This is a genomic window from Streptomyces sp. YIM S03343 (genome assembly GCF_054729195.1).
Genome location: NZ_JBPUKX010000002.1, coordinates 624,636 through 682,306, shown reverse-complemented (window position 1 = coordinate 682,306; position 57,671 = coordinate 624,636). Strand labels below are relative to the sequence as shown.

Sequence of the window (57,671 nt, the reverse complement as noted above, 5' to 3'; positions counted from 1 at the left end):
CGTCGTCCTCGGAGACCAGCGGCCGGGGTGTGCCGTCGACGACGACGGCGACGGCGCGGGCGAACGGGCGCAGCGCCCGGAAGGCGATCCCGCCGGGCACCGGGTGCGCGCCCAGCAGGGCGTGCGGATCGTGATGGGCGCCGTACAGCAGCCGCGCACGGTCGTCGGCGGCCAGCGGTGGGGCGGCGGCCGGGACGGGCCCGGCCGACTCGGTCGGTGACGTGTCGCGCAGGGCCACGGGGATCAACCTCCTCGGGCGGCGAGGCGTTCGATCGCCGCCATGGGTACGGGAAGCCAGTCGGGGCGGTTCCTGGCTTCGTAGACGACTTCGTAGACCGCCCGGTCGGTCTCGTGGGCACGCAGCAGGGCGTGCGTCTGGCGCGGGTCCCAGCCGGCCCGCGCCGCGTAGCCCGCGCAGTACGCGGTGCGGCAGCGGCCCGCCCATTCGGGGCGCCACGGGCGGCGCTGCCGGGCCGCGTAGTCGAAGGAGCGCAGCATGCCCGCGATGTCCCGCACCGGGGACTGGGGTGCGCGCCGTTCGGCGAGCGGGCGGGACGGCTCGCCCTCGAAGTCGATGACGAACCACTCGCGCCCGGCCCGCAGCGCCTGACCGAGGTGCAGATCGCCGTGGATGCGCTGGGCGGGCGGCCCGCCGTCGCAGCCGGCGAGCGCGGTGAAGGCGGTGTGCAGCCGGGTGACGTACGGCCGCAGCGCCGGTACGGCGTGGGCGGCGGCGTCCAGCCGGGCGGCCATCGCCACCGCCGTGTGCCCGTGCTCGGCGCCGCCTCCGGTGGGGAACGCGGTGGCCAGGGCCAGGTGCACATCGGCGGTGGCCTCGCCGAGTTCGCGGGCGGCGCCGGTGAAGTCGTCACCGGCGGCCAGCGCGTCCAGGGCGAGGGTCCAGCCGTCGGAGGCGCCGGGCAGATACGGCTGGAGGACGCCCAGCGTGGCGCCGTGCGCTCCGGTGGTGCGGAACCAGGCGACCGGGGCGGGGACCCGTCCGCAGCCCTGCGCGGCCAGCGCGCCCGGGACTTCCAGGTCCGGGTTGACGCCGGGCTGGATACGGCGGAACAGCTTGAGGATGAGCTCCTCGCCGTACACCAGCGAGGAGTTGGACTGCTCGGCGCCCAGCAGCCGCGGTGCGAGCCCGCCGGGCACCCGGGCCCCGGGTGCCGTCTCGAAGCGCAGCGGGCCGATCTGGCCGGGACGGCGCAGCCGTTCGAGGAGCAGGGCCGTCGAGCGCGGGTCGTGCAGGGCGTCGTAGATCACCTTGCCGGCCAGCGGTCCCCGGGGGGCGCGCCCGATGAGGGAGCGGGCGAGGCGCGGTGTGAGGTGGTCGCCGACACCGAGCAGCAACTGGTAGCAGTCCCCCTGCGGGGGAGCGCCGCCGGGGGCGGGGACCGCGGGCTGCCCGGTGTGGATCAGCAGATGCAGACAGCCCGGGAACAGCTCGGTCGCCGACAGCACGCTGAGATCGCTGACGGGCCGGTCCTTCCCGGCGAACCAGCGCTGCCGCGGCAGCCACTCGCGCAGCAGCTCCGCGAGCGAGGGCAGAGGCCCGGCCGGACCGGTGCTTCTCGGGGCGAGGGTGACGGTCTTCGGCATGGTCACGCGTCCTTTCCTCGGGGCGCGGTCAACGGCGCCGGCCGATGCGGGAGGCGACTCGGGAGAGCCGGAACCAGTAGAAGCCGTGGCCTGCGAGGGTCAGCAGATACGGCAGCTCGCCGATGGCCGGGAACCGCACGCCGCCGATGAGTTCGACGGGGTGCCGCCCCTCGTAGGCGCGCAGGTCCAGTTCGGTGGGCTGCGCGAACCGGGAGAAGTTGTTGACGCACAGGACCAGGTCGTCCTTGCACTCCCTGAGAAACGCCAGAACGGCCGGGTTGGAGGAGGGCAGTTCGGTGTAGGAGCCGAGTCCGAAGGCGTGGTTCTGTTTGCGGATCTCGATCATGCGGCGGGTCCAGTGCAGCAGGCTGGAGGGCGAGGACATGGAGGCCTCGACGTTGGTGACCTGGTAGCCGTGGACGGGGTCCATGATCGTGGGCAGGAAGAGGCGGCCGGGGTCGCAGGAGGAGAAGCCGGCGTTGCGGTCGGGGGTCCACTGCATGGGGGTGCGGACGGCGTCGCGGTCGCCGAGCCAGATGTTGTCGCCCATGCCGATCTCGTCGCCGTAGTAGAGGATCGGGCTGCCGGGCAGGGCGAGGAGCAGGGCGGTGAAGAGTTCGATCTGGTTGCGGTCGTTGTCGAGGAGGGGGGCGAGACGGCGGCGGATGCCGATGTTGGCGCGCATCCGCGGGTCTTTCGCGTACTCGGCCCACATGTAGTCGCGTTCCTCGTCGGTGACCATCTCCAGGGTGAGCTCGTCGTGGTTGCGCAGGAAGATGCCCCACTGGCAGTTGGACGGGATGGCGGGGGTCTTGGCGAGGATCTCGGAGACGGGGTAGCGGGACTCGCGGCGCACCGCCATGAAGATGCGGGGCATGACAGGGAAGTGGAACGCCATGTGGCACTCGTCGCCGCCGCTGGAGTAGTCGCCGAAATAGTCGACCACGTCCTCCGGCCACTGGTTCGCCTCCGCCAGCAGCACCGTGTCCGGGTAGAGGGCGTCGATCTCGCGGCGGACGCGGCGCAGGAAGGCGTGTGAGGCGGGCAGGTTCTCGCAGTTGGTGCCCTCGGCCGCGTACAGATAGGGGACGGCGTCCAGCCGGAAGCCGTCGATGCCGAGGTCCAGCCAGAACTTCAGCGCGGCCAGGATCTCCTCCTGCACGGCCGGGTTCTCGTAGTTGAGGTCCGGCTGGTGGGAGAAGAACCGGTGGAAGTAGTACTGGCCGCGGACCGGGTCGTGGGTCCAGTTGGACACCTCGGTGTCGACGAAGATGATCCGTGCGTCGGGATAGCCGGTGTCGTCGTCGGCCCACATGTAGTAGTCCCCGTACGGGCCGTCGGGGTTCTTGCAGGACTCCAGGAACCACGGGTGCTGGTCGCTGGTGTGGTTCATGACGAAGTCGATGATGACGCGCATGCCGCGCTGGTGGGCGGCGTCCACGAACTCCACGAAGTCGGCGAGGTCGCCGAACTCGGGCAGCACGGCGGTGTAGTCGGAGACGTCGTAGCCGCCGTCCCGCAGGGGGGACTTGAAGAACGGCGGCAGCCACAGGCAGTCCACGCCGAGCCACTGGAGATAGTCGAGCTTGGCGGTCAGGCCCCTGAGGTCGCCGACGCCGTCACCGTCGCTGTCCTGGAAGGAACGGACGAGAACCTCGTAGAAGACGGCGCGCTTGAACCAGTCCGGGTCCCGGTCCTTGGCCGGGGTGTCCTGGAACGTGTCGTGCACGGGTTCGTTGACGGTCATGGCGCGTTCGACCCTCCGTTCTGCGGCGCGGCGGCGGACGGACGCCCGACGTGGAGCACATGTGCCGGGGCCCGGCCGGGCTCCAGGCACACATAGCTGGTGCTGCCCCATTGATAGGTGTCACCCGTCAGTTCGTCGTGCACCGGCACCGAGTCGTACCGGTGGAGTCCGAGGTGCGTCATGTCCAACGAGACCGTCGCCTCCTGGGTGCGGTGCGGATCGAGGTTCGCCACGACCAGGACGGCGTCCTGACCGGTGCGTTTGCTGTACGCGATCACGGCGTCGTTGTCCGTGTGATGGAAGCGCAGATTCCGGAGCTGCCTCAGCGCCGGGTGGCGGCGCCGGACGTCGTTGAGGCGTTCGATCAGAGGCGCGATGCTGCGTCCCTCGCGTTCGGCGCTCTCCCAGTCGCGGGGCCGGAGCTGGTACTTCTCCGAGTCCAGATACTCCTCGCCGCCCTCGCGGACCGGGGTGTTCTCGCACAGTTCGTAGCCGCTGTAGATACCCCATGTGGGGGACAGGGTGGCGGCGAGCACGGCACGGAGCTCGAAGGCCGCGCGTCCGCCGTGCTGGAGGAACGCGTGCAGGATGTCGGGGGTGTTGACGAAGAGATTCGGCCGCATGTACGCCGCCGCCTCACCCGACAATTCGGTCAGGTACTCGGTGAGCTCCTGCTTGCTGGTGCGCCAGGTGAAATAGGTGTACGACTGCTGGAAGCCGATCTGCCCCAGGGTGTGCATCATCGCCGGGCGGGTGAATGCCTCCGCCAGGAACACCACGTCCGGGTCGGTGCGGGCGATCTCGCCGAGCACCCGCTCCCAGAACACCACCGGCTTGGTGTGCGGATTGTCCACCCGGAAGATCCGCACCCCCGTGCTCATCCAGTGCCGCAGCACCCGCAGCGTCTCCGTGACCAGCCCGTCCATGTCCGCGTCGAACGCGATCGGATAGATGTCCTGGTACTTCTTCGGCGGGTTCTCCGCGTAGGCGATGGTGCCGTCCGGGCGGTGGTGGAACCACTCCGGGTGCTTGTCCACCCACGGATGGTCCGGCGAGCACTGCAGCGCGAAGTCCAGGGCGACCTCCAGGCCCAGTTCCCGCGCCCGCTGAACGAACCAGGCGAAGTCCTCCAGGGTGCCCAGGCGCGGGTGCACGGCGTCGTGCCCGCCCTCCGGCGAGCCGATCGCCCACGGCACCCCCACGTCCTCCGGGCCGGCGGACAGCGCGTTGTTGCGGCCCTTGCGGAACGTCGTCCCGATCGGGTGGATGGGCGGCAGGTAGACCACGTCGAAGCCCATCCGCGCGATCGCCTCCAGCCGGCGGGCCGCGGTGCGGAACGTGCCGTGCGGTTCGGCGGCCGTGCCCTCCGAGCGGGGGAAGAACTCGTACCAGGACCCGAACAGCGCCCGTTCCCGCTCCACCTGCAGCGGCAGCGGCTCGGAGGCGGTCACCAGCTCCCGCAGCGGATGCCGGGCCAGCACCGCGTCCACCTCCGGCGTCAGCGCCGCCGCCAGCCGCGTCGCCACCGGGAGCGAGTCGTCGTCCAGAGTCGCCGCCGCGGCGAGCACCACGGCACGCCCGGGACCCTCGGGTACCCCGGCACCCGCACGGCGGTGCAGAGCGGCGCCCTCCTCCAGCACCAGCCCCGTGTCGATACCGGCCGGGACCTTGACGCACGCCACCCCGCGCCAGGTGGCCACCGGGTCGCCCCACGCCTCCACGTGATACGTCCACCGGCCGGTCCGGTCCGGGGTGACCTCGGCGCCCCACCGGTCGCTGCCGGGGGCCAGCTCCCGCATCGGCGCCCAGGGGCCGGGGCGGCCGTCGGGATCGGTGAGGACGGCATTGGCTCCCACGGCGTCATGGCCCTCGCGGAAGACGGTGGCCGAGACCTCGAAGGTCTCCCCGGGCACCGCCTTCGCGGGCCGCCTGCCGCACTCCACGGCGGGCCGGACGTCCCGTACCGGAACACGGCCGATGGCCGGGGCGGCTGAAACAGCGCTCATGGTCACACCTCCGTCGTACCGGAGGCCGGGCACCATGCCCGGCCGGGGAAACCAACCTCGGTGCGCCGAACGGGCGCTACCGTCCTGCCGCCGGACGCCGCTCACTTCTGCGGCGCCGTCTGCCCGCGCCCCGGGCCCGGAGCCGTCTGCCCTGTTCCCCAGGGCGCTCCCGCTCCCGGAGACAGGCGATCGGACCGGCGCCCAGATACCGCTCCGCCGCGTCCGCGGCCTCGCGGGCGCAGCGCTTGCCCATGAGCACGCACAGGGTGTACCCCGAGTCCTCGAAGACCGTCCGCACGGCGCGGTCGGCCGGCGAGGCGAGCATCAGCCGTTCCCAAGCCCGGTACCGGCGCAAGTGCCGGGCGACTTCGGCTTTGGCGGGTAGGAGCATGTCACTCATGGTGCATGTGTGATGACCCACCGTCTTGTTGGCTATTCAAGCACCGACACTCGTTCACACGGACGGCGCTGGAACTGGGGCATCCGGGGCTCGTGTTGCACGAATGGCGTAGCAACCGCACTGTGGAGGTGACTCAGAAGCGATCACCGCTCACGCTTCGTGTTCGGGACCCTGGTCCCACGGGTGAGAGGAAGCGGGAGCTTCGCCGGTGAGGAGCCAACGACGATGAAGACCGCAGTGCCGTGCTACTACCACCTCGACGTGGAAGTGAGCCCCGAGCGCGTCGGGCAGGTCGGCCGCATCCTGGCCGCCCATCTTCGCTACTGGGACCTGGAGAACCTCGTCGAACCCGTCCGCAGCGGCGCCGAACTGCTGCTGCGCGCCATCGACGAACACGCCACCGACAAGCAGATCTCGATCGAGATGTGGTGGAACCGCCAGCATCTGATCACCGCGATCGGAGGCGACGACCGCGATCTGCGCCCCCACCACGATCTGCGCGGCTGCCTCGCCTGGATCGCCGCGATGAGCGACGGCTGGGGCTGCTGCGCCGCAGAGACCGGCAGCAAGATCATCTGGTTCTCGCAGCGGGCCCGCAGCGGCGAACGCATGCCGCTCGTCCCGACCGGCCCCGAGCCCGTCACGACCGAGGGGCTGCAGCTGCCCCGCGAGCTCCCGCTGGTCGCGCTGGCCGCCTCGGCCGCCCCGGCGCCGGACGGCGTCCTGGAGGTCGCCCGGTGACCGCGCGTCCGAAGCGCGTAGGGGTGCCCGCGTGGAGCGGGCGCCCCTACCCGTTGGGCGCCTGCTACGACGGCGACGGCACCAACTTCGCCCTGTTCAGCGAGGTCGCGGAGGCCGTCGACCTGGTCCTGGTGGACGACGCCGGGGCCGAGACCCGTATCCCGCTGACCGAGGCCGACGGCTTCGTCTGGCACGGGTATCTGCCCGCCGTCGGCCCGGGCCTGCGCTACGGCTACCGGGTGCACGGCCCCTGGGACCCCGGCCTCGGCCACCGCTGCAATCCGGCCAAACTGCTCCTCGACCCGTACGCCAAGGCCGTGGACGGCGGGATCGAGAACCATCCCTCGCTCTACGAGCGCGCCCCGACCGGCCCCTCGCGCGCCGACAGCGCCGGGCACACCATGCTCGGCGTCGTCACCGACCCGTCCTCCTTCGACTGGGGCGACGACCGCCCGCCGAGCCGGTCCTACGCGGACAGCGTGATCTACGAGGCCCATGTCCGCGGCCTCACCCGCACCCACCCCGCCGTCCCGGAGCGGCTGCGCGGCACCTACGCCGGCCTCGCCCACCCCGCGGTCCTGGAGCATCTGACCTCACTCGGGGTGACCGCCGTGGAGCTGATGCCGGTGCACCAGTTCGTGCACGACGGCGTCCTGACGGACCGCGGCCTCACCAACTACTGGGGCTACAACACCATCGGCTACTTCGCCCCGCACAACGGCTACGCCGCCTCCGGCACCCGCGGACAGCAGGTCGACGAGTTCAAGGCGATGGTCAAGGCGATGCACGCCGCGGGTCTCGAGGTCATCCTCGACGTCGTCTACAACCACACCGCCGAGGGCAATGAGCTGGGCCCGACGCTGTCCTTCCGCGGTATCGACAACGCCGCCTACTACCGCCTCGTGGACGGCGACTGGGGCCACTACTACGACACCACGGGCACCGGCAACAGCCTGCTGATGCGCCACCCCTATGTGCTCCAGCTCATCATGGACTCGCTGCGCCACTGGGTGACCGAGATGCATGTCGACGGCTTCCGCTTCGACCTCGCCGCCACCCTGGCACGGCAGTTCCACGAGGTGGACCGGCTCTCGGCGTTCTTCGACCTCATCCAGCAGGACCCGGTGATCAGCCGCGTCAAGCTCATCGCCGAGCCCTGGGACGTGGGCGAGGGCGGCTACCAGGTGGGCAACTTCCCGCCCCTGTGGTCCGAGTGGAACGGCAAGTACCGTGACGCCGTACGGGACTTCTGGCGTACCGAGCCGCACTCCCTCGCCGAGTTCGCCTCCCGCCTCACCGGCTCCGCCGACCTCTACCAGCACACCCGGCGCCGCCCGCGCGCCAGCGTCAACTTCGTCACCTCGCACGACGGTTTCACTCTGCGCGACCTCGTCTCGTACAACCACAAGCACAACGAGGCCAACGGCGAGGACAACCAGGACGGCGAGCACCACAACCGCTCCTGGAACTGCGGCGCCGAGGGCGACACCGACGACCCCGCGATCCTCGAACTGCGCACCCGCCAGCAGCGCAATCTGCTCGCCACCCTGCTGCTCTCCCAGGGCATCCCCATGCTCGGCCACGGCGACGAACTCGGCCGCACCCAGCACGGCAACAACAACGCCTACTGCCAGGACAACGACGTCTCGTGGATCGACTGGAAGCTGACGGAAGAACAGCAGGCCCTCAGGGACTTCACCCGCTATGTCGTCGGGCTGCGCGCGGCCCACCCGGTGCTGCGCCGCCGCCGCTTCTTCCGCGGCGCCCCCGCGCCCCGGTCCCGGCGCCAACTGCCCGACCTGGCCTGGCTGAGGCCCGACGCCCACGTCATGACGGAACGGGACTGGGAGAGTTCCGACGCACACTCCGTCGCCGTGTTTCTCAACGGCGACGCCATCGCCGAACCCGACCACCGGGGCGGGCGGGTGGTCGACGACTCCTTCCTGCTGCTGCTCAACAGCCACTGGGAGCCCGTCGACTTCCTGCTTCCCGACCACACCTACGGCGAGCGGTGGACGGCGCTGATCGACACCGCCGATCCGCAGGCCGTACCGGACGAGACGGAGCACAAGGCGGACACCGTCACGACGGTCGGCGCGCGCAGCCTCGTCCTGCTGACCCGGCCGTCGCGGCCGGAGGGTGGGGCCGGCTCGACGGGCGGTTCGACGAGCGGTTCGCGGTCGGGTGCGAAGGCCGCTCGGCGGGCCGTCGGCGCGGCATCGGGCGCGAAGCCCGGGTCGAAAACCGGGTCGAAGTCCGGCCCGAAGTCCGGCTCGAATTCCGGGTCCCGGGCGGATTCCGGTACGGAGCCGAGCGAGTTGAGCGAGGCGGCCGGGGCGCTCGACGGAGAGAAGGCGGGCGCCGACGGCCCGGCCCGCGCCGGGGAGACGGCGCGGGCCGGAGGGAAACGCAAGGCCGGGTCGGCGGGGAAGACCGAGAAGGCCGGGAAAGCCGGGAAACCTGGCAAGCCCGGAAAGACCGGGAAGGCCGAGAGGAAGTGACTCCCGCCCGGCGTCAGCACACGTGGTGCGCCGTCACCGTGAACTGAGCGCCTTCGGGATCGCGCAGCACCGCTTCCTCGGCACCCTTGCTCAGCACGGTGCCGCCGTTCAGTTCGGCGGCCCGTGCGCAGGCCGCCACATCGGGCACCCGGAAGTGGATCTGCCAGTGCGGCCGGATCGACGGGTCCGGGGCCGCTTCGAGGGCCCCGGACTCGATACGCGCCACCGCCTGCCCGCGGCTGCGCAGCACGACCTCACCGCCCTCGTAGTCCACCTCGCAGCAGCCGGACTGCCCGGACGCCCAGTCGAGGATCTCGCCGTAGAAGATCGCCGAGTCGAAGGCGTCACGGGTGTGCAGTCTGATGAACGAGGGCGCGTGGCTGCGCCACAGCTCCCAGTCGGTGATCAGGCCGCCCTCCCAGATACCGAAGGTGGCGCCGTCCCGGTCGGCCAGCAGGGCCGCGCGTCCGGGCGGCAGGGAGATCGGGCCGACGGCCACGGTGCCGCCCCGCTCCCGGGCCCGTGACGCGGCCACATCCGCGCTGGGCACCGCGAAGTACGGGGTCCAGGCCACGGTCATCTGCCACATCGCCGCCACCCCGGCGATCCCCGCGACCGGCGCGCCGTCCAGCAGCGCGACCCGGAAATGCTCCCCGAGGGTGGCCTTGCGCCAGGTCCAGCCGAGCACTGCCCGGTAGAACTCCTCGGTCGCGTGCAGATCCCGGCTGGTCAGGCTCACCCAGCAGGGTGCGCCGAACACTGAGTGGGTGGTCACGACCTCCGCCGTACCGCCGGAGGGTGTGGTGTCAGGGTTCATGGCAGTCGCGTCCTGATCTCGTCGGCCGGTCCGCACCGGTCTTCTCCCAGTGTCCAACCGGATCCGGTCGGGGTGCCTGTCGAGTTTCCCTCCGGCACCGCGACGGACGCATGACACCAGGCCGGGGGCCGGGCGGACGATACGTGCCTTTGACCTTACCTTGACCGGTCGGCGGCGAAGTTACCTCTGTAACAGAGCTAATCTGGTGAGGGTGGACACCGAAACGATCACGATGGCTGAGGGTACCGCCCCGACCGACACGGCAGGCCCGAGCGACACGGCAGCAGACGCGAAAGCGGGCACGGCAGCGGACACGGCAGCGGACACGGCAGCCGACGCGGACGGCTTCGCCGAGGAACTGGCCGACGCCCTCGTCGCCGTCCAGCGGCTGATCCGGCGCCGGGTACGCAGCCAGATGCACATGCAGCCGCTGCGCGGCGCCGAGGTCGAACTGCTGCGGCTGGTCGAGACCCGCCCCGGCATCGGCATCTCGGACGCCGCGAAAGAGCTGTACCTGGCGGGCAACTCGGTGTCGACCCTGGTCAACCGGCTCGTCCGGGACGGCTATCTGCGCCGCGAGACCGACCCGGCCGACCGCAGGGTCGCCCGGCTGCTGCTGACCGGCGCCGCCGAGGACCGGCTGCGCGACTGGCGCCGGCTCCGCGCCGCCCTGGTGCGCCACGAGGTCGCCCGGCTCGGCGAGTCCGACCTCGGGGCGCTTCGCGCGGCCGTCCCGGCGCTGCGCCGACTTGCCGTCCAGTTGCACGAGGAGATCCCGGATTGACTTCCGGCCATCACCCGACCGGCCGAGCGGCAGTGAGCACCGCCACCGCGACCGCCGCCGCAGCAGCCACGGCCGCGGACGGCATCGTGCTCAACCGCGACCATCTCATGGGCTTTGGACAGGCGATCACCATGCCGCTGTTCTTCGCCTCCAACGCCCTGTATCCGGTGGCCATCATGCCGGGCTGGCTCCAGGCCGTCAGCAAGGCCAACCCGCTCAGCTGTCAGGTGGACGCCCTGCGCGGCCTTCTGCTGGGCACCCACGCCCATCTCGCGGCCGACTTCGGTGTTCTTGTGGTGGCCGCCTTGCTCGGGGTCGCCGCGGCCTCGTCGCTGCTGGGGCGGCTGGCCCGCTGATCTTGCCGGGGACGCGGCCGGGACTTGAGCGTGGACGCGACTGCCGACGTGACTGCGGACGGGCCGCGGACGTGATGTGCGGCACGCACCCAGGACCGGGTTTCGGGCCATGGCGGAGAGTTCTTCCTGCGCACGGCTTGATCACCGATCAAAGGGGGCGAAGTGCCAGGCCACAGCGCATTCCACTCATTTGACAGTGTGCAGAGCACACAGATAGGAAGCAGCAGTCAGAGGTCGAAGGGTGCATTGTGTACGAGCCGAACGTGGTCGGGGACTGGCAGGAGTACGACGAGCATGCCGGTCTGCGCGTCTGCGTCCACCGTCTCGAGACGGCGGAACCGCCGCGCGGACGGGACGACGCCGCCGCGGGGCTGACGTACTTCTGCGTCCGGGTGACCGTCGAGAACCGTGGCCCGCGGCACCTGAGCGTGCAGCTGGAGGACGGCCAGGTCGACGTGCGCGTCGGGCCCGACGGGGAGGGCGCCTTCATCGACTGGCGCAGCTCGCAGTTCATCGAGGGCTTCGACGTCTACCCGCTGCGCCGGGTCACCGCCGTTCTCTACGCGGCCGCCGCCGAGGCGAGCCTCGGCCAGGTGGACGTGCAGATCCAGCTGCGGGTCGAGGAGGAGTGGACCGGGCGCCGGCTGTGGACCGGCGGCATCGGAGTCAGCGAGGGGACCGCGGGCGCGGTCACCCCCGCCGGGGCAGCGGCGGGCGGGCTCGCCCACCAGATCAGCGCCTTCCTCAAGGACCAGGCGGAACCGGGCGCCTCCTGACCCGGATCGTGCCCGGGTGCCTCCCGCGCCCGGTCGGGCGGAGCCGTCAGTGCGGGATGCCGTCGATGATCTCCCGCGCCCCCTGGCGCAGCAGCGACACAGCGACCGAGGTGCCCAGCGTGGCGGGGTCCAGCCGTCCCGCCCACTCGTGGGCGTTCAGCCGGGTCTTGCCGTCCGGGGTGAACACACAGGCGCGCAGGGACAGTTCACCGGTGCGGTCGACGCGCGCGTACCCGGCGATGGGGCTGTTGCAGTGCCCCTGGAGGACATGCAGGAACATGCGCTCGGCGGTGGCCTCGCGGTAGGTGTCGGGGTCGCCGAGACCGCTGACCGCGTCGATCAGGTCGTCGTCGCCCTCCCGGCACTGGAGGGCGAGGATCCCGGCCCCGATCGGCGGCATCATCGTCTCCGGGGACAGGATGTCGCTGATCACGTCCTGCCGTCCGATGCGCTCCAGGCCGGACACCGCCAGCAGCAGCGCGTCCGCCTCACCGGCCGCGAGCTTCTCCAGCCGCCGGTTGGCGTTGCCGCGGAACGGCACGCACTCCAGATGCGGGTGGGTGGCGGCGAGTTGGGCGACACGGCGCACCGACGAGGTGCCGATACGGGTGCCCTGGGGGAGCCGGTCGAGGGTGAGGCCGCCAGGGTGTACCAGGGCGTCGCGGATGTCGTCGCGCTTCAGGAACGCGGCGAACACGGTGCCCGCCGGAAGCGGTCGGTCCGCGGGCACGTCCTTGACGCAGTGCACCGCGAGGTCCGCCTCACCGGCCAGCAGTGCGGCGTCCACCTCCTTGGTGAACGCGCCCTTGCCCTCGACCTCGGACAGATCGCCGAGCCACTTGTCGCCGGTCGTCCGCACCGGCACCACCGTGGTGCGCACATGGGGGTGGACCGCGGCCAACTCGGCGCGTACACGCTCCACTTGGGCCAGAGCCATGGGCGAGTCACGGGAGACGATACGGATCAGTTCCGGGACGGACATGCGGACACGATAGCGGTTCGGGAGGTGCGACCGTGCCGGTACCCGCACAGTGGGGCGAGAGGCTCGAGCGGGGCTTCAGACGCTCTGCTGCCGGCCTGTCGCCGGCCTGTCGCCGGTCTGCCGCCGGTCTGCTGTCGGCCTTCGACCGGCCCTCGGCGGGCCCTCGGCCGACGGGCCGCCACGCCGCTTCTCGCGGACGGTGCTCGCGAGAAGCGGCGGGACGGCCCAGAACCGTAGAGAACTTCAGGCGTTGGGGTCGAACGTGATGCCCGAAGGCTTCGCCAAGCTGAGATGACTGGCGAAGGCGCTGTCCTTGAGGCCGAAGTTGGCGCTGCCGAAGTCGTAGGCGCTCAGCTTGTCGCGCAGGCCCGCCGGGTAGCCGTTCCAGCCGACCAGCGGCGGGTACTGCCAGGTGTGCTTGTCGTTCTCCGGCGGCTCGTCGTTGGCGTTGGCCAGCCGGAAGCAGTGCGTGCGGATGCCGTCCTTGTGGTAGACGATCTTCGGGTGGCCGCCCTCGAAGCGGACCTCGGAGACCGGGTGCACGGTGAACGAGCCGTGGTTGGACGTCGAGACGTACTGGATCGTGTCGTTCTGCACCCACACCACGACATGCTCCCAGTCGTGCCGGTGACCGCCGAGACTGGTGCCGGGCAGCGCCTGGTCCTTCTCGAAGTACAGGCCGTAGATGTAGGCGCACCAGCCGTTGTTGCACTTGTAACGGGAGTAACTGTTGGTGTTGTCGAGGTCCGAGGCGTCGTGGCAGTTGCCGTTGAGGGCGCCGGTCGGCTTGAGGCCGCCGTTGATCGTGCCGTCGGGACCGATGGCCGGGCTGGAGTAGCAGCCGTCCGTGTCGTAGTCGAAAGCCGGCTGGTACGTCAGCTCCGCGGCCTCGGCGTTCTGCGGGAGCGCCGCGGGCGGGGCGGCGAACGCCACGGCGGGGAAGGCGACGACGAGGGCCGCGGCTCCCGCCAGGCCCGTGAGCCATCTCCTGCTGTGTGCCTTGAACTTCGGTGACGCCACTGCGTCCTCCTCATGGGCGCAGCCACAACGGCTGTGGGGGGTAGGGGCAGCTCAGCTTCCCTGCTTTACCCGTCCATGCCAATACTGCTCACGCGTCACCCTGATGAAGTCCCGCCGAACAGGAAGATCATGACGTCCCGTCAGAGCACGGTGCCTGTCCTCGGTATCAGGACAGTTCGTCCGGCAGGACGGCCGACGACTCCTCCGGCGTCAGGTCCCGGCGCAGCCGCAGCCAGGACGGCTGGCGGAGCAGTCCGCCGCGGGTACGGGTGCTGTAGGCGACCTCGCCGACCAGCCGGGGCTGCACCCAGTGGGCGCCGGACACCGCCGGTACCGGGTCGAAGGGGCAGCTGCCGCTCGCCGAGGCCCACAGCAGCCCGGCCAGCTCGGTGCGCTCGGCCTCGCTCCAGCCGGTGCCCACCCCGCCGACGTAGCGCAGCCGCCCGTCCGCCGCGCGCTGGCCCAGCAGCAGCGCCCCGGGCAGTCCCGTGAGCCGCCCCCGGCCGGCCAGCCAGCCGCCGACGATCACGTCCTCGGCGCGCTGGTTGCGGATCTTGATCCAGGCGTGGGATCGCACCCCCGGCTCGTACACCGAGTCCAGCCGCTTGCACACCAGCCCCTCCAGACCGTGCTCCCGGGTGGCCCGCAGGGCCTCGGCGCCATGGCCGACCAGTGCCGCCGGGGTCGACCAGTGCGGCCCGGCGAGGCCCAGCCCCTCCAGCGCCGTACGCCGTGCGCGGTACGGCAGGGCGAGCAGCGGGTGCTCCAGGTACGGGACGTCGAAGAGGACCAGATGGACGGGGATCTGCGCGGCCCGGCGCGCGGCGAGCCCGGGGGAGTGGGCGAGACCCATACGGCTCTGGAGGAGCTGGAAGTCGGCGCGGCCTTGGTCGTCCACGGCGAGGATCTCGCCGTCCAGGATCGCGGGGGTGGTGCCCAGGGCGCCGCCCAGCGGGCGGAGTTCGGGGTAGGCGGCGGTGATGTCCGCACCGGAACGGGCGCGCAGCAGGACGTTGCCGTCGCCGGGCAGATAGACCGTCGCGCGCTGGCCGTCCTGCTTGGTCTCGTAGGCCCAGCGTTCGTCCTGCGCCGCGGGCGGCAGGGTGCCCGGGGTGGCGAGCATGGGCGGGATCAGGGGCAGAGCCGGTAGCGGGGCCGGTGGTGGGGCGGGTGGCGGGGTCACGGCTGAAGTTCTCGACCGCTCCCGGCCCCGTCACGCGCCTCACGGCGCGGGTTCGCCCGGACGGGGGTGCCGGGGCGGGGGCGCGGATGCCGTGGAGACGGCGGTCCTACGACCCCGCGGTCGGCCGGCGTTCCAGGTCCCGCCCGGACCCGGAACGCCGGCCGGACGGATTCAGCGCGCCGTGGACCGTCCCGCAGCCGACCCGGCCGCCGCGGTCTCCGCCCCGGTCTCATCGGAGGCCGCCGCACCCGGTACGGCCCCCGCCGCGCCGCGTGCCGGGATGAAGGACGCCAGCACGAAGGCGAGCAGGGCGGCGCCCGATCCGAGCGCCATGACGACCTTGAAGCCGTTCTTCGAGGGCAGTGCGTAGCCGCCGAGGTTCATGGTCATATGGGCCAGGATCACGCCCGCCACGGCACTGGCCACCGAGGTGCCGATGGACCGCATGAGGGTGTTCAGGCTGTTGGCGGCGGCCGTCTCGGAGGGGTCGACGGCGCCCATGATCAGTGCGGGCATGGCGCCGTAGGCGAAGCCGACGCCCGCGCCGATGACGCAGGACACCAGGACCAGGTGCCACACCTCGGACATCAGCACGATGTTGAGGCCGTACCCGGCCGCCACGATCACGGCGCCGGTCATCAGCGTGATCTTGGGGCCCTTGCTGCGGGTGATGACGGCGGAGACCGGGGCGAATGCCATCATGACCAGGCCCTGCGGGGCCATCACCAGACCCGCGGAGAGCATGGACCTGCCGAGGCCGAAGCCGGTCTGGGCGGGGAGCTGGAGGAGCTGCGGCAGCACCAGGGCCATCGCGAACATCGAGAAGCCGAACGCTATCGAGGCGAGGTTGGTGAACAGCACCTGGCGGCGGGCCGTGGTGCGCAGGTCCACCAGCGGGTTCGACACCCGCAGTTCGAAGAAGCCCCAGGCGGTCAGGACGACCACGGCGACGGCGAACAGGCCGAGCGTGGTGGCGCTGGTCCAGCCCCAGTCGGCGCCCTTGGAGACCGCGAGCAGCAGGGAGACCAGACCGACGGCCACGCCGAGGGCACCGGGCAGGTCGAAGCGGCCGCCGGTGCGGACCGCGGACTCGGGCACGAACGCCAGGATCGCCGCGAAGGCCACGACGCCGAGCGCGGCGGAGGTCCAGAACAGCATGTGCCAGTCGTAGTGGTCGGCGATGAAGGCTGCCGCCGGCAGACCGAGGGCGCCGCCGACACCGAGGGAGGCGCTCATCAGGGCGGTGGAACCGGCGAGCCTCTCCACCGGCAGTTCGTCGCGCATGATGCTGATGCCGAGCGGCACCGTGGCGGCCGCGAGGCCCTGGAGCGTACGTCCGGCGATCATCGGGACCAGGGTGTCGCTGAACGCGCACACCACCGACCCGGCGACCAGCAGCACCACGCTGGCCAGCAGCAGCCTGCGCTTGCCGAACATGTCGCCGAGCCGCCCCGCGACCGGTGTGACCACGGCCGCGGCCAGCAGGGTCGCGGTGACCGCCCACGCCGAGTCGGACGCGGACGCGCCCAGGTACTTGGGCAGCTCCGGGACGATCGGGATGACCAGCGTCTGCATGAGCGAGACGACGATCCCGGCCAGGGCCAGCACCGCCACCACGGCGTTCGGCCGCGGCGGGGCGGTGCCCGCGGCGACGGCGGGTCGGGCAACAGCGTCGGACATGGCAGGGCCTCCGGGAGGTGGGGGTGGGTGCGGGGTCGAGGACCGGAGTCGCGGGGTTCACGCCGGACACTCGGGAAGACGCTCCCACTTTTAAGTCAGTTGCTTGACTTATCATAAAGCCTCGTGCGAGTGGCCCGTGCGCGGGCCGCTGCCCCGCACCGGGCCCGCACTGGGATCGCGCAGTCGGCGGCGGTGATCCGTACGCCCCGGTGATCCGGACGATCACACCGGTGATCCAGGCGATCATCGGGACTCGTGAGGGCCGTAGGCTCGGACGACGACGGACCTCGCCGCCCCGGACGAGGCGACCGCGGCGGTTGCTGGGACTGGCCGCCGCGGCGCGGTGCGTACACAGTCCCGGGTGCGGTGGTGGTGATGACGGGCAGGACGGCACGGGCCGTACAGGCCGGTGCGACGCGGGAGCTGATCCTGGGCGCCGCGGAACGGCTCTTCGCCGAGCGCGGGGTGCACGCGGTGTCCAACCGGCAGGTCAGCGAGGCCGCCGGACAGGGCAACAACGCCGCCGTGGGCTACCACTTCGGAACCAAGGCCGACCTGGTCCGCGCCATCATGCGCAAGCACGCCACCCCGATCGAGGAGATCCGCGCCCGGCTGGTGGCGCAGGCCGGCGACTCGGCCGACGTACGGGTCTGGGTGGACTGTCTGGTACGTCCCGTCACCGAGCATCTGGGCGGGCTGGACGGCCCCACCTGGTACGCGCGCTTCTGCGCCCAGGTGATGACCGACCCGGCGATGCACGAGATCATGATGGAGGAGTCCCTGACGTCCCCCACCCTGCGTCTGGCCCTCGACGGGCTGAACCGGCGGCTGTCCGGGTTGCCCCCCGAGGTCCGTGCCGAACGCGGCGCCATGGCTCGGGAGTTGATCCTGCACACCTGCGCCGAACGGGAACGCGCCCTCGCCGAGGGCGCCCCGACCCCCCGGGCCACCTGGCACGACGCGGCGACCGGCCTCGTGGACGCCCTCATCGGCCTGTGGCTGGCCCCGGTGACCCGCACCTCCTGAACCGGCCGCGCCTTGCCCCTCTTGTCTTCAGGGAGATCCCTGAAGACAAGGGATCTCCCCGACTCCCTTCTCTCCCGAGCCGCCAGAACTCGATGCGGACAAAATTGTTGACAATCTTGTTTGGCTAGATTTACGTTCGACAGGCACTCACTCAGGGAGGGCGCGATGCCTCAGGAAGCCCGTCCGAGCACCGGGGAGCAGGCCAAGCAGCATGCGCTGACGCAGCTGCGGCAGGCGATCCTGCGCGGCGAGATGGCTCCGGCGCAGCGGCTGGTCGAGAACGAACTCGCCGAGCAGTTCGGTGTGACCCGGGCCAGCATCCGGGCGGCGCTGATCGATCTGGAGGCGCAGGGACTGGTCGAGCGGATCCGCAACCGCGGTTCGCGGGTGCGGCTGGTGACCGTGGAGGAGGCGGTCGCCATCACGGAGTGCCGCATGGTCCTGGAGGGACTGTGCGCGGCGAAGGCCGCCGTCGCCGCCAGCGACGAGCAGCTGACCGAACTCGCCGATCTCGGGGCGGCCATGACCAAGGCCGTCGCCGACGGCGAGCCGGTGCCGTACTCCGAGCTCAACCACACCCTGCACGACCGGATCCGGGAGATCTCCGGCCAGCAGACCGCCGTCCAGCTACTGGACCGACTGAACGCCCAACTGGTCCGGCACCGCTTCCAGTTGGCGCTGCGCCCGGGGCGTCCGCAGCACTCCCTGAACGAGCATCTGGCGATGATCGAGGCGATCAGGGCCAGGGACCCGCAGGCGGCCGAGGCGGCCGTCCGCGCCCATCTCGCCGGTGTGATCGAGGCGTTGCGCGACTGACGCGCGCGCCAAGGGCGAAACACGCCCTGGAGGCGCACCGGGGCGGGCGCGTTCACCTGTCCATCAAGGAGATCGATCCATGACCGATGCCGACGCGCCCGCCACCCCACCACGATCGACCCTCGTCATCACCGCGCATGCCGGGGACTTCGTGTGGCGGGCGGGGGGTGCCATCGCCCTGGCCGCCGCTCGCGGAGAGCAGGTCACCATCGCCTGTCTGACCTTCGGCGAGCGGGGCGAGTCCGCCAAGGCGTGGCGCGAGGGCAGGACGCTCGACGAGATCAAGGCACTGCGCCGTGACGAGGCCGAGCGCGCCGCAGCCACCCTCGGCGCCGGAATCCGCTTCTTCGACGCCGGCGACTATCCGCTCACCGCCACCGCCGACCTCACGGACCGGCTCGTCGCCCTCTACCGGGAGACACAGCCCGACGTCGTCCTGACCCACCCCGCCGAGGACCCGTACAACGGCGACCACCCGGCCGCCCACCGCATGGCCCTCCAGGCCCGGGTGCTGGCGCAGGCCATCGGCTACCCGGGCGAGGGCGAGATCATCGGCGCCCCGCCGGTCTTCTGTTTCGAGCCCCACCAGCCCGAGATGAGCGGCTTCCGCCCCGAAGTGCTGCTCGACATCACCGAGGTGTGGGACACCAAGCGCAAGGCCATGGAGTGCCTCGGTGCCCAGCAGCACCTGTGGGACTACTACACCGACCTCGCCGTACGCCGCGGGGTGCAGCTCAAGCGCAACGCGGGCCCGAACCTGGGCCTTTCGCACCGCACGATGGCCGAGGCGTACATGCGCCCCTTCCCGCAGATCGCGAAGGAGCTGGCATGAGCGGCGTGATCGTCACCAACCCGCCGAAGGCCGCCCCCGAGGATGTCGAGGCGCTCGCGGCGTTCGGGGTCGCCACCGTCAGCGAGGCCATGGGCCGCACCGGACTGCTGGGCCCGGAGATCCGCCCCGTGCAGCAGGGGATCCGGGTCGCAGGGACAGCCGTGACCGTGCTCAGCTGGCCCGGCGACAACCTGATGATCCACGCCGCCGTGGAGCAGTGCGGTGCGGGCGACGTCCTCGTCGTCACCACCACCTCGCCGTCCACCGACGGGATGTTCGGGGAGCTGTTCGCCACCGCCCTCCAGCGGCGCGGCGTACGGGGCCTGGTCATCAACGCAGGCATCCGCGACACACAGGAGCTGCGCGAGATGGGCTTCGCCGCCTGGGCGCGGGCCGTCTCCGCACAGGGCACCGTCAAGGCCACCGGCGGCTCGGTCAATGTGCCGGTCGCCGTCGGGGGACAGGTCGTCCGCCCCGGAGACGTGATCGTCGCCGACGACGACGGCGTGGTCGTCGTACCGAGAGAGCGCGCCCGTGCCACGGGCGAGGCGTCCAGAGCCCGTGAGGCCAAGGAGGCCCGCTCCCGGGCCGCGTTCCTGGACGGCGAACTGGGCCTGGACCGCTACGGGTTGCGCGACACCCTGAAGCGGCTCGGAGTCGAGTACCGCACCTACGAGGAGCACCACGAGGAGTCCCACGCGGAGTCCTCCGAGGTGTACGCGGCACGCCCGGGGGAGCGGTCGTGAACCGTGGCTCTGACGGGGTGCCCTGTCTGCTGATGCGGGGCGGTACCTCCAAGGGCGCCTACTTCCTCGCCGGGGATCTCCCTGCCGACCCCGCCGCCCGCGACGAACTGCTGCTGCGCGTCATGGGCAGCCCCGACGAACGCCAGATCGACGGGCTGGGCGGCGCGCATCCGCTCACCAGCAAGGTGGCCGTCGTGTCGCCGTCCGCCGGTCCCGACGCCGACGTGGACTATCTGTTCCTCCAAGTCGCCGTCGACCGACCCGAGGTGAGCGACCGTCAGAGCTGCGGCAACATCCTCGCCGGTGTCGGGCCGTTCGCCGTCGAGCGCGGCCTGGTAGCAGCGGGGCAGGAGCGGACCTCCGTCCGCATCCGCATGGTCAACAGCGGCGACCTCGCCACCGCCACCTTCCCGACCCCGGGCGGCCGGGTCGAGTACGCCGGGGACACCGAGATCGCCGGCGTCCCCGGCACCGCCGCCGCGGTGCTGATCGAGTTCCCGCCGGGCAGCGCCCCGCTGCTGCCCACCGGACACGTCCGCGACGAGATCGACGGGGTGCCCGTCACCTGCGTCGACAACGGCATGCCGACCGTGCTGATCGCCGCCGCCGACCTCGAGGTCACCGGTCACGAGCCACCCCGCGAGCTGGAGGAGGACACCGCCCTCGCCGAACGGCTGCGCAACCTCCGCCTCGCGGCAGGGCGGTTGATGGGGCTGGGGGACGTCACCGGCACCACCGTGCCCAAGCTCACCCTGCTCGCCCCGCCCCGCCACGGCGGAGCCGTCACCACCCGTACCTTCATCCCGGTCCGCTGCCACACCTCGATCGGCGTGCTCGGCGCGGCCTCGGTGGCCGCCGGTCTGCGGATCGACGGTGGTGTCGGCAGCGCCCTCGCCGAACTGCCCGGCACCGGCGACCGGATCCGTATCGAACATCCCACGGGATTCCTCGACATCGACAGCAGCCTCGGCACCGCCGCCGACGGCCTGCCCGTCGCCCGCCGTACCGCCGTGGTCCGTACGGCCCGCAAGATCCTCGACGGCACCGTGTTCCCCCGTGCCGTCTGGGGCACCCCCTGCCCGCAGAGCGTGGGGGAGGCTCCGACTCCCGCACCCGCACTGCCCCTTGGAGGCCCACGATGACCCCGCCGCTCGGCCCCCTCCCTGCCCGCCCGCGGAGGCAGACTGGCCGCGCTGGTCGTCGGCCTGTGCTGGCTGGCGGTGCTCTTCGACGGCCTCGACATGTTCGTCTACGGCTCGGTCCTGCCGCACATGCTGGCGACCAAAGCCCTCGGGATCACCCCGGACCAGGCCGGTGACCTGGGCAGTTATGCCACCTTCGGCATGCTGGTCGGCGCCCTGACCGCGGGAACCGTCGCGGACCGGATCGGCCGCAAGAAGCTGATGGTGGCCTGTGTGACGCTGTTCTCGCTGGCGTCCGGCGTGTGCGCGGTCGCCGGCAGCGTCACCGTCTTCGGCCTCGGCCGTACCCTGGCCGGAGTCGGCCTCGGCGGACTGCTGCCCACCGCGATCAGCATGGTCTCCGACTACGCCAGGGGCGGCCGCGGCGCCCTCACCATCGGCGCCCTGATGACCGCCCACCACGCGGGCGGCATCCTCTCCGCCTACGTCGCCAAGTGGCTCGTAGAACCCGTCGGCTGGCGCGCCGCCTTCTGGGTCTGCGTGGCCCCGCTGCTGTTCGCGCCCGTGCTCGCCAAGGTCACGCCCGAGTCGCTGAGCTTCCTGGTCGCCAAGGGTCGTACCGAGCAGGCACGCGCCCTCGCCGAGCGCTACGAGGTCGAACTCCCCGCCGCCGCAGGGAAGAAGACGGCCGCCGACCGCTGGGACGCCCTGCTGGACCTGTTCCGCCGCGGCGAGTGGGTGCAGACCCTGCTGTACTGGCTGGCGTCCTTCGGCGGACTGCTCCTCGTCTACGGCGTCGCCACCTGGCTGCCCACCCTGATGCGCACCGAGGGCTACCAGCTCGCCAACGCCCTCACCTTCGTCGTCGTGTTCAACCTCGGCGGCATCGTGGGCATGCTGGTCGCCGGGCGCGCCGCCGACCGGTTCGGCGCCCCGCGGATCTCCGCCCTCTGGTTCGCGCTCACCGCCGCGGGTGTCTTCCTGCTCGGCGTCCACCTGCCGATGGGCGTGACCACCCTCGTCGTCTTCCTCACCGGCGTCTTCCTCAACAGCGCCCAGACGATGATCTACGCGACCGTCGCCCTGCGCTCCACCCCGGACAATCGCGCCACCTCCGTCGGCTGGACCTCCGGCACGGGCCGCTTCGGCGCCGTCCTCGGGCCCTGGCTCGGCGGGCAGTTGCTCGCCTCGGGCAACGGCGACCGGGGCTTCGCCGCCTTCGCGCTGGCCGGTGTCTCCTCGATGCTCTTCATCGGCCTGGCCGCCCTGCGCTCCGCCCGCCGCCCCATCCCTACCGCCACCCCGCAGGATCTCCTGACCACCGCCCATTGAACGGGCGGCCCAGACCACCGACCGGGCACGACCCACCACTGACTCCACCGTCCGCCCGGTCTCCGTGACATCGAGGACATGGCTGTCTGCCCGTCCCGCGGCTTCGCCGACGTGGCGTCCCGGCCGCTGCTGGGCGCCGAGGACCAGCACCTTGAGCTGGTCCTGGTGGAGACCGCCGCACGCTACTGCCGGGGCAACGAGTTCTGACGGCCGGGTCGGTGAGCACCGGCCCGGCGGGCGCTCACAGCACCTCGGCCAACGTCACCGTGCGCTCGGTCACGGAGTCAACGCCACGACCTGCGGCTGGGACGTCCATGTGCCCTTCGGCGGGTTTCGCGACTCCGGCACCGGCTAGAAGGAGCAGGGCGACGAAGCGCTGCGCTTCTCCACCCGGGTGAAGACGGTCGCCGTCCATTTCGGGTCCTGAACGGACCGTGCGGAAAGGAGTACTCGGATGGCTGACGAGACCATCGGCATCGTCGGCGCGGGGATCGTGGGGCTGGCTGTCGGCCGTGAGATCGCTCTGCGCCGTCCCGGCACCAGGATCGTGGTGTTCGAGAAGGAGCGGGCGGTGGCCCGGCACCAGACCGGCCACAACTCGGGCGTCGTGCACGCGGGCATCTACTACACCCCGGGCAGCCTCAAGGCCGACCTGTGCGTGCGCGGTGTCGCCCTGCTGCGTGAGTACTGCCAGGACCGCGGGCTGCCGTACCGCGAGCTCGGCAAGATGGTCGTCGCGGTGCGCGAGGACGAACTCGGCCGGATGAACGCCCTGTACGAGCGCGCCCGCACCAACCATGTGCCGGACCTGAAGAAGATCTCCTCGGCAGCCATCAAGGAACTCGAACCGCATGTCGGCGGCCTCGCCGCCCTGCACTCGCCGCGCACCGCCATCACCGACTACCCGGTGATCGCCCGGGAGTTCGCCAGGGACATCACCGACTCGGGCGGCGAGGTGCGCCTGGACTTCCCCGTGACCGGGGTCGCCGGGGTGCCTGACGGCGTCGAAGTGGTGTCGGGCGAGGAACGCGTCCGTGTCGACCGGCTGATCCTGTGTGCGGGCCTGCACTCCGACACCGTCGCGAAGCTCGCCCAGGACCGGCCGGAACCGCGGATCGTCCCGTTCCGGGGCGAGTACATGCTGCTCCGCCCCGAGCACACGGACCTTGTACGCGGCCTCATCTATCCGGTGCCCGACCCGCGTTACCCCTTCCTCGGCGTCCACTTCACGCCCCGCGTCGACGGCTCCGTCGAGGTCGGTCCCAACGCGGTGCTGGCCCTGGCCCGCGAGGGTTACCGGCGCTCCCGTGTCGCGCCGCGGGACCTGCTCGGCCTCGCTGCCTACCCCGGCGCCTGGCGGATGGCGGCCCGGCACTGGCGCACCGGCGTGCGCGAGTACCGCGGCTCGTTCTCGGTGGCGGCCTTCATGAGGGACGCGGCCCTGTACGTGCCCGGCATCGGCGCACGGGACGTGGTGCGCGGCGGGGCGGGGGTCCGCGCCCAGGCGCTGGACCGTGACGGCACCCTCGTCGACGACTTCCGCATCCACCGCGTCGGCCGGATCACCGCCGTGCGCAATGCGCCGTCCCCGGCCGCGACCGCCTCCATGGCGATCGCCGAGCACATCGTGGACGCAGTCCTCGACGACCGCACGGACGGCTGACCCTCGGACGGGAAGTGCCCTGCGTACAGGGCACTTCCGCGCAGCAACAGCTTGCGCTCCGGAGCATCCGGCGTCCCCGCGCAGTCCCGGTCCGCGGCCCCGGCCGCCGCCGTGCTCGACGCCGACCGTGCCCCGGGCCCGGTCGCCCTGAGCGCCGCCGCCGACGAGGCCGTGCGCCGCGCCCGGGACACCGGGACCGCCGCCGTGGGTGTACGGCGGACCGTACCGGCGCCATCGGCTGCTACGTCTCACGCGTCGCCGAAGCCCGCCTGCTCGGCATCCTCACCAGCACGCTGGTCGGGGCGCCCATCCTCAACGCCTTCCACTCCGACGACCCGGCGGGCCTCAGGCACCGGCAGAACGCCCTGCTCATCGCCTTCGACCCGCAGGCGTTCGGCGGCGCCGACGGCTTCACCGCAGCGGTGGACGCCACCCTGGGCACACTGAAGTCGCTGCCCGTCGCGGACGGCGCGGACGGGGTCCACCTTCCCGGCGAGCGCAGTGCCGCCGTCGCCGAGCGGCGGTCGGCCCGGGGGATCCCGGTCGCGCCGAAGGTCTGGCGTGACCTGACCGGGCATGCGGAGCGGCTGGGCGTGCCGCTGCCACAGCCGGTGGCGGCGGGGTGAGCGACCGCGGGGGCGGCAACCGGCGCCCCGGCGGCCCCGCCCGTCACTCCCTGCGGGCCGCGATCCGGTAGGCGTTGGACACGCCGAGCCGGTGCGACACGGGCCGGACGGCGAACCGGTCGAGCAGGGTGGCCGTGATCAGGGCCGGGACCCCCGTCAGCAGCGTCGCCGTGCGCAGCGCCCGCCGGACCGCGCCGGGCGGCTCGGGCAGCCACGGCACGTCGTCGCGCGGGGCGGTGTGGTCCAGGGCCAGCCATACGGCGGCGAGCAGATCGACCGGGTCGTGCGGCCCGGCGTGCTGCTCGGCGACCACCGTGAAGCCCAGGTCGGTGAGGCGTGTCCGCAGATTGGCGACTGGCACGAAGTGCAGGTGCTGCGGCTGGAGCCAGGGCAGCCACCAGCGGCCCAGCAGTCGGGCGTAACGGCTCTCCGGGTCGGGGACCTCGATCAGCAGATGCCCGCCGGGCCGTACCGCCTGCCACGCGGCGCGCAGTTCACGGTCGGGCTCGGTGGAGTGCTCCAGATAGTGGAACATGCTCACCACGTCGTAGTGGCCGTCGAGTTGGGGCGCCAGGTCCGGGAAGCTGCCCCGGTAGCCGTGCTCGACCCGCCCTTCCCGCTCGGCGATCTCGGCGCCGTCGGTGAAGTCGAGGCCGTCGAAGGCCGTGCCGGGCAGGACGTCGCGTGCGGCCTCGCAGAAGTGGCCGTGGCCGGTGCCGACGTCGAGCCAGTTCTTCGGGGTGGGATCGTGCGCCAGCAGGGACTCGGCGCGCTGCCGGTACATCTTGCCGCGGCCGCCGAAGGTGTCGCCGAGCTTCTTCTCCCCGAGGCCGTCGTAGAAGTCGCGGTAGTAGAACTCCAGCCCCGACACGTTGAGTTGTGGGTTCTGGAAGGTGTGCCCGCAGTCCTGGCAGCGGTCGAGCACAAAGCGGCCCGGCTTGTGCTGGAGGAGGTCGGTGGTGCGCAGCCGGGTGGTCAGCCGGTCCGAGTGGCACCAGGGGCAGGCGGTGCGGCGGGGTGCGAAGAAGCGCTCCGTGCCGTCGGCCAGGTCGGCCTGGTAGACGGGCCGCAACCCGGCTACCAGAGCGGCGTGTTCGGCTTTCGCGTCCTTCTTCTCGGGCTGTGCCTCGTCGCTCATCTGGCCTCCTCGGGGGCCGTGCCCCTGGCGAGTTCTTCGAGTTCGGCCGCCGCGGCATCGGCGCCCCCGGCGGCGCGGAACGCCGTACGGACGCGGTCGGCGGCGGCGCCGTAGGCGGGCTCGTGCAGCACCGAGTCGAGGGCGGCGCCCAGCACGGCTGCGGTGACCCGGCCGAACCGCACCCGGATCCCGGCTCCGGAGCCGGTGACCTGGGAGGCGATCGCCGGCTGGTCGTCGCGGATGGGGGCCACGACCAGCGGGACGCCGTGCCACAGCGCCTCGCACACCGTGTTGTGCCCGGCGTGGCAGACCACCGCGTCCATCCGCTCCAGCAGCGGGAGTTGGGGCACGGACGCCACGATCAGCAGGTCCTTGTCCCCATCCGGGGTTTGGCCGCCGGCCGTCAGACTGCCGCCCGGGTCGACGATCACCGACTGCACCCGGTCGGCCCGCTCGCGCAGCGCCCGCGCGCACTCGGCGAGGAAACGCCCGCCGACACCGATGTTCGCCGTACCGAGGCTGACCAGCACCTTCTTCCGCCCCGTGTCCAGCCACTCCCAGGGAAAACCGGCGCCCGCAGGCCGGTCGCCGATCGACGGGCCGACCCACCGGATGCTCTCGCCCGACCGGCCCGAGGGACCGACCAGTTCGGGGGTGCTGAAGGCGAGCGTCAGATACGGCGAGAACCGCGGGTCACCGGAGGCCGCCGGATCACCGATCCGGGTGCGCAACGCCGCGAGCCGGCTGTGCAGCCATTCGGCGACCTTGGGGATCCCGTCGTAGGCGTCGCCGAACTCGGCGGAGGTGGTCGCGGAGGTCGCCCAGGGCAGCCCCAGCCGTTCCGCGACCAGCGCCCCGGCGAACGCCTGCTGGTCCGCCACGACCACCGAGGGCCGGAACTCCTCGACGACCGCGGCCACTCCGGGGGCCATCGCCTCGGCGAGCGGCACCAAGTACCACTCCCACAGGAACTTCAGCGCCTCCGGGCCGCGCAGCTCGGCGGGCCGGTCGGCGCCGTCCGCCGCCGGAGTCGGTCCGGCGCACGGGAACACCGTCGCCTCCTCGCCCGCCAGTCGTCGCAGCAGCGCGGGGTCGGGGCACACCCACGCCACCCGGTGTCCGCCCGCCGTGAGCCGGGCGGCCACTCCGACGGCCGGGTTGATGTGCCCCACCAGCGGCGGTACGACGAACAGGAACCCGCTCACCGGGCCTCGGCCCCGGCCAGCGCGGCCCCGCCCGAGGAGTGGGACGAGTGGATCAGCGACAGGATGTGCCCGCCGACCGTCCCCGACGCCTCCACCAGCACCGAATGCTCGTGCCCCGGTACCACCACCGACCGGAAGTCCGGCAGCAGCGTCTCCTTGAGGGGCTTCAGCTCCACCAGATCCGAGTCACCGCCGTAGATCCCCAGCACCGGGCAGCGCACCGCGCGGATCTGATCCTCCGTCAGTACCCGGCTGGACGGGATGTCCCGGCCCAGCGTGGTCTCTCGGGCGAGCCGGGCGGCGCCCTTGGCGAGCCGGGCGGTGTTGTGGCCGCGGTGGGCGGTGATCCAGGCGATGGCGTCGTGTTCGTTGTGCGCCAGCTCCCGCACCACCCGGTCCAGGATGCCGCGCAGCTTCGCCGCCCACTGCCCTGTGGCGGGCTCCGACTCGATCAGCGTGAGGCTCGCCGTGCGCCCCGGATGGCGGGCCGCGAACCCGAACGCGATCGTCCCGCCGTAGGAGTTGCCGACGAGATGCACCGGCCCATGGATGTTGAGCCGGTCGAGCATCGCCTCCAGGTCGTCGATGTTGTGGTCCAGCGTGTATCCGCTCGGCGGGCGCTCGCTGCGGCCGTGGCCGCGCAGGTCGTACATGACGACGTCCAGGCCGGTGGCCGCGAACGCCGGTGCCACGGTGAAGTAGTAACTGGCCAGGCTGTCGGTGAGCAGCCCGTGCACCAGCACCACCGTGGCGAGCGGGGTACGGCCGTCGCGCGGCCCCATTCTCTGGACGTGCAGCCGGAGTTCACCGGTGTCGACGGTCGCCATGGGTCAGTTCGCCTCCGCCGCCTTCAGACTGACCACGACGTACTCGACGAGCCGTCCGACGGTCAGCTCGATGATCTCGTCGAACTCCATCCCGGCCAGGAACTCCGCGAAGTTGACCTGGCCGCCGTAGCGCTCCTCCAGCAGCCCGGACAGGGTGACCAGGTCGATGCTCTCCAGCTCCAGGTCCCGGTTGAAGGTGGTCTCCATACCGATCTCGACGTCGTCGGCACCGTACTCGTCGAGGATCTTCAGCAGCATGCCCGTGAGGTCCGTGAGGACGGACTCCTCGTCGGCGGGCGGCCGGGGAGTGAGGGGGGTCGGATTCATCGGGGGGTGTCCTCCTCGTGGTCGGGCCCCGTGGTCCAGGCCACGACGTACTGTCTGGCCGGCAGCGCGGGCGGGTTGCTGGTCCGTTCGCAGTGCACGGTGTACGCGGCGGCCAGGCGCCCCGACACCACAAGCCGGGAGCCGTCCGCGTCGGCCTCGGTCACCGTGAAGTCCCGTGGCCTGCCGTCGAATCCGGTGCCCTCCGCCTTGGCGACCGCCTCCTTGGCGGCCCAGAACCGGGCGAACCACAGGTCCGCGCCGTCGGCCCCGGCGGGCGCGCACAGGTCCGCCAGCAGCCGCAATTCACCGGCGCCGAGCGCGGCGGCCCGGGTCTCGGGGGTACGTACGACGACCTCCTCGATGTCGATCCCCGGACGGGCGGCGGCAGTTGCGGGCCGTACGATCGCCACACCCGCCTCTGCGCGATGCGCCAGGGACACCGTCAGCGGGGGCAGGGTCCGCCCGTGCAGGCCGGTGACGTACGGGCGGCCCGCCTCGTCGTTGTGCACCCGGATCTCCGCCGGGAACACCGGCCCCTCGCCGTGCTCCCAGAGCCACCGCCGCACCGCGTCCTTCACCGCGATCCGGCCCAGCAGCCACTGCCGGCGCCCGCGCGGCGGATGCTCCGCGTACTGCGAACGCTCAGCTCCGCTCAGCGAGTTGCGCATGATCAGCTCACGGGAGGCGAGATCCGGCCACCGCTCGTGCAGCAGCGTCCAGCCACCCGGCCGGGGTGCCGAGAGGGTGTTGCGCTCGGGGAAGCGCTCCACCGGCCGGGTGGTCGGGTCGTTGTCGAAGCGGCGGTCCTGCCAGCCGGCCAGTTCCGCCCACACCTCGCCCGCCACCACGAGCTGTACATCGGCCTCCAGGACGGTGTCGGTGAGCGTGGTGATCCGCACCAGGCACTCGACGTCCGTGCCGGGCGCCGGGTGCGGCCCGTAGAAGCGCATCTCGCGCATCTGCACGGGGAACACCACGGTCCGCTCGGTCCTGGTCGCCATGATCCAGTAGCCCAGGATCTGGCCGACGTTGTCGAGCAGCGCGCCCGGTGCGGGCGGGGTGGTGATCACGCCGCGCACATGCCGGTCGCCGATCGCAGTGAGCTCGGTGACGCCCTGGAAGCGCGGGCCGTGGAACATCCAGCGCTCGCCGTACAGTTGGGCAGCGGTGTGCTCGGGCCTGCGTTCGTCCTCCGGGCCGGGCGGCCGTCGGACGGGGCGTACGGCGGGGTAGGCGGTCGCGAGTTCCACCGTGCCGCGCGCCCGGGGACCGAACGACACGGCGAGTCGGTCCGGGCCGTCCGGCACGGCGGTGACCGTGACGTCCACCGACGGGGTCGCCGTCAGCCACTCCTCGAACCGGGCCCCGTGCACGGCCACCGGCACCCTGCCGGGCGCCGCCTCGCGGGCCGCCTCCATCAGGTGGTGCACGATCGTCGTCGCGGGCACCACCGGCCACCGGTCGGCGACATCGGGCCAGCCGGGCCGCTGGGGGAAGAAGCAGTGGTCGAGGAGATAGGGCATGGTGTCGGGGGAGACACGGACCACCTTCCGCCAGGGGCCGCTCGGGCCGCTCGGGCGGGGCGCGACCGGCGGGGACTGCGGTGACTGCGGGGCGACCGGTGCTGCCGCCCGCGCGGTGCGGAGTGGCGCGGGGGCCCGGGTGGACGCCGTCAGCAGCGCCGCCGCCGTGTCCGCGGTGTCGCGCAGCAGCGCGTCCAGCTCGGCGGCGGCCGGGAAACGGGTCGTGAGCGCGTCGAGGGGCGAGCGGCCTGTGGTGAGGGGCGCTCGTACGACGGTGGGGCGGGCGCTCAGCTCGGCCCGCAGGCCGGTCAGCGCCTCCGGGGCCAGGGAGACCAGCGCCCCGCCGAGATCGAGCCGCACCGGTGCGCGCCGGGCGGGTGAGGCGGCCGACGGACGGGCCGCGGTGGGGGTGCTGACCGGCTCCGCCGCCACCTTCGCGCCCGCCGTCCACAGTGCGGTCGCCACCCGGCGCAGCTGCGCCAGCCCGCCGCGATGGGGTGAGTTGGCCGGTACGACGAGATGGTCGCGCTCCCCGAGGGTGTCCCCGATCAGCGACCCGAGCTGCCCCGGGCCGACCTGCACGTACGCCCGGTGCCCGACCGCGTACATCGCCTCCGTCAACTGCCGGAAGCGGACCGGCTCCAGCAGATGCCGTACGAACAACTCCCGTACCTCGGCCTCCCCTTCGGGGAAGGGCGCCGCCGTCGTCCCAGACCACACCGGAACGCCGGGCGGGTGCAGCCGGAACCGCTGCGCCGCCGCCTCGATGGGGGCCAGGTAGGGCCCGAGCATCGGGGTGTGGAAGCCGGAGCGGAACGGCAGCACCTGACTGAGCACACCCCGGGCGCGGAACGCCCGTACAAAGGACTCGACGGCCGTCTCAGGACCGCACACCATCGACTGGCCGGGCGCGTTGTCGTGCGAGAGCACGATGCCGCTCTCCCGCCACTCCGTCTCGCCCAGAGCGGCCAGCACCCGTTCCGCCGGCGCGCCGATCGCCCCGAAGACCAGACCCGGCACGGACACCGAGTCCGGGTCGAAGGCCGCCATGAAGGCGTCGACCTCGTCCCCGGCGTACAGCCCGGCCACCGTCATCGCCGTCCACTCGCCGACGCTGTGCCCGGCGACCGCGTCCGGGACGACACCCATCCGGCGCAGCGCCCGGTCGAGGAGACGGCCGACCGCGACGACCTCGAAACCGTGACGGCCGACGTCTTCGATCCGGGACCGGTCGTTCTCGGCAGGCTCTCGGGGCTCTCGGGGCTGTTGGGGCTGTTGGGGCTGCCCGGCCGGGCCGGGCAGCCCGAAGTGTGCCGCGATGTCGTCGACCTGCGGGGCGAACTCGCCCTCCAGACCGGGGAAGACGAACGCCAGCTTCCCGCCGTCGGATCCGAGCAGCGGCCCCGGCCGGAACCAGACGTCATTACGGCCCTGCCAGCCGCGGCCCTTGGCGACCGCGCGCCGGGCGAGCGCGAGCCGTTTCGCCGTAGGCCCGACGATACCGAGCCGCGCCGGGCCTGCGCCGGGATACGGGCGGGACGGGTCGAGACCGGCGGCGAGTACGGTGCTGTCGTCTGCGTCGAGCACGGCGGCCAGTCGTTCGGGTGTCTCGGCGGCGAGGAGCAGGACGGGTTCGGGTTCCGCTACGGAGGCAGGGCCAGAGGGCCTCTTGGTGCGGACCGGTGCCCGGCCCGGTGCCTCCTCCAGCACCACATGCGCGTTGATCCCGCCGAACCCGAAGGCGTTCACGGCGGCCCGGCGCACCGGCCGTTCGGGCGTGGTCTCCCAGTCGGCCGCCTTCTCCAGCGGCCGGAACCGCGTGCGGGCCAGGCCGGGATGCGGATCGTCGCAATGCAGCGTCGGCAGCAGGGTGCCGTGATGGACGGCCAGCGCGGCCTTGACCAGCCCGGCGACCCCGGCGGCGGGCATGGTGTGACCGATCATCGACTTGACCGAGCCGATCACCGCACGCGGCCCGCTGTCGCCGCCGAACACCTGGGTCAACGTGGCGAGTTCGGCCCCGTCACCGGCCGGTGTCGCCGTGCCGTGCGCCTCCAGCAGACCGAGCGAACCGGGCTCGGCGGGATCGAGACCGGCCGCCTCCCAGGCCATCCGTACCGCCCTGGCCTGCCCGCCGGGATCGGGGCTGACCAGGCTCGCCGCACGCCCGTCGCCCGCGACTCCGGTGCCGCGGATCACCGCGTACACCCGGTCGCCGTCGCGCTCGGCGTCGGCCAGCCGCTTGAGGACGACGACGCCGGTGCCCTCGCCGATGAGGATGCCGTCGGCCGCCCGGTGGAAGGGGCGGATGCGCTGGCTGGGGGAGAGGGCGCGCAGTTGGGAGAAGACGCTCCACAGGGTGATGTCGTGGCAGTGGTGCACGCCTCCGGCGAGCATCATGTCGCAGCGCCCGGCCGCGAGTTCGCCCACAGCCTGGTCCACGGCGACCAGCGACGAGGCGCACGCCGCGTCCACCGTGTAGGCCGGGCCGCGCAGATCGAGCCGGTTGGCGACCCGGGAGGCGGCCAGATTGGGCACCAGACCGATGGCCGCCTCGGGGCTGTCGGGTCCGAGGCGCTCGGTGAACGCCTGCTGCACCGAGTCGAGTTGATTGTTCGTCAATTCGGGCAGCAGCTCGCCCAGCGTGCGCACGAGCTGGTGCGCGGTGCGGACCCGCTGGTCCAGCCGGACCAGCCCGGGGGTGAGATAGCCGCCCCGGCCCAGCACGACACCGACCCGCTGCCGGTCGGGCAGCCGGTCCGTGCCGCCCGCGTCGGCGAGCGCCGCCTCGGCGACATGCAGGGCGATGAGCTGGTCGGGCTCGGTGCCGGACACCGAGTTCGGCATGATGCCGAACCGGGTGACCTCCACCTCGGCCAGCTCGTCCACGAACCCGCCCCGGCGGCAGTACACCTGGTCCGGGACTGCCGGTCCGGAGGCGGCGCCGGGACAGTAGTAGTCCGAGTCCCAGCGCCCGGCCGGCACCTCGCCGATCGCGTCCACGCCGTCCCGCAGATTCCGCCAGTACGCGCCGAGGTCCGGGGCGCCCGGGAACAGCACCGCCATGCCGACGATGGCGACGGGAGTCCGTCGTTCGGTCACGGTCACCAGCCCGAGGAGGTGTAGACGACCGCGCGGACGGAGTCGTCGCCCCAGGCGAGCTCGCGCAGCAGCGCCGCGGTGCCCTCCTCGGGGTCGATCAGCCGGATCCCGCGCCGCGCGTACTCGCGCCCCAGCTCCGGGCTCACCATGCCGGTGTGCCCGCCGGTCGGCGCCCAGGGCCCCCAGTGCACGGTGACCGCGCGGTGCCCGGTACGGGCCGCCCAGTCGGCGCCGAGGGTCTCCAGAGCGTCGTTGGCGGCCGCGTAGTCCGCCTGCCCGCGGTTGCCGAGCACGGCGGAGATGCTGCCGAACAGCACCGCGAACGACGGTCCGGCGGGCAGTTCCCCGAGTGCCGCGAACAGGGTGGCCGCGCCGCTGGTCTTGGTGCCGTAGACCCGCTGGAAGGACTCGTCGGACTTCTCGGCGATCAGCCGGTCCTCGATCACCCCGGCCGCGTACACGACACCGTCGAGCCTGCCGTGCTCGGTGTGGATCTCCTTCACCGCCTGCAACGCGGCGTCCTGGTCACGGAAGTCGACCGAGCGGTAGCGGACCTCGCTGCCCAGTGCTGCGAGTTCGGCCAGGGTCTCGGCGATCTCCCGCTGGGCGAGCAGTAGTTCGGCCGCCCGGTTGACCTCCGCGGCCTTCATGGCGCCACCGGAGCGGGCCGCGAGCACCGCCAGCAGCTCGGCCGGGGTGCGCGCGGCGGCCGTGTCCTCGCTCTCGGGGCCGGTGGGTGCGGGCGTCCTGCCGAGCAGTTCGACACGGCAGCGGGAGGCCGAGGCCAGCGCCGCCGCGAACTTCGCGGTGATCCCTCGCGCCCCGCCCACCAGCACCACCACGGAGTCCCGGTCGAGCCCGAGCGCGGCGGCCTCGGCGGCGCCGTCGCCCGCTGGGCCCGCGCCGGTGCTGCCGAGGGCGCCCAGTGGGGTCTCGGTCAGTTCGAGGGCGTGACGGCCGGAGGCGGTGCGCCGGACGACGGGGGCCGACTCGGCGGCCAGCAGCTCGGCGAGCAGCGCCTCGGCCGGTGCGATGCCGTCGGCCAGGTCGACGACGGTCGCCGTCGTCTCCGGGTACTCGCGGGCGATCGTGCGGAACAGGCCGTGCAGACCGGCCGACTTGAGGTCACCGGCGGGTCGTGCGGCCAGCAACCGGCGTGGGGCGCGGGCGAGGGCGGCGCGGAACACCCCGAACGCGTCGGGCAGCACCGGTGGCGCGGCGGCACCGAGCGCACCGAGATACAGCACACCGTCGGCCGCGCCGTCCGCCTCGGTCAGCCGGTGGTCCGGGGGGAGGACGACGGTCTCGGCACCGTGCCGGGCGAGCCCGGTCGCCAACTGCCCTGCGATGCCTTCCTCTTCACCATCACCATGACGGCCGCCTTCACCTTCACCTTCACCTTCATCTTCACCTTCGCCGAGCAGTACGAAGCGCTTCCCGGCGAGTACGGAAGCGGGGTCCTGCTGTGTGTCGGGCAGCGGCACCGGTCGCATCACGAACCGCTTCGGAGCCTCACCGGTGACCTCGGCGGCGGGCTCGGCGTCCTTGCGGGCGGGCTCCGCCGCCGGGTCGCCCGGGGCGAGGCGCGCGGCCAGCCAGGCGGTGACGGACGCCGCGGTGCGGGCCTTGGCCAGTTCCTCCAACTCAGCGTCGCCGAGCGTGATGTCTTCCGCGCCGCCGATGCCGAGGCGTTGGGCGAGTTCGCCGGCGATCTCGGCGCGCTTGATGGAGTCGATGCTGAGGTCGGCTTCGAGGTCGAGGTCGGGTTCGATCATGTCGGTGGGGTAGCCGGTGCGTTCGCTGATGATGTCCAGTACTACGCGCAGGACATCGGCCTCGGTGACCGCACCGGACGCCGCTGCCGTGGGCGCGGCGGTCGTGTCGCCCGGGGTGATCCGCGCGGCGAGCCAGGCGGTGACCGAGGCGGCGGTGCGGGCCTTGGCCAGCTCTTCCAGCTCGGCGTCGTCGAGGGAGGTGACGTCCGCCCCGTCGCCGATGCCGAGGCGTTGGGCGAGTTCGCCTGCGATCTCGGCGCGTTTGATGGAGTCGATGCTGAGGTCGGCTTCGAGGTCGAGGTCGGGTTCGATCATGTCGGTGGGGTAGCCGGTGCGTTCGCTGATGATGTCCAGTACGACGCGCAGGACGTCCGCCTCGGTGACCGCGCCGGTGCTGTCACCGCCGCCTGCCGCCGGGGCCTGCGGCAACGCCTGCTCCTGCAAGACGACTTGGGCCGCAGGCGCAGACAGGGCGTACGCCTGCGGTGCGGCTGGTGCGGCCATCTGTTCGCCGGGTACCGCCCCGAAGTAGGTCAGCAGCACGTCGCGCTGAGCGGCGACCATCTCCCTGCTGGTGCGCAGGAACTCGGAGATGAGCGCGTCCCGGTCGGAGGGGACGCCGGGCGCTGGGTTCGTCGTCACTGTCGTCTCCACGACTCGTCGGGCCGGTGCCAGCGCACCGGGCAGAAGGTCTCCGGCGGCGGTGCGCACGAGGTGACCGTCCACCGTCCAGCCGGGCCGCTTCGGGACCGGGGTGCGCACGGCGTCGACGGCGTCCCGGCCGCGCAGCAGCCATCCGGTGCGCACCGGCAGTCCGGCGACGGCCAGTCGGGCGAGCGCGTCGAGCCAGCCCCGCAGTCCGCTGGTCGCGCGCGGCTCGCAGGCCACCGCGCGATGCGGACGGTCGCCGAGGATCTGCCCGACCAGCCCGGTGAGGACCGCGCCGGGCCCCGCCTCGACGAAGACCCGTGCCCCCGCCTCGTACATCGCCTCGATCTGCGCCACGAACCCGACCGGGGCGCCGATCTGCGCGGCGAGTTCGGCGCGCACCGCGTCAGCGTCGGCGGCGTACGGGGCCGCCGTACGGTTGGACCACACCTCGAACTCGGGCGCCCGCACGGGCTGTTCGGCCAGCACCCGTGCGAACCGCTCCCCGGCACCGGCCACCAGGGGGCTGTGGAAGGCGCACGCCACGGGGATGCGCTTGGCACTGTGCCCCGCGGCCTTCAGCAACCCCACCGCCGTGGTGACGTCCTCGGTCGGACCGGAGATCACGGTCTGCCGGGGCGAGTTGCGGTTGGCCACGACCACGGAGGCGGGCGCGTCCGCCGCGCGCAGCGCCCTCTCGACGTCCTCGGCGCCCGCCGCGACGGCGGCCATGGTCCCGGGGTCCTCGCCGGTTGCCGCGAGGATCGCCTCGGCGCGCTCGGTGCTCAGCTCCAGCAGCGTCTCGGGGCCGATCGCCCCGGCGGCGCTGAGGGCGACCAGCTCGCCGTAGCTGTGCCCGGCCGCCATGTCCGGCTGGACGCCGGCCGCGGTGAGCAGGGCGTGGGCGGCGAGGCCGGTGATGCCGAGGGCGGGCTGGGCGGCGCGGGTGTCGGTGAGCGCGGCCCGGTGGCGGTCACGGGCGGTGTCGTCGAAGGCGGCCGGCGGATACAGCCGGGCGGCGTGCGCGCGGCCGAGGCGCAGATAGTGCTGGAGGTCGGGGAAGGCGACGAAGACGTCCGCGAGCATCCCGGGCCGCTGGCTGCCCTGGCCCGGAAAGAGAAAGGCGACCTTGCCGGGACCCGAGGCGGGACCTGAGGCGGGACCCGAGACGGGACCCGAGGCCGGGTCCGAGTCGGGGTCCGTCGAGCCGCCCCCGCCGTCGACGGGCTCCCCGTCCGCGAGGTGGATCCCGGCGGCCGGGTCGTGCTCACCGGCCAGCACCCGGCGCAGTTGCCCGGTCAGCCCGTCCACGTCCGTGGCCAGCACCGCGGCCCGCACCGGTTCGTGGGAGGCGTCGGAACGCCGGGCGGCGCTCAGCGCCAGGTCGCGCAGCCGCCACGGGCGGCCGTCCGCCTCGGCCGCGTCGAGGATCTCCCGTACCGCCCGCGCCGCGGCCGCGTCGTCCTTGCCGCGGAACAGGAACAGTTCGGCCGGCCACAGGTCCAGGCCCTGCCGCGGCGGTACGGCGTCGTCATGGGCGGCCAGCACCAGGTGGAAGTTGGTGCCGCCGAACCCGAACGCGCTGACCCCGGCGAGCCGTTCGGCGGCCGGTGCGGCCCAGGGGCCGGCCTCGGTGTGGAAGGCGAAGGGGCTGTTCTCCTCCTGCCAGGCCGGATTGGGCCGCTTCACATGCAGGGTGGGCGGCTTGACGCCGGTGTGCAGCGCCAGCGCGGTCTTGATGAGCCCGGCGAGCCCGGCGGCGCACTTGGTGTGGCCGATCTGCGATTTGACCGACCCGAGCGCACAGTCGCCTGGGCGGGCCCCGGCCGCCGTGAACACCTCGCTGAGGATGGTCAGTTCGGTGCGGTCCCCGACGACGGTCCCGGTGCCGTGCGCCTCGACCAGACCGACGTCGGCCGGGGAGACGCGCGCGTTGCGGTAGGCCCGCTCCAGCGCGGTGCGCTGGCCCTCGGGGCGGGGCGCGGTCAGGCCCAGCGAGCGGCCGTCGCTGGAGCTGCCGAGGCCCTTGATCACGCCGTAGACCCGGTCGCCGTCGCGTTCGGCGTCCGCGAGCCGCTTGAGGACGACGCAGGCGACACCCTCGCCCAGGGCGATGCCGTCGGCGGAGGCGTCGAAGGCGCGGGAGCGGCCGGTGGGGGAGAGGGCGTGCACGGACGAGAACAGCACATAGTCGTTGATGCCGTTGTGCAGATCGGCGCCGCCGCACAGCACCACGTCGCTGGTGCCGCCGACGAGTTCCTTGCACGCCACGTCGACCGCCGCGAGCGAGGAGGCGCACGCCGCGTCGACGGTGAAGTTGGTGCCGCCCAGGTCCAGCCGGTTGGCGATACGGCCGGAGACGACATTGGCGAGCATCCCGGGGAAGGAGTCCTCGGTGAGCCGGGGCAACTGCTCCTCCAGCCCGTCCGGGACCCTGCCGTAGTACGAGGGGAGCACGGCGCGCAGTGTGGCCGCGTTGGAGAGGTCGCTGCCCGCCTCCGCGCCGAACACCACCGAAGTACGCGAGCGGTCGAACTCCCGTCCCCCGTTGCCGTATCCGGCGTCGTCCAGCGCCCGCCGGGCCGCCTCCAGGGCCAGCAGCTGAACGGGTTCGACGCTGCCCAGGGACGCGGGCGGGATGCCGTAGCGCAGCGGGTCGAAGGGGACCGGGGGCAGGAAGCCGCCCCACTTGGACGAGGTGACGCCCGCCTCGACATGGACCGCCGGGTCCCAGCGCTCGGGCGGCACCTCGGTCACCGCGTCGTGCCCGGCAAGGATGTTCGCCCAGTACGTGGCGAGGTCGGGGGCCTGCGGGAACATGCAGGCCATGCCGACGATCGCGACGTCCAGCGGCGCCGGAGGCTCGGGTGCCGCGACGGCCCTGCCGCCCAGCCGCTCCCGCAGGGCCTCGGCCCGCCCGGTCAGGAACTGCGCCGCGCCGTCCGTCACCGACCGGTGCAGCGCGCCGACCGTGGTCGTCGCCGAACGCAGCACGGCCACCTCCCCGGCCATGAACATGCCGTCGGTGAGCTGCCGTTGCTCGTCCACCGGCGTCAACTCGCCCGAGGCGTCCCGGTCGACGCCCTTCGAGGCGATGCGCAGCCGCCCGACGTTGAGCTGCTCCAGCTCCTCCCACACCCGCCGGTCGCTCACGCCCTCGGCGCGCAGCCGCGCCTCGTGCTCCCGGTAGCCGTCGGTGAACGGGCTGGGTACGCAGCGGGTCGCATGACCCGGCGCGGTCTCCAGCAGCGTGGTCCGCTCGGCGGACACCACCCGCCGCTGGAACAGCGGCTGGATCGCGCCCCGGTCCACCGCCTCCTCGGTGAACAGATACGCCGTGCCCATCAGCACCCCGACGGCGACTCCCCGCGTGGCGAGCGGCGCGGTGAGCGCGGCGACCATCGCGGCCGACCGCTCGTCGTGGACGCCGCCCGCGAAGAACACCTGCACCCCGCGCGCCGTCTCGTCGTCGGCGTCGGCCAGGAAGTCCTCCAGGACGGCCAGTTGGGCCTCCCACAGCGGGAAGCTGCCGCGCGGCCCGATATGCCCGCCGCACTCGGAGCCCTCGAACACGAACCGGCGCGAACCGGCCGCCAGGAACTGCCGCAGCAGCCCCGGCGAGGGCACATGCAGGAAGGTGCTGATCCCGGCCCGCTCCAACGCCTCGGCCTGGGCCGGCCGTCCGCCCGCGATGACGGCGTGCGTGGGCCGCAGCTCCCGTACGGCGTCCAGCTGCGCGGCGCGCACGTCCTCGGGAGCGAAGCCGAGCACCCCGACCCCCCAGGGCAGGCCGTCCACGGCGGCCCGGGTCGCGGTCAGCATCTCCCTGGCCCGCTCCCCGCTCGCCAGGGCCAGCGCCAGGAACGGCAGGGCACCGTCGGCGGCGACGGCCGCCGCGAACGCGGCCCGGTCGCTCACCCGGGTCATCGGGCCCTGGGCCACCGGCAGCCGGGTGCCGAGCGAGCGGCTCATCGGGGAGTCCGGGCGCAGAGTGACGGCGGCAGAATCGTCCGCCAGTGCCTCCCGCACCGCCCCGGCCAGGGTGCGCACCGTGCGCCCGGCGTCGCCCCAGCGCGCCGCGAACCGTGCGGCGAGGAAGCCGTCCTGCCCCACCGGCAGCAGCTGGGTGCGCAGATCCCGCACCCCGAGCAGTGCCGCCACCGCCGCCGGATCGTCCGCCGGGACGTGCGGGGCGTCCGGGCCGCGCCGCAGCAGCACCCGGTGACCGGCGACCACGGCGGTCTCCGAGCCGTCGAGGGAGCGCAGCACCGAGGCCGCCGTCTCCGGCAGTCCCGACTCCGCGAGCAGCGCCAGCTGGACGTCCAGGACGACCCCGGCCGCCCCGCCCGCCACCGCGGCGGCCGCGGTCCGCGGCCCGATGCCGCCGCACGCCCACACCGGCACACCGGGCCCACCGTCCGCCAGCAGCTGCTGGAGCAGCACGAAAGTGCCCAACTCGCCCACCCGGCCGCCGGATTCGGCGCCCCGAGCGATCAGCCCGTACGCCCCGGCGGCCACCGCCTCCCGGGCCGCGCCGAGATCCGTGACCTCCACCAGCACCCGGCGACCGCCCGTGACATCGCCGACCCGCCAGGGGGCGTCGGGCCCGAGCACCACCGTCCGCAGCCGGTCGCCGTCCTCCTCGCCGAGGTCCGCCGGCGACATCCCGCACCGTGCGCCGACCCGCACCCCGAAGGGGCCGGACGCGGTCGCGCGCAGCCGCGCCAGCGCCTCGCGGGATCTTCGGTCCCCGGCTCCCAGATCGAGCACCCCGAGCCCACCGGCACGGCTCACCGCCGCGGCGAGCCGTGCATCGGGTTCACCGAACGGCGTGACGCCAATGATCATGTCCTCGGAACGTACAGCGGACGTCATGATTCTCCGAATCAACGGTAAAACTGCACGGTGGGGGGTCGGGGAACAGTGACAAAGGACCTTTAAAGCGCCTGTTTGAAACCTGTAGAAAGCTAGTGCCGTGATTACTCGCCGGTCAACGATGCCCTGAACCCGTCCAAAGGCATGGGAGTGATCCGGTCAATCGCAGACGGCCGTCCGGGCGGTCGAAAAACGGAGCAATTGCCTTCAGGAGCGGCGTCAGCCGTACGGGCGTGACGCGCGTCCGCGTCCGGAGATCCCGGATAGCTCCCTCGGATTCACTCGCCTCTCACATCGCCGAAACACATAGGGCCGGGTGGCCGATCCGTGTTAACTCGGCCACGCGACGACAGGTTGTCCAGATCGGATCGCGACACGGAGAGCAATGGGCTGAGTGGCCCGCCTGGTCCCGGCGTGCGGCATTTCTCCGTCGGTGCGGAGCAATTATGTACCGCCCGAATCGGCGGCCGGTGTGAACGCCACTCGCCATGGGAAAAAATGAGACCTGCATTTTCCCGTTCTCGTGTACACCGTACGTACATCGGATGTACAACGCCGACGACGGCGCGGCGCGGCATCCGTCCCGTGGCCCGGCACCGCCGCACCGCCGCACTGCCGGGCGCCGGTCTCCGCAGCCTGTTCAGGTGCTGTAGCCGCCGTCGACCCCCAGTGCCTGGCCGGTGATGAAGCCCGCCCGGTCCGAGGCGAGGAACGCCACCGCCTCCGCGATGTCCGCCGCGGTGCCGAAGCGGCGCAGCGGGATGTTGCGCCGGGCCACCGCGAGGGCCGCCTCGTCCAATTCGCCCGAGTCGATCAGCCGGGCCGCGCTGCCGTCGCTCAGCATCCCCGGAGCCACGCAGTTCACCCGCACGCCGTAGCGGCCCTCCTCCGCGGCCAGGGCACGGGCCACCGCCTCCACGGCGCCCTTGGTGCCGGAGGACAGGCCGTCGCGGACGGGAAAGCGGCGGGTGGCGACGGTGGTCACGGCGACCACACTGCCCTGCGTCGTCCGCAGCAGCGGCAGCGCAGGATGGACCAGATTGAAGAACGCCACCGCGTCGCCCTCCAGTTGGGCGCGGTAGCGGGCCGGGGACACCTGGCTCAGATGCACCATCGGCACATGCGGCCCCGCCGCGTACACCAGCGTGTGCAGCCCCCCGAACCTGTCGGCGGCCCCCGACACGGCCCGCGCGGTCGCCTCCTCGTCGCCGAGGTCGAGTCGCAGTGGCAGGACCTCCCGCCCCGACGACCGCACCTCACCGGCGAGTTCCTCCGCCGCCCGCTCGCTCGACCGATAGGTGAATGCGACGGCGCAGCCCCGCTCGGCCAGCACCCTGACCACCGCCGCGCCGATACCGCCGGTGCCGCCCGCGACGAACGCGGCACCGGTCCTGCCGGAGAAGTCGCTCATCACAGCACCGCACCGTACGGCCCGCACGGCCTGCCTCGGAAGGGTGCGTACCGGACCGCCGGACCCGCGCCCACCGTGACACCCGTGGCACGACAGTCACTTACCGTCAAGTAATATCCTTTGGCGGCCGGTCGGAGCCGTAGCAGCGGAACACGGAGGTGCCGGTATGGCGGAGCGTGTGCAAGTCGGCGACGTGGTCGAGGACTTCGAACTCCACGACGAGACCGGCGCCGTACGCAAACTGTCCGAGCTGCTCGCCGAGGGGCCGGTCGTGCTGTTCTTCTACCCCGCGGCCCTCTCGCCCGGCTGCACCGCCGAGGCATGCCATTTCCGTGACCTGGCCGCCGAGTTCGAGGCCGTCGGCGCGCGGCCGGTCGGCATCAGCGGTGACAGCGTGGAGCGCCAGCAGGAGTTCGCCGGCCGGCACACGCTCGGCATGCCCCTGCTGTCCGACCCGGACGGCGCCGTGCGCGAACGGTTCGGCGTGAAGCGGGGCCTCGCCGTGGTGCCCACCAAGCGGGCCACGTTCGTCATCGGCGAGGACCGCACGATCATCGAGGTCGTCCGCAGCGAACTGCGTATGAACACCCACGCCGACCGGGCCCTGGAGGCCCTGCGGGCCCACAAGGGCTGAGCCCGCCGGGCCGCCGCTCCTTCCCTGTTTTCGTCGGCTCCCGTCACTCGAAGTCGCAGCCCGGGTTCGGCGCGTCCTCGGAGAACGGGGCGCCGTGCGGCAGGACGTACAGCACGTCCAGGACCACGTCGGTGTCGCCCAGGTTGCGGCCTATGTGGATGTTTCCGGGACCGGCCGGTTCCCTGATCGCGCTGCCCGCGCGGTACAGGCCGTCCCGGACGCAGGTGGCGTCGTAATGGCTCAGAGTGCCCTGCTCGACGACGGCGTACAGCGGCCCGTCGTGGTAGTGCCAGCCGGTGGCCTGGCCGGGCGGAACGGTGATCTCCCGCAGGATGTAGTCGGTGCCGCCCGCCGTGGTCTGTGTGATCACCCGGGCGGTCACCCCCGGACCAGGGGGCGTCGCCCAGGACGCGCCGGAGCACGCCAGGACGCTGCCGACGGCCACCGCCCCGGCCATAACAGTACGAAGTGCGCTGCGCAGCATACGAGTTCGCCTCCCGCGGGATCATCCCTGATGTAGATACCGCGGTGAACATAGAGGCGGGGAAAGGCAGTTGGGGCCGGAACCGGAAGATCCGGGAAGGGAGAGGCGGGCCGGGTCAGAACTCCTCGTGCACCTCGGGGTTCCCGCCCAGCCGCCGACGCGCCCCGCCACCGATCGCGGTGAGCTGGGCCTCGTCCAGTGAGAAACCGAAGATGTCGAGGTTGGCGCGCTGCCGCCCGGGGTCCGACGACTTCGGGATCGGTACGGCGCCGAGCTGGGTGTGCCAGCGCAGCACCGCCTGCGCCGGTGTCACCCCGTGCGCCTCGGCGGCCGCCACCACGGCGGGGTCGTTCAGCAGCCCCCTGCCCCGGCCGAGCGGGCTCCAGCTCTCCACGACGACGCCCTTCGCCGCGTGGAAGCGGCGCAGCTCCTGCTGCGGGAACAGCGGATGCAGCTCGACCTGGTTCACGGACGGCAGGACACCGGTCTCCTTCTCCAGCCGCTCGATGTGCTGCGCAGTGAAGTTGGAGACGCCGATCGAGCGCACCAGCCCGTCCTCGCGCAGCTTGATCATCGCCTTCCAGGAATCGACGTACTTGTCGACGCGGGGCAGCGGCCAGTGGATGAGATACAGGTCGACATAGTCCAGTCCGAGCCGCCGACGGGACTCCTCGAAGGAGGCGAGGGTCTCCTCGTAGCCGTGGTGGCGGCCGGGGAGCTTCGTCGTCACGACGATCTCCTCGCGGGGCACTCCGCTGCGGGAGACCCCGAGGCCGACGCCGGTCTCGTTGCGGTAGTTCACCGCCGTGTCGACCAGGCGGTAGCCCAGCTCCACGGCGCCGCGCACCGCCTGCTCGGCCTCGGCGTCGTCCATCGGCCAGGTGCCGAGGCCGAGAGCGGGCAGAGTCGTGCCGTCGTTGAGGGTGTGTGCCGGGATGCTGATCACGAGCGGACCTTCCCTTGCTGTGCGGTTCCGTGACGCCGTCCGGTGCCGGGTACCCGGTGCCCGGGGTGCGAGGCACCGTCGCCGCCTGCCTCAAAGACTGTCACGATCTTCGGCGGGCGAGCGAGCCGGCCGGCGGGCGAGCGCCCGCGACGACGCCCCTGTGAGTTCCCGCCCGCCCGCGACGACGCCCCCGCGAGTTCCGGCCCGCCCCGTCCGGCATAGAGGGATAACCCTCGAATGCGCTGTCCCTGGGTGACATGCTCGGATCAACTCTGTCATTCTCCCCCACGTCCGTGACGCGGTATCTCCCCGGTCCGGTCACCGCAGCAGGCCCCGCACAGCTCAGCTCGTCCCGGACAGCACACCCGTCTGTCCGGTCTGTCTCCGGCCGCGACCCGGCGGCCGCCGCAGTAGGAGTACGAGTGAGACGCATCCCCCGCAAGCGAGCCGCGGCAGCGGCCGCCTTGGTCTCCAGCACTGCCTTCCTCGCCCTCGGCATCCAGGCGGTCCCCGCGACCGCCACGCCGGCCTCCCCCCACCCCGCCCCCCTGCGCACCGGCGCGCAGGAGGCGAAGCTCTCCCCGGCCCAGCACTCCGCGCTGATCAAGAGCGCCAAGGAGCAGAGCTCCGCGACCGCCCGCACCCTCGGGCTCGGGTCGAAGGAGAAGCTGGTCGTCAAGGACGTCGTCAAGGACAACGACGGTACGGTCCACACCCGTTACGAGCGCACCTACGCGGGCCTGCCCGTCCTCGGCGGCGACCTCGTCGTGCACACCCCGCCCGCCTCCCTGGCCGCGGGCACGGTGAGCACCACGTTCAACAACAAGCACACCATCAAGGTGGCGAGCACGACGGCCGCGGTCGCGAAGTCCACCGCGCAGACCAAGGCGCTCAAGGCGGCGAAGACCCTCGACGCCAAGTCACCGAGCACGGACAGCGCGCGCAAGGTGATCTGGGCGGGCTCCGGCACCCCGAAGCTCGCCTGGGAGACCGTGATCGGCGGCTTCCAGGACGACGGCACGCCCAGCCAGCTGCACGTCGTCACCGACGCCACCACCGGCAAGGAGCTGTACCGGTACCAGGGGATCAAGACCGGCACGGGCAACACCCAGTACAGCGGCACCGTCACCCTGAACACCACGCTGTCCGGGTCGACGTACCAGCTGTATGACACCACGCGCGGCGGCCACAAGACGTACAGCCTCAACAACGGCACGTCGGGCACCGGCACCCTGATGACCGACTCCGACGACGTCTGGGGCACCGGTTCCGGGTCCAACACCCAGACCGCCGGCGCGGACGCGGCCTTCGGCGCCCAGGAGACCTGGGACTTCTACAAGAACACCTTCGGGCGCAACGGCATCAAGAACGACGGCGCCGCCGCCTACTCGCGCGTCCACTACAGCAGCAGCTACGTCAACGCCTTCTGGGACGACAGCTGCTTCTGCATGACCTACGGCGACGGCTCCGGCGGCACCCACGCGCTGACCTCGCTCGACGTGGCCGGCCACGAGATGAGCCACGGTGTCACCTCCAACACCGCGAACCTCGACTACACCGGTGAGTCCGGCGGGCTGAACGAGGCGACCTCCGACATCTTCGGCACCGGTGTGGAGTTCTACGCCAACAACTCCTCCGACGTCGGCGACTACCTCATCGGCGAAAAAATCGACATCAACGGTGACGGCACGCCTCTGCGGTACATGGACAAGCCGAGCACGGACGGCTCGTCCGCGGACAGCTGGTACTCCGGCGTCGGCAACCTCGATGTGCACTACTCCTCGGGCCCGGCGAACCACATGTTCTACCTGCTCTCCGAGGGCAGCGGAACCAAGGTCATCAACGGTGTCACCTACAACAGCCCCACCTCCGACGGCGTCGCCGTCGCCGGTATCGGACGGGCCGCCGCCCTCCAGATCTGGTACAAGGCGCTGACGACGTACATGACGTCGAGCACCAACTACGCCGGTGCCCGCACCGCCGCCCTGAACGCGGCCGCGGCACTCTACGGCAGCAGCTCGGCCCAGTACGCCGGGGTGGGCAACGCCTTCGCCGGCATCAACGTCGGCAGCCACATCACCCCGCCGAGCAGCGGCGTCACCGTGACCAACCCGGGCAGCCAGTCCTCCACCGTCGGCACCGCGGTGAGCCTGCAGATCTCGGCGAGCAGCACCAACTCCGGCTCCCTGACCTACAGCGCCTCGGGCCTGCCCACCGGTCTGTCGATCAGCAGCTCCACCGGCGCCATCACCGGTACCCCGACGACCGCCGGCACCTACAGCACCACGGTCACGGTCACCGACTCCACCGGCGCGACCGGTACGGCATCCTTCACCTGGACCGTCAGCTCCAGCGGTGGCGGCGGCACCTGCACCTCCTCGCAACTGCTGGGGAACGCGGGCTTCGAGTCGGGCAACACCACCTGGACGGCGTCCAGCGGTGTGATCACCAACTCCAGCAGCCAGGCCGCGCACGGCGGTTCGTACAAGGCATGGCTGGACGGCTACGGCTCCACCCACACCGACACGCTCTCCCAGTCGGTGACCATCCCGAGCGGCTGCAAGGCCGCGCTCACCTTCTATCTCCACATCGACACCTCGGAGACCACCAGCAGCACGGCGTACGACAAGCTGACGGTGACCGCGGGCTCGACCACCCTGGCGACGTACTCCAACCTCAACGCCGCCTCCGGCTACACCCAGAAGTCCTTCGACCTGTCCTCGCTGGCCGGTTCCACCGTCACGCTGAAGTTCAGCGGCGTGGAGGACTCCTCGCTCCAGACCAGCTTCGTCGTCGACGACACGGCCCTGACGACCAGCTGACCGGGCACGGCACAGCGCACGGCACGCACACCTGACGGTGCCCCGCCGCGGTACGGACCGCGGCGGGGCACCGCATTGCCGGGTCTCGGTCCGTACCCTGGGCGCTCAGAAGGTACGCGCCAGGAGGCCGAGGAGGGCCTCCCAGTGACGTTCGTCGCCCTCTCGCTGGTACGAGGCGGTGTCCGCCTGGGTGAACCCGTGCCGGGCGCCGGGGTACACCTCGCACCGGTGCCGCACGCCCGCCTCGGTCAGGGCCCTCTCCAGCCGCTCGATCTGCTCCGGCGGCAGCGACGGGTCCTGGTCGGCGTGCCCGAAGTACACCTCGGCGGTGATGTTCCCGGCGACCAGATGGGGGCTGTCCGGCGCCTCGGTCGCCAACTGCCCGCCGTGGAACCCGGCAGCGGCCGCGACCCGGTCCGGGTAGGTACCGGCCGTGCGCAGCGACAGCCGGGCACCCATGCAGTACCCGGTCACCGCGACCGGCCCGTCCGCGACCAGCGGCGACTGCTCCAGCCAGCGCAGAAAGGCACCGGCGTCCCGCATGGCGGGACCGGGTCCCAGGGACCGGACCAGCGGACCGACCTGCTGCCAGATCTCCGGCCGCGCGGCGGGGTCGATGAACTCGGGGAGCGCGACGACCGGTGAACGCCCGTGCCGGTAGAACACATTGGGCAGCAGCACGGTGTACCCGGCGGCGGCGATCCGGTCGGCCATCGCCCGCAGACGCGGACGCAGCCCGTACGCGTCCTGGAACATCAGCACCCCCGGCCGGGGGCGGCCGTCGGCAGGACGGGCGACATAGGAGTCGGCGGAACCGTCCTCGGTGGGAATGTCGACGCTGACAGCCGCGACGTCGGTGGTCATGGCGTGTGAGCCTCCTGCGCTCTGTGTTCTGAGCTCTGAGCTCTGCGCTCTCGTCACTCGAAGCGACTGACGTCCCCCGCGCCCCGCCGGATGATCTCGGCCTCGCCGCCGGAGAAGTCGATGACGGTGGTCGGCTCGGTGCCGCACTCCCCGGAGTCGACCACGGCGTCCAGGACATGATCGAGCCGGTCCTTGATCTCCCAGCCCTGGGTCATGGGCTCCTTCTCGTCGGGCAGCAGCAGCGTGCTGGACAGCAGCGGCTCACCGAGCTCCGCGAGCAGCGCCTGGGTGACCACATGCTCGGGAATCCGGACACCGACGGTCTTCTTCTTGGGATGCAGCAGCTTGCGCGGCACTTCACGGGTCGCCGGGAGGATGAACGTATAGCTGCCCGGGGTCGAGGCCTTGATCGCACGGAACACATCGTTGTCGATGCGCACGAACTGACCGAGCTGGGCGAAGTCGCTGCACACCAGCGTGAAGTGGTGCCGGTCGTCGAGATGCCGGATCGTCCGGATCCGGTCGATCCCGTCCCGGCTGCCCAGCTGACAGCCGAGGGCGTAGCAGGAGTCCGTCGGATAGGCGATCAGCGCCCCGGAACGGATGCTGTCGGCGATCTGGGAGATGATCCGAGCCTGAGGATTCTCAGGATGCACGTCGAAGTACCTGGCCATCCCCCGAGCTTATGCCGCGCAGGCATCCCGGGATGACGGTCACGGGGGCTCCGCCCCCGTACCCCCGCTCCTCAAACGCCGGAGGGGCAGATTTCAGCCTGTCCGGCGTTTGAGGACGAGGCCCGAAGGGCCGTCAAACGGGGGTCTGGGGGCGCAGCCCCCAGGGTCGGGAACGGGAAGGGGCGGCGGGGGCGAAAAACCCGGCCCCGGCCCCCGCGCCCCCCGTCGGGTAACGTCAAGCACGTATCCCCAGGTCAACACCCAAGGAGAGGAGTGCCACGTGCCGAACCGACCCACCCCCTGGGCCGAGGAACTCCTCGACCAGCTCCGCCCCGCCACCCGGGACCTAGCCAAGGTCGTCGACTGGCTGGCCGAAACCGTACGCGCCAGAGTGACCCTCCTCGACGCCACCGGCACACCCCTCGCCGGCGACCACCTCCCCCTCGACGAAGACCTGGTCGCAGACCTCCTCACCGGCAGAATCTCCTCCGCCGCCCTTCACGACGGCACCCACCACATACGCCTGGTCGCCACAGGCAACCCGCACCCCGACACCACCCCCGCCGCAGTCCTGGCGGTGGCCGGCCCCCACCCCTTCGACCGCCGCTCCGCCGAGATAGTCACCCGCACCGCCGGAGTCCTCGCACTGCTCCTCAGAGAGCGCGAGCTGACCACCGCCGCCGCCCGCCTCAAACGCGCGACCTCCGATCTGCGCCTGGCGATCCTGCAACTCCTCATGGTGGAGGACACCGTCTCGGCCCGCAGGGTCGCCGCAGGCCTGTGGCCCGGCCTGCTGGACACCGATGCGGCCTGCGTCTACGTCGTCGAGAGCCGCGCCGACCTCCGTGATCGCCTGGCCGAGGAATGCGCGGACGCCACCGACGGCCTGGCCCTGGTGGTGCGCTGCCCCGCGGTGGACGGCCATGTGATCGTCGTGGCCCCCGGCACGGCCGCCGCCGACCGGCTGCGCACGGTGGCCGCCCGCCACCCCGATGCCTTCCTGGGCGGCAGCACCCGCCAGAGCCTTGCCCGCACCGCCGCCGCGTACGGCCAGGCGGTCAGCGCCCTCGCGGTGGCCCGGGTCCGCCCGGACAAGGCCGCCGTCTACGCCGAACGCACCCACCCCGAGCGGCTCATGGACCCGGCCGCGCTGGCCGCCTGGGCCGCCTGTCTGCTGCGCCCGCTGGACGTGCTGCCGCACCACACCCGGGCCGAACTGCTCGCCACCACGCGGCTGGGCCTGGAGTTCACCGCCGTCAGCGCGGCCAAGGTGCTCGGCGTCAGCCGCAACACGGTGCGTGCCCGCATGGACCGTGTCGAGACCATGCTGCGCACCGATTTCTCCGACCTCACGGTCCGCGCCGCCGTCCATCTGGCGCTGAACACCGAGGCCGCCGCGATCTGCGCGGGCCCCGACCGGACGGCCTCGGCTCCCGGTGCCGTACGCCTCGGTGATCTGCTGGGCGGTGCCGCGGTACGGATCTGGGCGCGCGGCATGCTGGAGCAGCTGGCGGCGGACAGCCGGGACCTGCGCCGTACCCTGCGTGCCTGGATCGCCGCCGACGGCAACGCCGAGCGCGCCGCGCAGGACCTCGGTGTCCACCCGCAGACGGTGCGTGAGCATGTGCGCGGTGCGGAACCCGTGCTGGAACGCCAGCTCCTCACCTCCGGCAGCGACCTCTACGAGGTGGTCGTCGCCCATCTCGCCGTGGGCGATCTGACGGCCCCCGTCTTCAGCAGTCCGGAACCCGATCCGGAACCGGAACTCGATCCGGAACGAAATCCGGAACACAACCCGGGACGCAACCCGGAGCAATCGGACTCACTTGTGCACGAGTGAGTCCCCACCTGCCCGGAAAGGGCATCGGCACGGTACCGAACGGCCGGATACCGACGTAAGTTCGGCATCCGCGGGGGACGGCGACCGGCACGGGGGACCGGTCGCACCCCCGCGACCCGACCGGCCAAGTCCCCGCGACCGTCTCAGCCGCACAGTCGCAAGAGACTCAGCCATACAGCGGCGACCGGCTCACCCGTACAGCCGCGACCGTCTCAGCCGTACAGCCGCACCGGCACCTCCCGCCAGCCGAACGCGATGAACGACGGCACCTGCTCCAGCCCCTCCCCGGCGCCACCGTCACCGGCACGGTCACCGGAGGCGAGCCGCAGGTCGGGGAACCGGTCGAACAGCGCCGTGAGCGCGGTCAGCGCCTCCAGCCGGGCCAGCGGAGCGCCGATGCAGCGGTGCACGCCGATACCGAACGCCAGATGGTCGTCGGCGCCGCGGGCCGCGTCGAAGACATGCGCGTCGGGCCCGTACTGCGAGGGATCGAGGCCCGAGGCGGCGTACGTCGTGATGATCGCGTCCCCGGCCGGGACGGTGACGCCGCCGACGGTGACGTCATCGACCGCGAACCGCAGCGGCAGCGACGCGATGGACGGGTGCAGCCGCAGCGTCTCGTCGATCACCGCGTCCCAGCCGAGGTCCCCGGCCAGCACCCCGGCGAGCTGACCCGGATCGCTCAGCAGGGCGACGACCGCGTTGCCGATGAGGTTGACGGTCGTCTCGAAGCCCGCGCCGATGACCAGCAGCAGGGTGTAGAGAAGTTCCTCGTCGCTGAGGCGGTCGCCGTCCTCGTCGCGGACCCGTATCAGCTCGGTGGTCATGTCGTCGCCGGGTTCGGCGCTCTTGCGGGCGATCAGCGCGCCCAGCACCTCGCCGATCTGCTTCTGCACGGAGGCCGCGTGCTCGGGGCTGGGGTCGGAGGTGTCCATGATGTCCGCGATCAGCCGGGCGGTGTCCTCGTGCAGGTCGTCGGGCACGCCCATCAGCTCGCAGATGATCCGCATCGGCAGCGGCTGAGCGAACCCGGCCCGCAGATCGACCGGCCGCCCGTCGGCCCCGGCCGCCGCGAGGTCGTCGAGCAGTTCGGCGGTGACCGCCTCCACGCGCGGGCGCATCGCCTCGGTGCGGCGGTGGGTGAAGCTGGGCGCCACCAGCTTGCGCAGCCGGGTGTGGTCGGCGCCGTAGGTGGACAGCATGTTGATCACACCGACCCAGCTGACGATCCAGCCCCACGACGGATGCTCGCCGAGCTCGGGCCACAGCCTCCAGTGCAGCCGGGGGTCCTTGCTGACCCGGGGATCGAGGATCAGCTCCTTGAGGACGTCGTAGCGGGTCGGCGCCCAGGCGGGGATCCCGCCGGGCAGTTCCACCGGGACGACCGCCCCGAGGGCGCGGAGCCGGGCGCTCTCGGCGGGGATGTCCGCTCCGAGGGCGTCGAGGACGAAACGGCCGGTACGGTCGGTCGGGGTCACGCGGACTCTCCTGGCTGCTGGTGGTCGGGGGAACGGGGGCTGAACCGGACGGGCAGGGCGGTGAGCGAACGGTGGAAGGGCCCGGGCCGCCAGCTCAGCCGTTCGCGCGGCAGCACCGGCTCCAGATCGGGCAGCCATTGGGTGAGCCGCTCGATCGCCTCCGAGACGATGAGCAGCGTGTGCTGTCTGACCGGGCAGGCGTGCGGGCCCGCCGACCAGGACAGATGCGAGGCGTCACGCGGCGGCGGGCCGTCCGCCGCGTCCTGCTCGGCGAAGTGCGCGAGTGCGCCGTAGGAGATCACGACCGGTACGGCGGGCCGGATACGGGTCCCGTGGAACGACACCGGCGTGCGGGCGTAGTGGATGCCGTAGTTGGCGAGCGGTGTCTCGTGGTGCAGCACCTCGGTCACCGCGTCCGTCACGGGCCGGGCGCCGCTGGTCAGGGTGGAGCGGTAGTCCGGGTTGCCGAGGATCCTGGACAGCGCGTTGGACAGCAGGTTCGCGGTCGGTTCGTGTCCCGCGCCGAGGGTGAGGAACACCTGCCAGGCGACCTCCTCGACGGTCAGACCGGCCGGGTGGTCGAGCAGCCAGCTCGGCAGGTCGTCGCCCGGCCGCTCGTCCTTGGCCGCGACCAGCCCCAGCACATAGGCGGCGAACTCCGCCTCGCCCTCCACCGCCCCGGCGCCGCCCTCCATCAGCTTGCCGAGCCCCCGGTCGAGCCGGTCGCCCTCGCTGTCGGGCAGCCCGAACAGGCTGTTGAACACCAGGGCCATCAGCGGCCGGGCGAACTCCGCCACCAGATCGGCCCGGCCGCGCGGCCCGAAGCGGGCCACCAGCACCCGCACCGCCCGGTGCACCCGCGCCCTGAGGTCGTGCGGCTCGATCCGGTCGAACATGTCGATGAGCGTGGTGCGGTAGCGGACGTGCGCGGCGTCGTCGGCGAACAGGGCGTTGGGCCGCCAGCGCATCATGCCGAGCACGGGCGAGTCGCCGGCGACGGTGGTCTCCCAGGGGCGCGGGTCGTGGGAGAACGTGCGGGTGTCGCGCAGGACGTCGAGTGCGGCGTGCCGCTCGGTGACGACGTACGCGGCGACGCCCGGGGCGAGTTCGGCCCGGCCCACCGGGCCCTGGGCGCGCAGGGCGGCGTAGTAGCGGTACGGGTCGCGGGCGAACCCGTCCTCCCACAGCCGCACGCGCGCCGGGCGGGCGGGGCGGTCGGCCGGGTCGGTCCGGACAGGCCCGTGGAACCGGTTCGACCGGTCCGCGGGGCGGGCGGGGGTCACGGGCGCTCCGGGGGGTCGTGGTCGATGAGATGCCCGAACAGGGCGAGCAGGGCGTCGACGCAGGAGGCCGGGTCCCGCGCGTCGCAGGTCACCATCGGGGTCCCGGGCGCCAGGTCGAGGGCGGCGCGCAACTGCTCGGCGGTGTGGTGGCGGGGCGCGTCGGGAAACGCGTTGAGGGCGACGGCGTACGGCAGCCCGCTCTCCTCGACCAGGCCGAGCGCGTCGAACGAGGCGTCGATACGGCGGGCGTCCACCAGGACGAGCGCGCCCAGCGCCCCGTGGGCGATGTCGTCCCACAGCTCCCGGAACCGTGCCTGGCCGGGTGTGCCGAACAGATACAGCACCACCCCGCCCGGCAGGCTGATCCGCCCGAAGTCGACGGCGACGGTGGTCGTCGTCTTCTCCCGTACCCCGGTGAGGTCGTCCACAGGCGCGGACGCCTCGGTGAGCCGCTCCTCGGTGTGCAGCGGGCGGATCTCCGACACCGAGCCGATCAGGGTGCTCTTGCCCACCCCGAACGGCCCGGCGACCAGGATCTTCACCAGGTTCCTGGCGGCGCCGGGCAGATGCACGCCGTCCGGGCCGCTCCGGGCAGGTGCCCCCGGGCCGCTCCGGTCGGGTGCGTCCGGGCCGCTCCGGTCAGGTGCTCTTGAGGGCGCGGAGGCCATCGGCGACTCTCCTCAGCAGGTCGGGATCAAAGTCCTCGGCGGGCGGGATCGGCGCGCGGGCCAGGACCAGGCCCTGGTCGATCAGGCCGGCCGCGAGGACGCGCACCGCGGAGAACGGCAGCCGCAGAAGGGCCGCGGCCTCGACCGCGGTCAGCGCGCCGCCGTCGAGGACGTCCAGCAGGGCGAGTGCGGCGGCGGGCAGGTCCGGCGGCGCGGGGCGGGCCCCGGCGGTGAGCACCGAGAGCCGCTCCAGATGGGGACGGCTCGGCCGGGCCGTACCGCCGGTCGACAGATACGCGGGGACCAGCGGGCGGCCGCCGCCGCGGCCGGTCATACCGGCGGGCCGCCGCCGGCCCCTCTGGGCGCGGCCGTCATCGCCTTCTGTCCCAGCCGTGCCACCTGGGAGTGGACCCGGTGCGCCAGCAGGTCGAGCCGCACCTCGGGGTCCCCGTACGCGGCCACACAGGTGCCGTGGTCGGTGGGGACGATCAGGACATAGCCGTGGTCCGACTCGATGACGACCTGCCGCACCTCGGCGCCGTCCCGGTCGGCGAACGCGGCGGCCGCCGCGCGGCACGCACCCTGCACGGTGCCGGTGATGGCGGCCACCCGCTCGGCCGACGGCTGGGACAGCCTGTCGGTCCAGCCGGTCACGAGTCCGTCCCGGGTGAGCAGAACGGCGGCCACGGTGTGCGGGACCGTCAGGATCGGATCGAGCACCCAGGCCGTGTCGGTGGCCTCGCGGCTGGTCATCGAGCCGTTCCCCCTTCGTGTTCGGTGTCGTCTGCTGCTCGGGTCCGTCGCGGCTCGGCCGCTTCGGGCACGGTGTCGTCGAGGTCGGACAGCGGCGCGGTGCGTGCGGCTGCGGTACCGGCCTGGAGGGCGCCCAGCGCGGCGGCGGCCTCCTCGGGACGGCGCGTGTTGTGCTCCGGGCCGGGCGGCTGCGGCCGGTCGCGGTGCCGCTCCGGCTCCGGGCGGCGGACGTCGTGCGGCTGCGGGCCGAGGGCCGGGAGCCCGGCGGCCGGGAGGGCGGTACGGCGTCTGCGGCGTGGCAGCCCGCCGGTGTCCGGGGCGTCCCGCGGCCCCCGGTGCCCGGATGCGGCGGTGTGGGCGGTCTCGTCGGGCTCCGAGCCGTAGGCGTGTCCGTGCGCGGGGGCCTGTGGGGGATCCGGGGTGGGCGAGGCCGTAGTGGGCGGCGGTGGTGCGGCGGGGGACGGGGGGTCGGCCTGCGGGGTGGCGGACGGCGTGGCTCGAGCGTCGGCTGTCGGTGCGGTGAGCGGTGGTGCCGGACGGCTGATGCGGGTGGAGCGGGGCGCACTGGCCGCGGGCGGCCGTTCGACGGGGTCGACCCGGACGAGCAGATGGCTGTCGACGCGCAGCACCGCGCGGACCCCGCCGTAGGGGGAGGGCGACGAGAGATCGACGATCAGGTCGAACTGCCGGGTCAGCCGGCCGACCGCGGCCAGGCCCATCCGGGGCGGGTCGCCGAGGTCGGTGAGCAGGATCGGCTCGCCGCCCGCCACCAGCCTCTGGGCGCGGGCCCGTTCGTCCTGTGTCATACCGAGGCCCGCATCGTCGACGGTGACGCACACACCGTGGTGGACGTGCTCCAGATTGACGACGACGTCGGTGTCCGGGGAGGAGTGGCGCAGCGCGTTGTCCAGGAGTTCGGCGGCGATGATCGCCACCGGTTCCACCGCGTGCGGCACCAGGGCGGTGCCGGGTTCGAGATGGTTGTGGACCCTGATGCGCTGGTAGTCGGCCAGCCGGGCCTGGCCGCCGGTGACGGCGTCCACCAGGTGCGACTCCTCGCGGGCGAGACCCACCCACGCCCCGCACACCACCGCGGCCACCTGCGCCCGGCGCAGGGACTGCTCGTTCTCATGGTCCAGTTCGAACAGCGTCTGCGCCAACTCGGGGTCGTCATAGCGCTGTTGCAGGGTGCGCAGGGCGTCCTGGAGCCGGTAGAGGGCGGCCTGGATCTCCCGGGTGGCGCCGCGCATCCCGGCCTGTGCGGCGGCGTCGATCCGGACGCGCTGGGCGGCCAGTTCGGTGCGTACGCCGGTCAGCACGGCCTCCAGAGCGATACCGAGGGGGGTCCCGGAGATGTGCGGCTGCACCGGGCCGGGCACCGCGACATGGGGATGGCCCAGTTGCCGGGCCGTGGCGGGCACCCGCTGCGCGGCGAGATGCTCGACCTCCGCGGTCAGCACCTGCTGGAAGGCGTCGAGCCGGGCGTTCAGCCGGTCCGTCTCCGCGCGCAGGGCGGCGTACCGTCGCCGGGACCGCAGCAGGCTCCCGCCGAGTGCGAGCGCGGACAGCGCGCCGACGGCGAGACCGCCGGTCACCAGGTCCGGTAATTCGATCATCGAATCGATTCCCAGGGGCTCGGACGGACGAAACGCGGACATGGGGACATTCGGGTATTCGGACAGTTGGGCAGGTGGTACGAGGGCCCTCGCGCACGGCACTTCGCAGCACAGTACACACGGTCATCACCCGATCTCACTCGGTTGGCCGAGACTTCACCGGTAATCCTGCCGGGGCCGGCGCCTTCTGCGCCGAGTGCCCGAAATGCCTTGTGCCGCAAGCGAGTTGATCAATCAGGAATTGCGCTCACAGCCGGTGGCGCACCGGCCGCGCGGACCGCACCGCCGGGTGGCGGCCCCCGCCCCCGCTTTCGGGTGACCCGCCGGTCTGTCGCCCCGGACGGCACCGGCCGAGTGTCCGACGATCGCTGACGCCGGGCGGCCCGCGCACCGGCCGCCTCCGCCATCCGCCCCTCGTCCCCCAACCCCCGGGTCCCCCCGTCCGCCCCTCGTCCGCCGGGAGCACACCGTGCACATCCTGCTCGTGGCCAGTGCCTTCAACAGCCTCACCCAGCGAGTGCACGCCGAGCTGCGCGACCACGGTCACACCGTGGCGGTGGAACTCGCCCTGCCGGACCACGACGTGACCGAGGCGGTACGACGCCACGCACCCCGACTGGTGCTCGCCCCGATGCTGCGCACCGCGATCCCCCGCGAGGTGTGGGCGAACCGGCCGTGTTTCATCGTCCATCCCGGTCCGGTCGGCGACCGCGGACCCTCCTCGCTGGACTGGGCGATCCAGGAGGGCGCCGAACGCTGGGGGGTGACGGTCCTTCAGGCGGCGGAGGAGATGGACGCGGGCGATGTGTGGGCGACCGTGCCCTGTGCGCTGCCGCAGACCGGCAAGAGCGATCTGTACCGCGGTGAGATCGCCGACGCCGCGCTGTCCGCCGTACTGCTCGCCGTGCACCGGTTCGCGTCGGGGACGTACGTCCCGCGGCCGCAGCCCGCGTCGCCCGCGCGCCCGTACCTCGACCAGAGCGTCCGGTACATCGACTGGACCACGGACGCGACCGCCGACGTCCTGCGGCGGCTGCGGGCCGCGGACTCGCAGCCCGGTGTGCTGGACGAACTGCTCGGTGCGCAGTGGTATCTGCACGGCGGCCACCCCGAGTACGAACTGCGCGGCAGCCCAGGGGAGTTGCTGGCCACCCGGGCGGGCGCGGTGTGCCGGGCCACCCGGGACGGCGCCGTGTGGCTCCCCGAACTGCGCCCCCGCCGCCTGCCGGGCATGCCGCCCGCCTTCCGGCTGCCCGCCGTCACGGCCCTCGGCGAGCGGCTGCCCGCGCTCCCCGACCTCCCCGCCGGTCCGGACGCCGGACCGCGCACCTGGACGGACATCCGCTACCGGGAGGTCGGCCCCGTCGGCTTCCTCACCTTCTCCTTCCCCGGCGGCGCCATGAGCACCGTGCAGTGCCGCCGGCTGCTCGACGCCTACCGGGCCGCCTGCGCCCGCCCCACCACCGTCCTGGTCCTGGGCGGCAGGCGGGACTTCTTCTCCAACGGCATCCACCTCGGCGTCATCGAGGCCGCCGCCGACCCCGTCGCCGAGTCGTGGGCGAACATCGAGGCCATCGACGACCTGGTCGAGGCGGTCCTCACCACCACCGACCGGCTGACCGTCGCCGCCGTGGCGGGCAACGCGGCGGCGGGTGGCGTGATGCTGGCGCTGGCCGCCGACGAGGTGTGGCTGCGCTCCGGCGCCGTACTGAACCCGCACTACCGGCTCATGGGCCTGTACGGCTCCGAGTACTGGACGTACACCCTGCCCCGCCGGACCGGCGCCGCCGTGGCGGAGCGGCTGACCGGCGACGCCCTGCCGGTGAGCGCGGCCGCCGCGCTGCGCCTGGGCCTGGCCGACCGGGTGGTCGCCGCGGCGCCCGGGGCCTTCGCCGCCGAGGCGGCCCGGCTGGCCACGCGGCTCGCCGCGCTGCCGGGGACGGGGGCCCGGATCGCGGCGAAGAAGGCCGCCCTCGACCACCAGGAACGCACCGAGC

General features: G+C 72.5%; 43 protein-coding genes and 2 pseudogenes (2 of these 45 cut by a window edge). 18 read left to right on the top strand and 27 right to left on the bottom strand.

What is annotated here, in order from left to right:
- The 5 genes from glgB to ACSYGN_RS38770 form a co-directional block, all read right to left on the bottom strand.
- A protein-coding gene (glgB, locus tag ACSYGN_RS38790) for a 1,4-alpha-glucan branching enzyme (protein WP_460405112.1) crosses the window boundary here: on the bottom strand, positions 1-238 show its start. Its footprint begins 1,973 nt before the window's first position; the window shows 238 of its 2,211 coding nt (coding positions 1-238); its start codon is at positions 236-238; the stop codon falls past the left edge of the window.
- Between the two features lie 5 nt (positions 239-243).
- Positions 244-1,605: a maltokinase N-terminal cap-like domain-containing protein gene (locus ACSYGN_RS38785; RefSeq protein WP_460405788.1), complete on the bottom strand. Its 1,362-nt coding sequence runs from the start codon at positions 1,603-1,605 to the stop codon at positions 244-246.
- 28 nt (positions 1,606-1,633) lie between these two features.
- Positions 1,634-3,352 carry a maltose alpha-D-glucosyltransferase gene (treS, locus tag ACSYGN_RS38780; RefSeq protein WP_460405110.1) on the bottom strand — a complete coding sequence of 573 codons (1,719 nt, stop codon included), beginning with the start codon at positions 3,350-3,352 and terminating at the stop codon, positions 1,634-1,636.
- Positions 3,349-5,358, bottom strand: coding sequence for an alpha-1,4-glucan--maltose-1-phosphate maltosyltransferase (locus ACSYGN_RS38775; protein ID WP_460405108.1), 2,010 nt, complete (start codon positions 5,356-5,358; stop codon positions 3,349-3,351). The genes treS and ACSYGN_RS38775 overlap by 4 nt, the downstream gene beginning before the upstream one ends.
- 76 nt (positions 5,359-5,434) lie before the next feature.
- Positions 5,435-5,749 (bottom strand): DUF5133 domain-containing protein, encoded by a 315-nt coding sequence (locus ACSYGN_RS38770; RefSeq protein WP_460405786.1) that lies wholly within the window; start codon positions 5,747-5,749, stop codon positions 5,435-5,437.
- 234 nt (positions 5,750-5,983) lie between these two features.
- Here ACSYGN_RS38770 and ACSYGN_RS38765 point away from each other — a divergent pair, with 234 nt between their 5' ends.
- Together ACSYGN_RS38765 and glgX are read left to right on the top strand one after the other, a co-directional pair.
- On the top strand, positions 5,984-6,499 hold the full coding sequence (locus tag ACSYGN_RS38765; protein ID WP_460405106.1) for a pep a2: 516 nt from the start codon (positions 5,984-5,986) through the stop codon (positions 6,497-6,499).
- Between the two features lie 23 nt (positions 6,500-6,522).
- A pseudogene (gene glgX, locus ACSYGN_RS38760) lies at positions 6,523-8,638 on the top strand (glycogen debranching protein GlgX); the annotation flags it as partial.
- Between the two features lie 375 nt (positions 8,639-9,013).
- Here the strand turns inward: glgX and ACSYGN_RS38755 are convergent.
- Positions 9,014-9,817, bottom strand: a complete 804-nt coding sequence (locus ACSYGN_RS38755; protein ID WP_460405104.1) for a VOC family protein — start codon at positions 9,815-9,817, stop codon at positions 9,014-9,016.
- Between the two features lie 358 nt (positions 9,818-10,175).
- Between ACSYGN_RS38755 and ACSYGN_RS38750 the strand changes: the two genes are divergently transcribed.
- From ACSYGN_RS38750 to ACSYGN_RS38740, 3 genes and pseudogenes are all read left to right on the top strand, one after another.
- Positions 10,176-10,601, top strand: a complete 426-nt coding sequence (locus ACSYGN_RS38750; protein WP_460405784.1) for a MarR family winged helix-turn-helix transcriptional regulator — start codon at positions 10,176-10,178, stop codon at positions 10,599-10,601.
- Positions 10,602-10,681: 80 nt separating this feature from the next.
- Positions 10,682-10,957 (top strand): annotated as a pseudogene (locus ACSYGN_RS38745) (ABC transporter permease); the annotation flags it as partial.
- Positions 10,958-11,205: 248 nt separating this feature from the next.
- Positions 11,206-11,733 carry a hypothetical protein gene (locus ACSYGN_RS38740; protein ID WP_460405102.1) on the top strand — a complete coding sequence of 176 codons (528 nt, stop codon included), beginning with the start codon at positions 11,206-11,208 and terminating at the stop codon, positions 11,731-11,733.
- A gap of 46 nt (positions 11,734-11,779) precedes the next feature.
- On the opposite strand, the gene hemC is transcribed toward ACSYGN_RS38740, so the two are convergent.
- The 4 genes from hemC to ACSYGN_RS38720 all read right to left on the bottom strand — a co-directional run bounded on the left by hemC (position 11,780) and on the right by ACSYGN_RS38720 (position 16,598).
- On the bottom strand, positions 11,780-12,715 hold the full coding sequence (hemC, locus tag ACSYGN_RS38735) for a hydroxymethylbilane synthase (RefSeq protein ID WP_460405100.1): 936 nt from the start codon (positions 12,713-12,715) through the stop codon (positions 11,780-11,782).
- 243 nt (positions 12,716-12,958) lie between these two features.
- Positions 12,959-13,735, bottom strand: coding sequence for an NPP1 family protein (locus ACSYGN_RS38730; protein WP_460405098.1), 777 nt, complete (start codon positions 13,733-13,735; stop codon positions 12,959-12,961).
- Between the two features lie 166 nt (positions 13,736-13,901).
- A complete protein-coding gene (locus tag ACSYGN_RS38725) occupies positions 13,902-14,858 on the bottom strand; it encodes an ATP-dependent DNA ligase (RefSeq protein ID WP_460405096.1) in 957 nt (318 codons plus the stop codon).
- Positions 14,859-15,089: 231 nt separating this feature from the next.
- The gene (locus ACSYGN_RS38720) at positions 15,090-16,598 is read right to left on the bottom strand and encodes an MFS transporter (protein ID WP_460405094.1); all 1,509 of its coding nucleotides are present in this window, start codon (positions 16,596-16,598) and stop codon (positions 15,090-15,092) included.
- Positions 16,599-16,973: 375 nt separating this feature from the next.
- Between ACSYGN_RS38720 and ACSYGN_RS38715 the strand changes: the two genes are divergently transcribed.
- The 9 genes from ACSYGN_RS38715 (at position 16,974) to ACSYGN_RS38675 (ending at position 24,781) form a co-directional block, all read left to right on the top strand.
- Positions 16,974-17,624 (top strand): TetR/AcrR family transcriptional regulator, encoded by a 651-nt coding sequence (locus ACSYGN_RS38715; protein ID WP_460405092.1) that lies wholly within the window; start codon positions 16,974-16,976, stop codon positions 17,622-17,624.
- A 165-nt stretch (positions 17,625-17,789) separates the two neighbouring features.
- Positions 17,790-18,440 (top strand): GntR family transcriptional regulator, encoded by a 651-nt coding sequence (locus ACSYGN_RS38710; RefSeq protein ID WP_460405090.1) that lies wholly within the window; start codon positions 17,790-17,792, stop codon positions 18,438-18,440.
- Between the two features lie 79 nt (positions 18,441-18,519).
- On the top strand, positions 18,520-19,272 hold the full coding sequence (locus ACSYGN_RS38705; RefSeq protein ID WP_460405088.1) for a PIG-L deacetylase family protein: 753 nt from the start codon (positions 18,520-18,522) through the stop codon (positions 19,270-19,272).
- Positions 19,269-20,018, top strand: coding sequence for a 4-carboxy-4-hydroxy-2-oxoadipate aldolase/oxaloacetate decarboxylase (locus ACSYGN_RS38700; protein WP_460405086.1), 750 nt, complete (start codon positions 19,269-19,271; stop codon positions 20,016-20,018). Before ACSYGN_RS38705 ends, ACSYGN_RS38700 begins: the two co-directional genes overlap by 4 nt.
- A complete protein-coding gene (locus tag ACSYGN_RS38695; RefSeq protein WP_460405084.1) occupies positions 20,015-21,160 on the top strand; it encodes a 4-oxalomesaconate tautomerase in 1,146 nt (381 codons plus the stop codon). The genes ACSYGN_RS38700 and ACSYGN_RS38695 overlap by 4 nt, the downstream gene beginning before the upstream one ends.
- A 78-nt stretch (positions 21,161-21,238) precedes the next feature.
- Positions 21,239-22,492 carry an MFS transporter gene (locus ACSYGN_RS38690; protein WP_460405082.1) on the top strand — a complete coding sequence of 418 codons (1,254 nt, stop codon included), beginning with the start codon at positions 21,239-21,241 and terminating at the stop codon, positions 22,490-22,492.
- Between the two features lie 78 nt (positions 22,493-22,570).
- Positions 22,571-22,699, top strand: a complete 129-nt coding sequence (locus tag ACSYGN_RS38685) for a hypothetical protein (protein ID WP_460405080.1) — start codon at positions 22,571-22,573, stop codon at positions 22,697-22,699.
- 247 nt (positions 22,700-22,946) lie between these two features.
- Positions 22,947-24,155 carry an L-2-hydroxyglutarate oxidase gene (gene lhgO / locus ACSYGN_RS38680; RefSeq protein ID WP_460405078.1) on the top strand — a complete coding sequence of 403 codons (1,209 nt, stop codon included), beginning with the start codon at positions 22,947-22,949 and terminating at the stop codon, positions 24,153-24,155.
- 14 nt (positions 24,156-24,169) lie between these two features.
- Entirely contained in the window at positions 24,170-24,781 is a 612-nt protein-coding gene (locus ACSYGN_RS38675; protein WP_460405076.1) for an Ldh family oxidoreductase, read from the top strand.
- A gap of 43 nt (positions 24,782-24,824) precedes the next feature.
- On the opposite strand, the gene ACSYGN_RS38670 is transcribed toward ACSYGN_RS38675, so the two are convergent.
- The 7 genes from ACSYGN_RS38670 to ACSYGN_RS38640 form a co-directional block, all read right to left on the bottom strand.
- Entirely contained in the window at positions 24,825-25,919 is a 1,095-nt protein-coding gene (locus ACSYGN_RS38670; RefSeq protein WP_460405074.1) for a class I SAM-dependent methyltransferase, read from the bottom strand.
- The gene (locus ACSYGN_RS38665) at positions 25,916-27,124 is read right to left on the bottom strand and encodes a glycosyltransferase (protein WP_460405072.1); all 1,209 of its coding nucleotides are present in this window, start codon (positions 27,122-27,124) and stop codon (positions 25,916-25,918) included. The genes ACSYGN_RS38670 and ACSYGN_RS38665 overlap by 4 nt, the downstream gene beginning before the upstream one ends.
- On the bottom strand, positions 27,121-27,951 hold the full coding sequence (locus ACSYGN_RS38660) for an alpha/beta fold hydrolase (RefSeq protein ID WP_460405070.1): 831 nt from the start codon (positions 27,949-27,951) through the stop codon (positions 27,121-27,123). Before ACSYGN_RS38660 ends, ACSYGN_RS38665 begins: the two co-directional genes overlap by 4 nt.
- Positions 27,952-27,954: 3 nt before the next feature.
- On the bottom strand, positions 27,955-28,278 hold the full coding sequence (locus ACSYGN_RS38655; RefSeq protein WP_460405068.1) for an acyl carrier protein: 324 nt from the start codon (positions 28,276-28,278) through the stop codon (positions 27,955-27,957).
- On the bottom strand, positions 28,275-32,867 hold the full coding sequence (locus ACSYGN_RS38650; protein WP_460405782.1) for a beta-ketoacyl synthase N-terminal-like domain-containing protein: 4,593 nt from the start codon (positions 32,865-32,867) through the stop codon (positions 28,275-28,277). Before ACSYGN_RS38650 ends, ACSYGN_RS38655 begins: the two co-directional genes overlap by 4 nt.
- Before the next feature lie 38 nt (positions 32,868-32,905).
- On the bottom strand, positions 32,906-40,174 hold the full coding sequence (locus ACSYGN_RS38645; protein WP_460405066.1) for an SDR family NAD(P)-dependent oxidoreductase: 7,269 nt from the start codon (positions 40,172-40,174) through the stop codon (positions 32,906-32,908).
- Positions 40,175-40,841: 667 nt separating this feature from the next.
- On the bottom strand, positions 40,842-41,612 hold the full coding sequence (locus tag ACSYGN_RS38640; protein ID WP_460405064.1) for an SDR family NAD(P)-dependent oxidoreductase: 771 nt from the start codon (positions 41,610-41,612) through the stop codon (positions 40,842-40,844).
- Between the two features lie 166 nt (positions 41,613-41,778).
- Here ACSYGN_RS38640 and ACSYGN_RS38635 point away from each other — a divergent pair, with 166 nt between their 5' ends.
- Positions 41,779-42,246, top strand: a complete 468-nt coding sequence (locus ACSYGN_RS38635; protein WP_460405062.1) for a peroxiredoxin — start codon at positions 41,779-41,781, stop codon at positions 42,244-42,246.
- A 43-nt stretch (positions 42,247-42,289) separates the two neighbouring features.
- Here ACSYGN_RS38635 and ACSYGN_RS38630 read toward each other — a convergent pair whose 3' ends face one another.
- Both ACSYGN_RS38630 and ACSYGN_RS38625 read right to left on the bottom strand, forming a co-directional pair.
- Positions 42,290-42,727, bottom strand: coding sequence for a cupin domain-containing protein (locus ACSYGN_RS38630; RefSeq protein WP_460405780.1), 438 nt, complete (start codon positions 42,725-42,727; stop codon positions 42,290-42,292).
- A gap of 118 nt (positions 42,728-42,845) precedes the next feature.
- Positions 42,846-43,676 (bottom strand): aldo/keto reductase, encoded by an 831-nt coding sequence (locus tag ACSYGN_RS38625; RefSeq protein ID WP_460405060.1) that lies wholly within the window; start codon positions 43,674-43,676, stop codon positions 42,846-42,848.
- Positions 43,677-44,098: 422 nt separating this feature from the next.
- Between ACSYGN_RS38625 and ACSYGN_RS38620 the strand changes: the two genes are divergently transcribed.
- Positions 44,099-46,498: a M4 family metallopeptidase gene (locus ACSYGN_RS38620; RefSeq protein WP_460405058.1), complete on the top strand. Its 2,400-nt coding sequence runs from the start codon at positions 44,099-44,101 to the stop codon at positions 46,496-46,498.
- 105 nt (positions 46,499-46,603) lie between these two features.
- Here ACSYGN_RS38620 and ACSYGN_RS38615 read toward each other — a convergent pair whose 3' ends face one another.
- Together ACSYGN_RS38615 and ACSYGN_RS38610 are read right to left on the bottom strand one after the other, a co-directional pair.
- Positions 46,604-47,362: a dienelactone hydrolase family protein gene (locus ACSYGN_RS38615; protein ID WP_460405056.1), complete on the bottom strand. Its 759-nt coding sequence runs from the start codon at positions 47,360-47,362 to the stop codon at positions 46,604-46,606.
- A 53-nt stretch (positions 47,363-47,415) separates the two neighbouring features.
- The gene (locus ACSYGN_RS38610; RefSeq protein ID WP_460405054.1) at positions 47,416-48,036 is read right to left on the bottom strand and encodes an L-threonylcarbamoyladenylate synthase; all 621 of its coding nucleotides are present in this window, start codon (positions 48,034-48,036) and stop codon (positions 47,416-47,418) included.
- A gap of 280 nt (positions 48,037-48,316) precedes the next feature.
- Between ACSYGN_RS38610 and ACSYGN_RS38605 the strand changes: the two genes are divergently transcribed.
- Complete coding sequence (locus ACSYGN_RS38605; RefSeq protein ID WP_460405052.1) at positions 48,317-49,876, top strand: helix-turn-helix domain-containing protein; 1,560 nt, start codon at positions 48,317-48,319, stop codon at positions 49,874-49,876.
- 212 nt (positions 49,877-50,088) lie between these two features.
- On the opposite strand, the gene ACSYGN_RS38600 is transcribed toward ACSYGN_RS38605, so the two are convergent.
- From ACSYGN_RS38600 to ACSYGN_RS38575, 6 genes are all read right to left on the bottom strand, one after another.
- Positions 50,089-51,354: a cytochrome P450 family protein gene (locus ACSYGN_RS38600; RefSeq protein ID WP_460405050.1), complete on the bottom strand. Its 1,266-nt coding sequence runs from the start codon at positions 51,352-51,354 to the stop codon at positions 50,089-50,091.
- Complete coding sequence (locus tag ACSYGN_RS38595; RefSeq protein WP_460405778.1) at positions 51,351-52,547, bottom strand: cytochrome P450 family protein; 1,197 nt, start codon at positions 52,545-52,547, stop codon at positions 51,351-51,353. The genes ACSYGN_RS38600 and ACSYGN_RS38595 overlap by 4 nt, the downstream gene beginning before the upstream one ends.
- 86 nt (positions 52,548-52,633) lie before the next feature.
- A complete protein-coding gene (locus tag ACSYGN_RS38590) occupies positions 52,634-53,179 on the bottom strand; it encodes a GTP-binding protein (protein ID WP_460405776.1) in 546 nt (181 codons plus the stop codon).
- Positions 53,180-53,276: 97 nt separating this feature from the next.
- On the bottom strand, positions 53,277-53,639 hold the full coding sequence (locus ACSYGN_RS38585) for a DUF742 domain-containing protein (protein WP_460405048.1): 363 nt from the start codon (positions 53,637-53,639) through the stop codon (positions 53,277-53,279).
- The gene (locus ACSYGN_RS38580) at positions 53,636-54,058 is read right to left on the bottom strand and encodes a roadblock/LC7 domain-containing protein (protein ID WP_460405046.1); all 423 of its coding nucleotides are present in this window, start codon (positions 54,056-54,058) and stop codon (positions 53,636-53,638) included. The genes ACSYGN_RS38585 and ACSYGN_RS38580 overlap by 4 nt, the downstream gene beginning before the upstream one ends.
- A complete protein-coding gene (locus tag ACSYGN_RS38575) occupies positions 54,055-55,674 on the bottom strand; it encodes an ATP-binding protein (RefSeq protein WP_460405043.1) in 1,620 nt (539 codons plus the stop codon). Before ACSYGN_RS38575 ends, ACSYGN_RS38580 begins: the two co-directional genes overlap by 4 nt.
- A gap of 469 nt (positions 55,675-56,143) precedes the next feature.
- Here ACSYGN_RS38575 and ACSYGN_RS38570 point away from each other — a divergent pair, with 469 nt between their 5' ends.
- Positions 56,144-57,671, top strand: partial view of an enoyl-CoA hydratase-related protein gene (locus ACSYGN_RS38570; protein WP_460405041.1) — the 5' portion only. Its footprint extends 236 nt past the window's final position; 1,528 of the gene's 1,764 nt are visible here — the first part of the coding sequence; it begins with the start codon at positions 56,144-56,146; the stop codon falls past the right edge of the window.

What these genes read in the sequence shown, in the direction of transcription:
- ACSYGN_RS38785 (WP_460405788.1), bottom strand. Translation starts at nt 1,605, where the DNA reads ATGCCGAAGACCGTCACCCTCGCCCCGAGAAGCACCGGTCCGGCCGGG.
- treS (WP_460405110.1), bottom strand. Translation starts at nt 3,352, where the DNA reads ATGACCGTCAACGAACCCGTGCACGACACGTTCCAGGACACCCCGGCC.
- ACSYGN_RS38775 (WP_460405108.1), bottom strand. Translation starts at nt 5,358, where the DNA reads ATGAGCGCTGTTTCAGCCGCCCCGGCCATCGGCCGTGTTCCGGTACGG.
- ACSYGN_RS38770 (WP_460405786.1), bottom strand. Translation starts at nt 5,749, where the DNA reads ATGCTCCTACCCGCCAAAGCCGAAGTCGCCCGGCACTTGCGCCGGTAC.
- ACSYGN_RS38765 (WP_460405106.1), top strand. Translation starts at nt 5,984, where the DNA reads ATGAAGACCGCAGTGCCGTGCTACTACCACCTCGACGTGGAAGTGAGC.
- ACSYGN_RS38755 (WP_460405104.1), bottom strand. Translation starts at nt 9,817, where the DNA reads ATGAACCCTGACACCACACCCTCCGGCGGTACGGCGGAGGTCGTGACC.
- hemC (WP_460405100.1), bottom strand. Translation starts at nt 12,715, where the DNA reads ATGTCCGTCCCGGAACTGATCCGTATCGTCTCCCGTGACTCGCCCATG.
- ACSYGN_RS38725 (WP_460405096.1), bottom strand. Translation starts at nt 14,858, where the DNA reads ATGCTCGCCACCCCGGGCACCCTGCCGCCCGCGGCGCAGGACGAACGC.
- ACSYGN_RS38720 (WP_460405094.1), bottom strand. Translation starts at nt 16,598, where the DNA reads ATGTCCGACGCTGTTGCCCGACCCGCCGTCGCCGCGGGCACCGCCCCG.
- ACSYGN_RS38715 (WP_460405092.1), top strand. Translation starts at nt 16,974, where the DNA reads ATGACGGGCAGGACGGCACGGGCCGTACAGGCCGGTGCGACGCGGGAG.
- ACSYGN_RS38710 (WP_460405090.1), top strand. Translation starts at nt 17,790, where the DNA reads ATGCCTCAGGAAGCCCGTCCGAGCACCGGGGAGCAGGCCAAGCAGCAT.
- ACSYGN_RS38705 (WP_460405088.1), top strand. Translation starts at nt 18,520, where the DNA reads ATGACCGATGCCGACGCGCCCGCCACCCCACCACGATCGACCCTCGTC.
- ACSYGN_RS38700 (WP_460405086.1), top strand. Translation starts at nt 19,269, where the DNA reads ATGAGCGGCGTGATCGTCACCAACCCGCCGAAGGCCGCCCCCGAGGAT.
- ACSYGN_RS38685 (WP_460405080.1), top strand. Translation starts at nt 22,571, where the DNA reads ATGGCTGTCTGCCCGTCCCGCGGCTTCGCCGACGTGGCGTCCCGGCCG.
- lhgO (WP_460405078.1), top strand. Translation starts at nt 22,947, where the DNA reads ATGGCTGACGAGACCATCGGCATCGTCGGCGCGGGGATCGTGGGGCTG.
- ACSYGN_RS38670 (WP_460405074.1), bottom strand. Translation starts at nt 25,919, where the DNA reads ATGAGCGACGAGGCACAGCCCGAGAAGAAGGACGCGAAAGCCGAACAC.
- ACSYGN_RS38660 (WP_460405070.1), bottom strand. Translation starts at nt 27,951, where the DNA reads ATGGCGACCGTCGACACCGGTGAACTCCGGCTGCACGTCCAGAGAATG.
- ACSYGN_RS38655 (WP_460405068.1), bottom strand. Translation starts at nt 28,278, where the DNA reads ATGAATCCGACCCCCCTCACTCCCCGGCCGCCCGCCGACGAGGAGTCC.
- ACSYGN_RS38650 (WP_460405782.1), bottom strand. Translation starts at nt 32,867, where the DNA reads ATGGCGGTGCTGTTCCCGGGCGCCCCGGACCTCGGCGCGTACTGGCGG.
- ACSYGN_RS38645 (WP_460405066.1), bottom strand. Translation starts at nt 40,174, where the DNA reads ATGATCATTGGCGTCACGCCGTTCGGTGAACCCGATGCACGGCTCGCC.
- ACSYGN_RS38640 (WP_460405064.1), bottom strand. Translation starts at nt 41,612, where the DNA reads ATGAGCGACTTCTCCGGCAGGACCGGTGCCGCGTTCGTCGCGGGCGGC.
- ACSYGN_RS38635 (WP_460405062.1), top strand. Translation starts at nt 41,779, where the DNA reads ATGGCGGAGCGTGTGCAAGTCGGCGACGTGGTCGAGGACTTCGAACTC.
- ACSYGN_RS38615 (WP_460405056.1), bottom strand. Translation starts at nt 47,362, where the DNA reads ATGACCACCGACGTCGCGGCTGTCAGCGTCGACATTCCCACCGAGGAC.
- ACSYGN_RS38610 (WP_460405054.1), bottom strand. Translation starts at nt 48,036, where the DNA reads ATGGCCAGGTACTTCGACGTGCATCCTGAGAATCCTCAGGCTCGGATC.
- ACSYGN_RS38585 (WP_460405048.1), bottom strand. Translation starts at nt 53,639, where the DNA reads ATGACCGGCCGCGGCGGCGGCCGCCCGCTGGTCCCCGCGTATCTGTCG.
- ACSYGN_RS38580 (WP_460405046.1), bottom strand. Translation starts at nt 54,058, where the DNA reads ATGACCAGCCGCGAGGCCACCGACACGGCCTGGGTGCTCGATCCGATC.
- ACSYGN_RS38575 (WP_460405043.1), bottom strand. Translation starts at nt 55,674, where the DNA reads ATGATCGAATTACCGGACCTGGTGACCGGCGGTCTCGCCGTCGGCGCG.